Raw genomic sequence first — 57,671 nt, 5'->3', positions numbered from 1 at the left:
TATGATGTATTGTTGTCGCAAAACTCTCAAAACCTTTATTTGCATCGATTTCATATGTTTTAATAGAGAGAGAGTTAGTTACAATACGCGGATGTTGTCCGAAACGAATATATACAATATGTCTGTTATTCTTTAATGCATTGTTGATATAATATGTGACAATTTCTTTATATGAAGTAATGGTATCCACTTGCCATACAACATTATCCCCAAGTCGTAAATAATCAATTGCTTGATCAAAACCTGTCATTCCTGTAGATACTCTTCCGTTCATATCCATATACATCACCTCACCCTCACATTATATATCATTATATCATCAATTAAGCGTAAACCAATTCCATTATTCGATAATACCAATCGATTTTGGTAATTAACTAGATTCAGCGTGTAGAATATGGTCCATATGTATGTATAAAAAAGTATCCTACAGATAAGCATTTTAGCGTTTAATCTATAGGATACTTTTTATTATTCATCGGCGCTTTTTAAATTTTGTAATGCTTGTTGGTCTTGTCGAATAAAATTCATCACATCTTTATGTGCTTGTTCAATCATTAATGGTTTTATCTCATAGCCTAATTGAAATTCTTTGATTGAATGGTTCCAAATCCATTTTATTTCTCGATCAAGCGGAGAAGGAGTTCCTGGATTATTTTCGTCAATCATTTTTCGGTATATTTTTTGAATATCATCATTACGATAAAAATCTGATTGAATCGGATGTGTGTACATATTCAACATATCATTTGCCATATGCTTTATAAATTGCCATGCTGCTTTTTTATTATTACTAGAAGAAGAGATGGCAGCAGATAAACTTGCATCTTTGTCCACTCCCCTTAAACCAAATGGAAGTGTTGTGATTGCCCATTTCCCTTTTTGTTCTGGTAACCACTGCTCCAAATTATCTTTCATATAGCTCGGAGAATAGAACATTACTAATTGATCATTTGCTAATGCTTCTTTCCCACTATCTTCCCATATATTCACATAATGATCATATGGTTTGTTCGTTACTAATTGCGCTGCTTTGATTGTTTCATTAAATGGTGAATTCTCAACAATATATTCAACGTCATCATTCAAGAAGTTACTTGTACGTAATGCAATTTCAATTAACGAATGATCAGACTCCATAATGTACTGATTATGATTATAAAATCCATATGCTAACTTATACCAATTTGTTGCCTTATTTATGTACTTACTAAGCTCCAATGGCTCATGTGGATAGTTATTCTCTTCAAAAATATCTGCACGATAAAAAGTAACATACGGAAAAAACAACAAAGGAAATGTACGCATTTTGTCATTATAGATATGCTCATCCAATAGTGCTTGAGGTCGTTTCTTGAAAAATTCCTCTTCATAATATGTAGATTCATTTAATTCTTCAAGTCCTCCTACCCCTCTAAACATTCCTAGATATTGATCTGGGAATATAAATACATCAGGAGTCTTCCCTACAATGAGACTCGTTAAGTATTTATTCACAAGTTCTTCCTTATCTACTGTTTCAATTATAATTTCCATATCAGGATACATCTCTTGAAATCTAGGTAAAGAATTTTCGAATATATTTTCTGGTGTCCATATGACTAAATGATTACTCACTTGTTGCGTTTCATTTTTTAATTTCCCATTATATTTTTGATAGAAGGAAGAATCTAGTACTGGTTCGACACTTTGCGACACACAACCTGTTAAACATACGATGACAATCATGCAAATGGATAGGAACCGATACATTTACTCTCCCCCTTTATCCTCATTCTTTCTTTGTTGCTTTTGTTCATACATTAACGTATCTGCTTTATGTAGTAACTGATCAATTCCTTTCCCATCATCAGGGTATATACTTAAGCCAATACTAGCACTTAGTTCAATGGATTTATTTTGAATGAATATAGGTTTATCAAAAATTTGACTAAACTTTACACAAGTTGCTTGGATTTCCATTGTAGATTCTTGATCAATAATTGCGACAAATTCATCTCCAGCCAGTCTAAATACAGAAACATATGGATAGCGTTTTGCGAATTCTGATAATCTTGTGGCAAAAATACTTAACAATTCATCTCCACCACTATGCCCAAGTGTATCATTCACTTGTTTAAAATGATTTAAATCCAAGAAAACAATCACAAATTTAGTTACAGTATCATTTTCAATTCTTTCTGTTACTTTTTCATAAAAAGACCGTCTGTTTGGCAACTTCGTTAATGTATCATAATGTGCTAATAAATATAGTTGAGATTCTGATTCTATTAGTTGTTCTGTCTGATTTTTTAAAACAATATTCTGCTTCTTTGTTTGATGAAACATATTCTGTATTTGATTGGATACTTTTTGTAAATTCGAAATAAGGATTGAAAACTCCACAATGCTTGAGCTACTCCACTTCAAAGATTCATTAGATTCCACACGATTAGGGATTTCCCTTGTCATTGTATTAATGGTTCCTAATGCTTTCGTTAAAATAAAATTAGTAAATACCCCTAATACTAATGCAACAATTAACACAACAAATGATAATAATAAATAAAATTTTATTTCATTTAATACTTCTATTACTTTGTCTTCTGTTGGCATAACAACAAAAACATCTTTATTTAGGTATGTCGTATGGCCGATATAGCGGGCATCCGTCCAATTACCTAATGTTGATCTTTTTTTAGAAAACCATATGGTACTTTTCTCATTTAAAACAGTTATGTATCCATTAAGAAACTCCGGATTACCTATTTGATAATGAAATGATTCTCCAATACGGAGCCATTCATTTAATTGCTGATCTAGTACAAAAATGGTTGTACGATCTTCAAGAACAAATGGATCTAATAGAACTTTTAATCTTGCTTTCTCTAAATCTGAATCTAACATAAAGTTTTGTACTTCAATGTTATCAAGCTCACTCGCTTTGATTTGTAACCGATTCTCAATAGCTATTGTTTTCTCTTCCCATTCCTTATACACATCTTCTTCTAACATCTTGGCATGTGTTAGAATGATTAACAATATCGGCGTAATCGCTGCTAATATTAACAAATGTGAAATAATCTGTCCAAAATATAGTTTCTCCTTATTTGGAAAAAATTTATTTAATGATTTTAAATATGGGAAATAATCGCAAAACATATCTGCTACAAGTGATGCGAAAATCGTACTTACAATAAAAAAGAATAGCAAAAAAAGTACCAAATTCGCACTTAATGTGATGATATCCGTTAATAACTCCAATAAAAGCACGACAATAATAAGTAAAAAAGAATAGACAAAGCTCCATGTAAACAAGTCTTTTCCCTTCACTTTATACAGACCACCGATAACAAGTACTTCGAATACACTAGTAAACATATATGAGTGTCCAATTCCCCCGAAATAGGACAAAAGCGTTAAGATAACCGCTGCGAGTAGCGCCTCACGAAACCCATACAAACGAATCATCACTAAATAAATAAATGCTGCTAGACTAATAGAAACACCAAAAACAAGTGGCAAGGGAAAAAGAGCTAATAATACCATACAAGTGATTAATATGAGATAGGATATTAGCCTATATTTATATTCACTAAAATACTTCATTATGTTTTCCCCCTGCTTTTCCTGCACACTATTTTCTTACATTTTCCATTATATCATCTTTGTTTAGGAAAATATAACTATTAGTATTGAAATGATAAAAATAAATAATTCATTGTACCCTTTAGACTATATCATTAATAGGTAAAATGAACTATTTTAATTTTGTTTCATAAATTATTTCAATTTCTTCTTGTAGCTTTTCTTTTGGTATCGGCTTGCTAAAATAATACCCTTGAAATTTGTCACACCCTAATTCATGCAAAAGTTCCACTTGTTTCTTTGTTTCTACTCCTTCAGCAATCACTTGTAATTGCAGTGCACGACTCATTTCCATAATTGCTTGTACAACTGCTAATTCTCTTCGATCTGTGTGAACATTTTGTATAAACGACCGATCAATCTTTAATACATCAAGTGGCAATTTTCGCAAATAAGATAAGGAAGAATATCCTACACCAAAATCATCTACTTCCACTTGGATACCCAAGTCATGTACTTGTTCTAATACATATGTAGACAAATGAATATCTTCCAATAACGAATGTTCTGTAATCTCCAAACTAATCAAATGTGATGGACAAGCAGAATTCGTTAATGCACGGACTAACTTATCAATAAAGTCTACTTCCATTAGTTGACGATAAGATATGTTAATAGAAACTCGATACTCCTTACCTTGTGCTATCCATTCTTGTATGTCTTGGAGCACTTGATTGATCACATAATCACCTATCGCTGTAATCCACCCAGTTTCTTCGGCAATTGTGATAAATTCTCCTGGTGGCACATTCCCAAGCTCATCATTTTCCCAACGAATTAATGCTTCTAGTCCAGTAATTTTTTTTGTTTGAATATTTACTTGTGGTTGGTAAACAAGTGTAAACTCATTATTGTCAATCGCTTTAGATAAGCTTCGTTTTATTAAAGCGACACGATTAATGGACGTACTTACTTGTTTATCATAAAATGCTATAGGATCCATAGTTGTTCCTACAATAGATTGAATACTCTCTTGTGCTTGTGTTAACATTTGACCCGCGGATTGCTTTTGATTACTTACAACTCCAATTCGTGGTTCAATTAATAGGTCTGTATACTGAATACGTATCGGTTTTTTTAAATGATTCAAAAATAGTAGTAATTTTTCCATTAATTTTTTTTCAGTATCGTGCAAAATGACAAAACAGAATTCATCTTCTCCTGTTTTGGCTAATAAATTTGGTTTGACTATATCTGAAATAAGTTGTTTCATCTCTAGAATAATATGGTCCCATATCTCAATACCATACATATGTTTGACGTCTTTTAAGTGATCGAAATCTAACATAACCATATAAAAGAATGAATCTTCTTGTAATAAACGTTCTAATTCTTTTCTAAATTTGTACTTGTTTGGAAGTTGGGATAATGTATCAATATACAAAATATTATCTAGGGATGCTTGATATTGTTTACTTGCTGTAATATCACGCGCAACAAGTAATACGTTTACTTCATTCCTATCATTCGTTATTTTCGTCCCTTTTAAATCAAACCAGTGTGGGTTCCCGTCGACATCGTTTAAGCTTATTTCTAATGTCTTATCTTCATCTGATTCTATTAAATAACGTAAGTATTTCATCGTTTTATCATATGTTTCATCCGAAAATAAACGTATGATATTTTCCGGTCTATCGTCTGTTGTTAATAAATTGATAGCTTTTGAGATATATTCAATATGAAAGTTACTATCTAATAAACAAATAATATCTGTCACATTTTCTGTGATTAAACGATATTTTTCTTCACTTCGCTTCAACTTATCCTGTATTCTAATATTCTCCATAACCAAGCTTAAAATATACGCGTAAGTTTCAATTGTCTGCACTTCACTTTTTGTAGGTATATATGGTGTCTTCTTATACATTGTAATTGCACCAAACACTTGCCCTTCAGCACTAAGAACAGGTGTAGACCAAATTGACTGAATACCATAGTCCTCTGCAATTCGTTTATATTTTTCATTGTGCAAATGTTGATTCACGTCAGACACAATTTTTGTTTCTTTTTCATAAATAGCTTCCCCTGTTACACCTTCATTAGGTCTGATTGGAAAATCGGAAATCTCTTGATGGAATGCTTCAGGTAAGGTTCCAGATGCTAAAACATGAATTCTCTCTTCAAGTAAATCTTTCTGAAAAATAATACATTGGTAATCCATATGTTTTTCAATAATCAGACAAATTTCGCGAAAGGCTTCCATATAATCCTCATGCATCAATAGCGATTTTACTATTTGAAATTGATTTTCTAATAGAATAGATTGATTTTTCTTTTCGGTGATATCATTTTGTATACCAACAAAATACGTAACTTCTCCATTACTATCCTTAATTGGAGAGATTTTGAGTTCATTCCAAAAGCGCTCACCATTTTTTCTATAATTGACTATTTCTATTTGAATAGATTCTTCTTTCTCAATCGCTTCTTTAATTTTCCGTCGATTGGATGCATGTGTGTGTTCTCCTTGCAAAAATCGACAGTTCTTACCGATGATTTCTTCTTTAGCATAACCGGTCATCTGCACAAATGTCTCATTGACATAAATAATTGGAAGGTCTCTCTTTTTTGCATCTGTTAATACTAATCCAGTAGAAACTTGATTAAATACTTGCATCAATCGTATGTTCTCATCATGAAACTTTTCTGCATCATCATCTGCTTCATTTTTTTTAATTCTTTCTTTTTCTACATCTTTCGTTAACTTATTTGTAAGGATAAATAAAAATATGCTCGTGAGACATACATATATTAACGTATAATATGTGTAAAAATGTTGGGTATTTAGAAAGTTTTGTCTGTTATACTCTGAGGTGAAAACCCATAGGATACTAATAAGGACATAGAGACTAATGATTTTGTAAACGGACTTCATATTTTCACCTCTGGTTATGTAATATAGATCATTTGTATTACAGATTATTTCATATTAGTAACATCATATATGGCATTTCTCTATTTTTCAATCAAATAATTAGTTTCTACCATATAAAAATATGAGATATAGTTCTTATTAACTATACCTCATTATGATAACTTTTAAACAATTTTAAATTTTTGAATATCTTTTTCTAATTCTTTTGATAATTGATCTAAGTCTTCAATACTTAACGCCACTTGTTCCATAGCATTGTTCATCTCTTCTGCAGAAGCAGCTGTTTCTTCAATTGCTGCAGCAGATTCCTCGCTTACTGCGGCAATTTCATCAACAGATCGATACATATTCATGCTATTTTCATCGATTTGCTTCAATTGCTGTACGATAGAGTGAATTTTCCCTACCATTGTTTGAATCGAATCATTAATATGAGAGAATGATTCACCTGTCGCCTCAATTTGTTCCGAACCTTTCTCTACTTCTGTATAACTGACTTGTAAGGATTCTGTTACTTCTCTTGACTCTCCTTGGATTGTTGAGACAATGTTCGTAATTCCAGTGATGGATTGCGTTACTTGTTCAGCAAGTTTTCTTACTTCATCTGCTACCACTGCGAACCCTTTACCTGCTTCCCCTGCACGTGCAGATTCTATCGCTGCATTCAATGCTAGTAAGTTGGTTTGTTCTGCAATTTCTTTAATAACTATTACAATCTTATCAATTTCATTTGTTTGTCGATCTAATCCTGCAACTTTATTTGATGCAGCACTCACTTGTTCTTTAATTAACAACATTTGTTCCACAGATCGTTTTAATTGTCCTTGTCCTTCTGTACTTAATTGAATCACTTGATCTGATTGTACTGCAAGCTCTTCTCCAAATTGTGCGGAACTTGTTACTTTTTCATTGTATTTTTCCATAGAAACAGTTAAATCACTTGCATTATTTGCTTGTGATTCACTACCAGAAGATAATTCTTCCATTGTTGCTGCTATTTGCTCTGTTCCTTCTTTTACCTGTTCTGAGGCGTTTTTTAATGTTTCATTTTGTTGCATTACTTTTGCAGCAGCAACCATTGTTTGGTTAATCATTGTATATAGATTTTCTTTCATCTTATTCACTGATTGTGCTAATTCTAAAAATTCATCTTTTGTCTTTATATTTAAGTCTGGATTAGATAAGTCTCCATTTGCCACCGTATTTAATTCATCTTTCACGATTCGAATATTACGGTTTAAAGATCGTACAATCCATATTACAATTGCTAGCCCGATAATTGTTGCAACAGCCATTGTAATCAATGTTTGGATAAGTAATTCTTGACGCATTAATGTTGCAATTCGATGCATATCAAAATCAATTGCAGCAACACCTATAAATTGTCCCGTATCATTAGTGAATGCTTTGGATAATGTAATTGTAGATTTTCCTGTTGCTGTGTCATTATAAGGCGCAGTCCAATATACCTCACCATTTAATTTTTCTGCTTCTACATACCATTCTGCATTTGTTACGTCATAAGAGGATAAATCCACAGATTGATTGATATCATTTAAATATAATGCTCCATCTTTTGTAGCAAAGTATAAATGAATCATATAATCATCCTTACTTGCTCGATCATTTAAATACTCTTGATAATAAGAAGTGAGGGCTGGATCATTCGCTTCAGGTAATGTTGAATATTTTTCTGAGGTAGGTTCTGCAGAGACATTCTCATATTGTATATCACCGGTTTGAATGAAATCATCAAGATATCTCTCATAATCTAGAAATATATCTTCGTATTTAGGCGATAAACGAATAATATCTTCCTTTTGAACAATTGCATATTCTAAGATTTCTGTCTTTTGATATGCTAAAACAGACGTGAATACCATTGGAATAAGAAGTAACAGTACCATAATGATAGGTAATTTGTACTTTATTTGATGTAATTTTCGCATTCAATTATACTCCTTTTTAATTAAACTCTAGGCACCATTCTATCACATTTAATGTACTGATACTATTACTTTTTATCTATTTTTTCTAGTGTAAACGCACACACTTTTCTGTAAACGCATTACTTTTAATCATATGTATAATGAGATATATTGCTAATAAAAATCTGTCTCCTATCAGACAACTTATCATTCCTAATCTCAAGAGAATATTTCATAGTTTTTTTTAATTCTAAAAAAAAAACTATCTCCAATGATAAGGAGATAGGTTTATGTTTGTTTATTTATTTCACAATTAGTACAGGACAATGGACACGTTTGGCGACTTTATGGCTTACACTACCTAAAATCATTGTTTGTAAGTTGTTTAATCCACGACTTCCGACTACTACGCAATCATAATGATGCGTATTGGCAAACTCGACAATGACAGGACCTGGTTCACCATGTAGTATATGTGACGCATAATTAATATTATTTTCTTCTAATAATTGAATGATTGGTTTTAATTTTGCTTTTCTTTCTTTATTTACATCATATTTATCAATACCGTGTAAGACATCTTCTTTCGATTTCTTGTCATCAACAACATAGACAACATCTACTTGTCCTTGATCAATTTTTGCAAGTTGAATCGCATGGGATGTAGCTCTAATGGAATGATCAGATCCATCTGTTGCAAGTATTATTTTTTTATACATACCACAACCACCTCATCTACTTTTAGTGTCCTGAAGCTTTCGATAATCCACCAATTTTGTCTTTTAATCTTCTACTTTCTTTGTTAAGTCCGATATATGTTACTTTAACATGATTCTGTTCAAATTTCATTTCTATTTTATCTAATGCCCCGATTGCTGAATCATCCCACAGGTGCGCATGTGTCAGATCAATTTCTACACTTTCTAACGCTTCTGTAAAATTAAATTTAGCAACTAAATCATTGACGGAAGCAAAAAAGATTTGTCCATCTACTTTGTATACTTTCTTCTTGCCATCTAAAGCAACAATTGATGTCACATCTACTCGTGAAATTTTAGCTGCAAAGAAAATAGCACTTAACAAAACACCTGCTAACACACCGATAGATAGGTTATGTGTTACTACAACTGCTCCAACTGTTATAATCATCACAATTGCGTCTGTTCTTGGAATTTTGTGCAAATGACGAACAGATGCCCAATCAAATGTACTAATCGATACCATGATCATCACACCTGCTAATGCTGCCATAGGAATTTGTACAACTAAATCATTCAATACAACAATGAGAAACATTAAGAAAACTCCTGCAACAAGTGTGGATAACCTGCCTCGTCCGCCTGATTTTACATTAATGACAGATTGTCCAATCATCGCACAGCCTGCCATTCCCCCAAAGAAACCTGATACTACATTTGCGATACCTTGACCACGACTCTCTTTATTTTTATCACTTTCTGTATCTGTCATATCGTCAACAATATTAGCAGTTAATAATGACTCTAGTAAACCAACAATTGCTAATGATAAAGAGTAAGGAAAGATAATGGCTAATGTTTCAAAATTTAGTGGAATATCTGGTAATAGAAACACTGGTAAATCAGAACTTAAATTACCTAAATCTCCAACTGTGCGCATATCAAAACCAAAATAAATGACCATTGCGGTAACAACAATAATGGCTACAAGTGTCGATGGCACTACTTTAGTAAGTCTTGGGAACAAATAAATAATCGCTAATGTTAATCCTACCATCGTAAACATAAGTAATCCTTCACCTTCAAAGTGAGGTAATTGTGCTGTGAAGATTAAAATTGCTAATGAGTTAACGAAGCCTACCATCACCGAACGTGGTACAAACTTCATCACTGTTGCTAGTTTACATACACCAAACAATATTTGGAGTACCCCTGTTAAGATTGTCGCTGCTAATAAATACTGCAATCCATAATCCGCAACTAAAGTCACCATAAGTAATGCCATTGCACCAGTTGCAGCGGAAATCATTCCAGGTCGACCACCTACGAATGCAATGACAACAGCAATACAAAAGGATGCATACAAACCAATCATTGGATCTACCCCAGCAATAATCGAAAATGCTATTGCTTCTGGTATTAATGCTAATGCGACTACAATACCTGATAAGATATCCCCTTTTACATTACCAAACCATTCTTTTTTCATTTGTTCTAAATGCATGAAGCACCCCTCTTTAATATAGTTACTTCCCTGATTCCCTCAGAGAAAATCCGAACTGAACGCATTGCATATTATCACAGTTTACGAATATATCAAAGCAATGATAAAACGCATTTATTTTATTAGTTCTTTTAATTTCGATATTATTCTCTGTTTATCTACCATTTTCATAAAAATAAAATTTATCTATAAAATAACACTCCAAATGGTGAATTACTCCCATTTGAAGTGTACTACTAAACTATTCTATCGTTAAAAAAGTTTTGACCATGTTACTGGACCGACGATTCCATCTACTTGCACTTTATTTTTTCTTTGAAAGTTCTTCACTGCATCTTCTGTCTGTACGCCAAATATTCCATCTACAGCAATAGCTAACTTGCGTTGGATAATTCGCACGATCTCTCCTTTACTTCCTTTTTTAATGTAATAACCTGGGTATTTTGCAATTAATTTCGTTGCCTTTACCCATTTATTTTTTGTATTTGGCCCTACAATACCATCTACTTTAAGACCTTGTTCTCGTTGAAATGCTTGTAATGCAACGAGTGTTTCTGTTCCGAACACACCATCTGCACCATACTTAGGAAGTTTGTACCCTAATCTGATCAAATCATGTTGAAGCCTCTTTACTTCCGTACCTCTCGCACCTTTTTTTAAATAAGTTGGAGGTATTGGTTTCTTTTCATTGTACTGAAGAATATAGCTAGTTGGGTTTAATGTAGATGATTGCTTATTCGCTCTATATCCATACGGAACCGTTGTTTCTGCTTTTTGTCTCACTTCAAAGTGCAAGTGAGAGCCTGTTACATATCCAGTCTGACCTTGATAACCGATTAATTGATTTGCTCGGATATGTTGTCCTCTTTTTACGGTTACTGAATCGAGATGTGCATAGAGTTGTCCTCGATTATTATTGTCTTTTACAAAAACGACATTTCCATATCCACCAAAACCTGTCCCTGATTGTCCAAATCCTGCATAAACAACCGTTCCACCTGTAAACGAATAGATTGGCGCATTATGTGACTTCACCAAATCAATCCCTGCATGAAATTCTCGTGTACCTTTGATTGGATGTGTGCGATACCCGTATGCACTTGTAATACGATACCCTTTAAATGTGGCCATCATGTACCTCCTTTATTTGATTTCGTCTTTACAAAAGGTTTGCTTGACAACTTGATGACTAAATACAGCAATTGCAACAGCGATAATTCCATCTGCAATTGCCTGAACAGTAAAGCCGTACATACTAACAGCAGCTAATACCGAGAAGCTTATTAATATCCAGACAATTAACCAATCAGGAATAAATGGTGTTCTTTTACAAGCATATCCAATGAACCATAGTGCAGGAACAATGAAATAGAAATCTTCTCTAATAGTAAATTCTATCTCTTGTAACATTTCGAACACCTCCTCTGATTTAAAATAGTGAGTCTTTGACAGTATTCAACAAATTATCAAAAGGACTCACGATAACTTATGCAAACTCAAAGGATTCCGTATCGGCATGTTGCTTAATTGCTCCTACTATATTATCCACTTTTCATCTGAAAAGGTTGGATAGAATTTGAATATCACGATTGAATAAGCCATGTTTTGGGTATAAATAATGGAGATAAATGAAAAGGGGGGGACTTTATTCGTTTTAGCTATTTGACTATTTTTTCTAAAATGAATAAAGGAAATAATGGATAAAAATAAAGTTGGCCACGTTGGTATTGTATTTATTGTTTCTACTATTATCGTATTATTATTCGTGTTATGGGGTGCGTTATCACCTAATTCATTAAATGAAGCAGCAAATTCAGGTCTTTCTTGGATGATTACTAATTTTGGTTGGTTCTACATGCTAATTACAGCATTATTTGTAGCATTTGTTATTATATTAGCACTTAGTCCATACGGAAAAATTAAATTAGGTAAACCGGATGACGAACCTGAATATTCTTGGTTCTCATGGATTGGAATGCTATTCGCTGCAGGTATTGGTGTTGGATTCGTATTCTGGGGTGTGGCTGAACCAGTACTATATTATATGGACCCACCATTAGGCTATGAACCGAATACCCGCGAATCTGCACTTGCCGGACTTCGTTACGGTTCTTATCACTGGGCATTACATCCATGGGCAATCTTCTCCATTGTTGGTATGACACTTGCATATGTTCAATATCGAAAAGATCGTCCTGCACTGATTAGTTCCGCTTTTTATCCAATATTAGGAGATAAAGTGAATGGCTGGGCAGGTAAAACGATTGATACACTAGCAGTTATCGCGACATGTACTGGTGTTGCAACAACATTTGGCCTAAGCGCAATGCAAATTACTGGTGGTCTTTCTCATATTACACCGATTCCAAATTCGCCATGGGTTCAATTAATTATTATCTGTATTGTTACAGTATTATTTATGTTTTCAGCTGCAAGAGGGTTAGACAAAGGTATTAAGATATTAAGTAATATCAATTTAGTAGTCGCAGGTTTATTATTACTATTCGTCTTATTCGTTGGACCAACATTATTTATTGCCGAGAGCTTTGTCACAACACTAGGAGGTTATATTACCAATGTCATTCCAATGGCACTCACATTAACACCATTTTCAGAAAGTGAATGGTTAGGTACAAATACCATTTTCTTTTGGGCATGGCACATTTCTTGGGCTCCATTTATGGGTATATTTATTGCACGTATTTCAAAAGGACGCACAATTAGAGAATTTATGGCTGGTGTCTTAATTGTCCCATCCATACTTGCAATTATCTGGTTTACTACATTTGGTGGTACTGGTTTATTAATTGAAATGGAAGGTATTGCGAACATTGGTGAATTAGTTAATTCACAAGTGGAACTAGCATTATTTGCGATGCTTGGGGAATTACCACTTAGCTTTATCACAAATCTACTAGCTATTATTTTAATACTGATTTTCTTTATTACATCTGCAGATTCAGCTTCTTTCGTACTTGGTTCAATGACGTCTAACGGTGATTTGGAACCAAAGACATCTGTTAAACTAATCTGGGGATTCTTAATTGCTGGTGCTGCAAGTGTTCTGTTATTCAGTGGAGGCGGCGGACTTGGTGCATTGCAGACAGCTTCGATTATCGCTGCATTGCCATTTGCTATCGTGATGGTGCTCATGATTATTTCCGTTATTATTACATTAAGTAAAGATTGGCAAATTGATCGAAAACTTCGTCGTAAAAAACAAGTAAACAAAGTAAAAGGGGAATTTAAAGATGAGTTCGTCAATCATATTAAAGAAGATGTATATGATGAAGTGAAAAATGAGTTGTATGATGATATGAAAGACGAATTTTATGACGAGTTTAAAGATAAAATTTATGATGACATGAAGAAAGAAATAAAAGAAGAGTTACGAGATCCGAAGAAATGAATGAAATAATCCTTACTTTAAGCAGATTTCTTTATAGCAACTCTAAATTGTGTCAAAATGAAGTGAATGTGAGAAGTGAGGTGAACATGAAAAATGAAAGTTCAAATATGGTCTGATTTCGTCTGTCCTTTTTGTTATATTGGAAAGAGACGATTAGAACAAGCAATTGAAAGATTTCCGAATGAATTACAAATTGAAGTAGAATATAAAAGTTTTCAGCTAGATCCACATGCGAGTATCTATCAAGGAAAATCCATACACGAAGCGATTGCAGAAAAATATAATATCCCAGTTGATCGTGCTATTCAATCTAATAAACAGATTGGTGAGCAAGCAAAAGCAGTTGGTCTTCATTTTGCTTTTGATACGATGAAACCAACAAATACGTTTGATGCACATCGTCTAAGTAAGTATGCGAAAACAATCGGTAAAGAAGAAGCATTTGTGAATGAGATGTTGTATCAATACTTTACACTTTCTGCACTTATTAGTGATCACGATACGCTAATGGAAATCGCTAAGAAAGTCGGATTACCTGAAAAAGAAGTGGACCAAATTCTTCTTAATCAAGAAATGTATGCGAATGAAGTGAACAGTGATCAGCAATTGGCGTCACAATTACGTATTACAGGTGTGCCATTCTTTATCTTTAATGATAAATTCGCAATCTCTGGTGCGCAACCTATTGAGACATTTATGCAAGCATTAGAAAAAGTACTAGAAGACGAATCGAAGCAATGGCAAGATTTATCTTCACATCAAGGAAGTTACTGCGATGGCGATAACTGCAAATAAACTCCAATAGTATTTTATAAGACTCTAACCTATTCGTTAGGGTCTTTTTTTGTATAAACATTTAAAAACTTAAATCAAAATCACTAAAAACTTCAATAATTAAATATATTTACACACCAAAAGTCATATATTTCAATTTTATATCGTTATTTTTGACTATTTATGTTATAATCATATCGAACTAATAAGCGTTTACATATATCGTTACATTAAGCCATATTGTACTAAAAAAATTATGAGTATATTACATTTGGAGGATGAAGATGAAAAAGAAGTTTTGGAAGAAGAAAAATAAATCAACTAATTTGCAATCGCATTCAAAAAAGTCACTCAAGCAATTTGTACGTAATTTAAAACAAAAGAAAAAAAACCGCAATACTACTATCTCACCTAAGAATAGTACTAGTACTAGTACTTCTACTATTACAAGAAAGAACTCAATTAGCACAAAAATATTATTTAGCATTTTAACAACCGTATTAGTAAGTGTTATTATCGTTGGGGTTGCATCTTACTTAGTCTCCAATTCTATTATTAAATCAAAAGTTACTGAAGCAACGGAACAGACGATTATTCAATCAAGTGATAAATTAGATTATTTATTGCAGCAATATCGAGATCGTGTCACAGAAATTTTAATGGATAAAGATTTTAGTAATACACTCATTCAATTGAACAATTTTGAAGACACAAACAACTTTGAATATTACTCACTAAAAAGTACCATTGACGATGCATTAGTTCAAATTACCATGATTGATGGTAATGTTAAATTACATTTAGTTCAGTCAGAGAAAAATCAATTAATCGCTTCATCTCACACAGTAACAGAACAAAATATTGTTGAAGCGGATTGGTACAACGATGCATTAGAATCCACAGACTCCACAGTTTGGATTGGTGGTTTATCGAAAGGTGTTTCACAAACTGAGAAAGACCCTACGATTAACTTTGCTCAAAAATTACAAATTGGTGGACTTCCTTATTTAATGTTAATTGAGCTAAATACTGCTGTTTTTGAAAAAGCATTAGAAACTGTCACAATTGGAGATAATGAGAAACCATATATTGTTGACCAAAATAATCAAGTTGTCTTCTCCTTTAGCCCAGAAGAAATTGCACAACCATATGATTACGATATTCAATCAGATCCAGAAGCCCACTCCAAAGAAATTGATGGCCAACTAGTAATTAAGAATCCATCCTCTGTTTCCAATTGGTATTTAGTTGGATCAATGGATGCGAAAGAATTAACTAAAGATACGAATCTTATTTTTTACATTACAATTGCAATTGTCCTACTTGCATTTGTGTTATCGATTGTTATTGCGAATCGAATCGTTAAAATTATTGCCCTTCCTTTAGCTAAGATGTCTAATCTCATGTCATTAGCTAGTGAAGGTGATTTACAAGTAAGGTCAGATGCAGATCAAAGAAAAGATGAAATCGGAATATTATCCTCGAGCTTTAATTTGATGTTAGAAAATATCTCTAAGTTAATGGAGCAAACAAGAAATTCTGCAAATAAAGTACTTCATGCTGCAGTTTCCTTAACTGATATTTCACATAGTCAATCACAATCAGCTAAAGAGGTAGCCGAAGCTTCTGAAGAAATTGCTAGTGGTTCTACAGCACTAACAGATGAGGCAGAAAGAGGAAATACTCTAGCATTAACGATTCATGAAGAAGTTGAAAGTGTATATAAAAACAATAATGAAATGGAAAAGCATGCAGCTAATGTACTTAGTCAAAGTAATGAAGGCTTATCAAAAATGAGTGAATTAGTACATCAAACGAAAGATGGCGAATCCATGACAAAAGCTCTAGTTGATAAAGTGGATACATTAAAGACGAGTACAGAACAAATTAATGATGTAATGATTATGTTGACAAATATCGTTCAAAAAACGAATCTTCTCTCTCTAAATGCTGCTATCGAAGCAGCAAGAGCTGGCGAAGCTGGAAAAGGATTTGCTGTTGTTGCTGATGAAATTCGCAAATTATCCGAACAATCTAAATCATCTATCGACAAAGTAGAAGAAATTACAACTGGTATTGTGAATGAAGTGAATGAAACACTTTCTGTTCTAGAAGAAGCAAATCCGAGATTCCAAGCACAAGTAGTCAAAGCGGAAGAAACACAGTCATTATTAAATAATGTTGGAGACAGCATGAGTACTTTCACATCAAAAATTACAGAAGTTACTCAATCCATTGCGCAATTACGTCAATCCCAAGAAATACTAACATCTACTGTGCACCAAGTTAGCGCAACAGCAGAGCAATCTTCCGCAATTAGTGAAGAAGTATCTGCAACAACAATCGAGCAATTAAAAGGAAGCGAACTATTAGTCACAACATCAGACGAATTAAAACAATTATCAGAAGAATTATTACAAATGATAGAAAAATTTAAAATATAAAAGTACTAATGCAAAAGCATGCGCTATTTTTCCGAATGTGCATGCTTTTGTTGTTAAACTTTCTGCACTATCAACTTGTTAGTTTCACACCATTCTATAATAGGTGCTTCAAAGGTCTCTATGATTCTATTTCTAATTATTTTATTGTATTTTTCCTTTACACTTTCTGTTTTTTCACCAATATTGTAAAATAACGCAAGTAATTCTTCCATATGCACATCTTCTTGATACAAAATTTGCTCAAATGTTTTCGTCCATAACTTTTCTTTTTCATTCTCCTCTCTAATCATTGTCTGTGCGCCCTCTAGTAAAACACCTGAAATAGTTGTTTCAAAGTAGGCTCCGATGTTCATTTTATAACGGTCAAGTCTTTGCAGGATAAAAGTATGCATCCATTCACTATTCAATAGGTCTAATGGAAGGATTGGATTAGTTTCATTATTCATAGTACTTTCTATTAAGAAAATACATTCATATGCTTTTTTACTACGCCGATTTGTCTGAAAAAAAGGTTGAATAGTTGTGTCGTGTATAGTTGCAGTAGAATCTATCCATTGAATAATTGGTGTATTCAACGGATAGATACATGTAATTTTATCCTCATTTATCGTTCCATCATGATTTTTACTAACCAGATATGTCGAAACAATCCGCTCATTAGGTTGTAATGGTACACATATTGCCTCGCTCCATTGTGTTACTTCCTTTACTTGTAACACTTTAGCTACTTGGTTAATATCAGTAGTTTGTGGAATTCTCTCATACAACCATACATGCATCTTTTCTTTTGATGCGAATACTACAATTCTTTTAATGAATTCTATATATTCTTCTGAAAAATAAAAAGATGGATATATGATAAAAGTATCTATCTCAAGCTTCTTCCACTCGAGAATTTGTTTTTGTATATCATCAAAAGGTATTTGGTCTTCCAAAAGTAAGTATGGCATTCCTTTATGAAACATTTGATTTTTTCTATCGGAGATATCCATAACAAATCCTCCTTTTATTGAGGTTAATCTTTCCATATCTAGATGCCACCCTCTTGTCATTCTATTGCTTTTCATTTACAAATATGATAGATAGAAAAGAAATTTGAACTAAATAATGATTGTAATACTAAACATAAATGATGCCATATGTATTGTTTTGCAGTAAACGACATCACTCTAATCAGTGATTATGAAGTGCTTTCGGTGAGTGTACTCCGCTCCAGCTTGCCCACTCCCCTTTTTCCATGGGCTTTTCCTTCAGCTAACTCTTTCACGGAGAAGCCAAAGAAGTTACAAAGCACATAAAAAAGCCCCAGATAACCAAATAGAGTTGTCTGGAGCTTTTCTTCTAATACGAGCAAAAATTTGAAGAGCACTCGCTACGTTTTTAAACAGGTGTTTCCGCTTTTGTTCCATCCAGCTCCAACACCCAGAAACTAGGCGACTTCACGAATCAACCTTCAACATAGAAGACTTACCTCATGTGGATACATGAGGTTTAGTCGCACTTGTACTGGTGAGTATAAGTCATCATCGGTTCGTACCTCACCGTGATTCCTTTATTTCTGTTGATTCCCTCCACTCGCTACGTTTCTAAACGGGTGTTTCCGCTTTTGTTCCATCCAGCTCCAACACCCAGAAACTAGGCGACTTCACGAATCAACCTTCAATAAGTCATCATCGGTTCGTACCTCACCGTGATTCCTTTATTTCTGTTGATTCCCTCCACTCGCTACGTTTCTAAACGGGTGTTTCCGCTTTTGTTCTTACCATAGTAAAAATGGATGTTCGTCTAAATACATTTGGGAAATATCCATAAATAAAAATAGATTATCTTCCATTGGATACGAGAATGTACGGATTATCTCACCTGTTTCGATATCACTATATACATCTGACAAAATACCTTTTTTTGCTTCATTCATTTGAATCACATTTTCAATAAAATATGGTCGCCAGCTCCAATTCTTCCCTCTTGCTTCTTCATCAATTCTTAAGGAACCTTCAGATAATTCTATATTTGCTGTTCTTTGAAATCCTTCTCCATCTGTCACATATAATCGAAAACTAATATCTTGCAATTCATTCGCTAAAGCTTCGATTTTATCATCTAGTTGTTTTATCTTTTTCAATGTCGACATGAGTTGATGGAATCGTTCATTTAAATTACTCGTTAATTGATATGTTGCTAAAATATTTGATCGTTCAATTGCAATAAATTGACTGATGTCATGACGAAATCTGTCTTTCCAAATGTCTGGGTCAACAAAATGAGCTTCTGGTGGACTAAAAAAATCACCTTGATAATAACGACCATTCTTGCGCCATGCATAATGAAATTGATAGTTTGAATTAATCCCATCAAACATTAACTCTGCGCCAACTTTTCGCGCTAATAATGACATCGAGTAAATAATATTTTGATAATTTTCTAAATATGATTGATTCTGTAGTGGCGTTACATTAATCTTGATAATATCTGGTTCTAATAAACTAATACGATCTAAATTATTTGTTATTTTTAACACATCATTAATAGCAATTTTCACACCAAATGTCTTTAAATATTTTAAAGAATTAGCTAAAGAACTAATATCTTCTACATCATCTTGTTCCACAATCTCTACAACTAACTTTTTCAAATCTAGTCCTAATTCTTCATACGCTACTATTTCTTGTATAAAGTCATTTTCGCCTGGTTTCAACAAATAATCTTCATGAACAATTAAATGCAAAGTTGCACTCATATCTGTACATATAAATGTTTCGATTGCTGCTTTATGTAAATGACGATCCATATCAATTTTAAACTCTTCAGGCACAGATGTATCTAAAAAGAAATCTGCTAATCTTTCCATTCCTTCGTCTGTTTCCATATAGCCTAATACTTGATACCCTGTAACCATATGACTATCCGCACTAAAAATCGCCTGAAAATATGGTTTTGCATCTTCCATGTGTAACATAATATCTAACGGATCCATCTGTAACACCCCACTTAAACATCCTTTCTTTTATTATACGAATTCCACAGTAGAAAGCGAATATTTGCTACTATTTGATCCACATATGTGTAGAAAGGAAAACCTGAATTCCCAATCGAATTCAGGCTATTCATTCTATTAAAATTTTGCTTGATATCTATCTAATTCCCAACCTGTTACTGCGATTCTATAACTATTCCACTCTGCCTTTTTAAGTGATAGATATTCTTGTAGTGCGAATTCGCCTAATACTTTCTTTCCGATTTCTCCACTCTCTAAAGCTTGAATTGATTCACCTAATGTTGTCGGCAGATTACTGATACCTCGTTCTTCTCGCTCTATTTCTGTCATGCTGAAGATATCATCGATAATCTCTTCTGGTACTGCTAAATTACTCTCTACACCATCGATTCCTGCTTGAGCGATAGCAGCAAATGCGTAGTATGGATTTGCTGATGGATCAGGACATCTAATCTCTACACGTGTTCCTGCTCCACGTGTTGCAGGAATTCGAACTAATGCAGATCTATTCGAAGCAGACCAAGCAATATAACATGGCGCTTCATATCCTGGAACTAAGCGCTTATAGGAATTCACTAAAGGATTTGTTAATGCAGCAAATGATGGCACATGTTTCAGTAACCCTGCAATAAACTGATATGCTGTTTCTGATAATTGACGAGAATCCGTTTCATCATAAAAAGCATTTTTTCCCTCTTCATTTTGAAATAATGACATATTTACATGCATTCCATTCCCATTCTCACCGAAAATTGGTTTAGGCATAAATGTCGCACGTAGTCCGAATTGTTGGGCAACTGTTTTTACTACCCATTTAAATGTTGTTGCATTATCTGCTGTTGTTAATGCATCATCGTATTTAAAATTGATTTCATGCTGACCAACAGCTACTTCATGATGAGATGCCTCAATAGTAAATCCCATTTTTTTCAATGTTCGATATATTTCTAGACGAACTTTCTCTCCTAAATCGTATGGCGCTGGCTCAAAATAACCACCTACATCTGCAACTTGATTTGTCGGATTCCCTTTATCATCTGCTTCAAACAAGAAAAATTCTAATTCTGGTCCAACATTAATGGAAAAACCTTTTTCACTTGCTTCGTCTACTGTTTTTTTCAAAATATTACGAGGATCTCCTTCAAATAATGTTCCATCCGGATTGATTACACTACACAAAAAGCGTCCCTCTGAATAGTCTTCTGTTTCTGTCCATGGTAATACTGCAAATGTATTTAAATCAGGTAATAAATATAAATCTGATTTATTAATTGGTGAAAAACCTGTGATGGAAGAACCATCAAACATCGTCTTCCCTTCTGCAACATCCTCTAATTGCTCTGTTGTTACAGTTACTTGTTTTAAAGTGCCTTCAATATCTACAAATTGTAAATGCAATAAGTCCACATGTTTTTGTTTAATTGTTTCTTTAATACTTGCTAATGTTGTCAAAGTCTCCACAGTTTTTTGAGGTGCTAGAGTTGCCATAAAAATCATATCCCCTTTGCATATGTTAATTTTTTTAACATCTTTTGTTATTTCATATCGTACTCTTTTCCATTGTTGTCCGTCATGACTTTTGTCAGATTATCTAACAAAGTTTTTGTTCATACATAAAAAATCACATTGTTTCAAAAAATAAACAATGTGATTTTTTTCAGTTATTTCAAGATATCTTTTAATTTTTCCCACTCTTCTTTGCTTAATGTAACACCTTTACCCATTTTATCATGTTCTTTTGACCAATCTCTAATATCATATTTCGGTTCACGATCGTTCCAACTAATAAGATTGACTTCTTTCTGCCAACCTTTAGTTGATTCAGATAATACAGCAATGTGTTCGACGATATCATATTTCAATCCTGCCATGATTTCACCTCAAATTATTTGTATATACTCTTTTTATCATGAACCCATTTCACTCGCAACTAATTATGCTTTTGATTTTGATAAAGTTACTTTGATATACTTTAAAAACTCTTCTGCTTTATGAATAGGTGCTTTTGACATGAAACTTACGATTATAAATATGCTTGTTGATAATAAAAGTCCCCATATACCAGACTTCAGTCCAAATGGAACAAACTTAAAGAATTCTAATAAAATCACGACAATACTACTAATCGACACACTTAATATAACGGCAATTGCACTTCCTTTTTTCCAAAAGAATGCACCGATAATCGCTGGAACAGATACGATTAAACCAGCAGATGATGCAACAGAAAGCACTGCAATTAGATCTAATTGTAATTGAGCAAATAAAAATGCTAAGATTGCAATAATTGGAATGACTAACTTACCAATGGTTAATTGTTTTTTGTCTGTAGATTGCTTCGTCAAATTCCCTACAACATCACGTGAGAACATAGAAGCTAATGTTAACAAGATTGAATCAATTGTTGAAATCGCTGCTGCCATTATTCCTACCATTACAATTACACCTAAGATCGGTGGTACTAGATCAGATGACAATAACATTGGTGTAGCTAAATCCGCATTCTCTAAATCCGGATATAAAATCGATGCAGAAAAACCCCACACAACAGATACAATCGTATAAATGAAACCAAAAATTAAAAATCCCATAAGCATATGACGTAAACTTTTCAGTGATTCTGGCATATACAATCGTTGACTTACTTGTGGATTAGATATACTGAAAAAGAACCATGGTATCGTTAATCCTAAAAATGTCCAAAAATTAAAGAAGCCATTACCGGGCACTGTTAATGATTCAGGTTGATTAGACTGTAGCTGATTAAAGAAACCTGTTAGTCCACCAAGCCCGTTAATAATTAGTATGACAACAATAGTAGACGTTACAATCATGATTAATGCTTGTAACGAATCTGTCCATGCAACAGAACGAATCCCAGCAATAAATGTGAATAATAAAGCTAATAATGTCGCAATTATTACACCTGTAGTATAGCTTATCGCTCCACCTGTTACACCTTGTAATAAATAACCAATTCCTGTTAACTGCACAGCACTATACGGAATCAGGAATAAGCAACTAGATATCGCAATCACAATCGCCACTAATTTACTTTGATAACGATCTCCTAACATTTCTGATGGCGTAACATAACCATACTTTTTACCAACAACCCAAAATCTCGGACCGAATATCGCTACTAATGACACTCCCATAAAATAGATGATTTCAAAGCCATATGCACCAACACCGCCATTGTATGTCAGTCCAGCTAATCCAACTAACATAAATGCACTATATGTAGTAGCACTATAGCTTAATGCAGATACAAATCCATTTAATTTACGATCACCAAGGAAATACCCAACCATACTATTTTGCTTCCCATTCTTTGAAAGAAAAGCTAAGAAAATAGCAAAAATAACATAAATGATAATCATTACCCAAACTAATAATGGACTCATTGATCATCACCCCAATTTCTTGTCAAAAAGTAATTGATTCCTATCACAATAAGTGCTAAAACTGTCCAAACTAAAAAACTACCATACCATTTTGCAACATTTGTAAAAACAGTGTATGGAAGAATATAACCTAATAAGACAATAACTAGTAATAAAAGTCCCAACAAAATCTCTCTTTTATGCACAGTATTTTTCCCCACCTTTTTTTATATTCATGCATTTTATTATACACATTTAATTACATGTGTAAAGACACTTGCAAAAACAATAAAAAAGCAATTGCAGAATTAGTTCCACAATTGCCGATAAATCTATTTATCATTTTTCTTTTTATTCGGATCTTGTTCTTTTAATACTTCTAATGCAGAACGCTTCGGCTTTCTTTTCCACCACTTAATTTGAACTACCCGCCACTTAACGCTTCTGGCGTTTGAAGTGAGGGATTCCTAAGTACGGAAACCTATCGGCTTCTAATTGATTAGGCTATCTCCGCAGTCCCAGCGGTTAGAAGTCTTATCGCTTCATTTTTCAGATTAATACTTGCGTTAATATCTCTATCATGTGAAGTATAACAAGAAGGACATTCCCAATCACGTAGATTCAAGTTTTTAACGTCTTTGTGTTGATGTCCACAAACGGAACAGAGTTGAGAACTGGCAAACGTTTTAGATACTGTAATCACTTGTTTACCGTACCATTTAGCTTTATATTCCAACATCGTTTTGAATTGCGACCAAGATGCTTCGCTGATGACTTTCGCTAGTTTTTTATTTTTTAACATGTGGGTTACTTGCAAGTTCTCCATGCCGATCACATCGTAGTTTTTGATGATTTCAGTGGATATTTTTTGCAAGTAATCCGTTCTTGCGTTTGTCATTTTCTCATGAATACGAGCAACTTTCATACGTTGCTTATGCCAATTAGAACCGCCTATCGTTCTTCTTGATAAGATTTGTTGAGCTTTTGATAATTTTTGTTCCAAAGTACGGAAAAACTTCGGATTACGAAACTTCGTTCCATCTGAAAGAATCGCGAAATCCTTTAATCCCACATCTACACCAACAGAAGCGTTCGTTTTTTCCAAAGGCTGCACTTCTGTTTGTACCAAAATAGAAACAAAATACTTCTCAGATGGGTTACGTCTAATCGTGACATGTAAGATACGTCCGTCTACTTCACGACTCTTCGCAAACCGAACAAGCCCTACCTTTGGTATTTTAATATGGCAGTCGTAGATAGCTATATTTCCATTTGTCTGTTTTGTTGTATAAGACTGAACAGGGTTCTTTTTTGATTTGAAACGTGGGGCTTTATTTTGTTTTTTATAGTAACGATTATAGGAATTAGCCAAATTTTCAACAGACTTCTGCAAGGCAATGCTGTCTACTTCTTTTAGAAATGCATAGGTTTTCTTTAGATTAGGGATTTGTTTCACGGTATCATATTTATTCAGAAATGCACCTTTCCATTGGTTAGAAGGTAGCTGCCCATTTTGGACCATTTCTTCACAGATATACCAGTAGGCATCTTTCTCTTTTTGTTTACCTAAAAAGAAGTTAAATACAAATCGTGTACACCCAATGGTCTTGTTGATTAATTCTGTTTGTCGTTTGTTTGGATAGATACGAAATTTGTAAGCTTTGTTCACCAGCATTGTTTTCACCTCGATTCAGACTTTGATTTTCCATACAATCGGAACATGGGTTCGATATACTTTATTTTACCAAACAAAGTATTTTCTGTCTAAATATAACGTCAAAAAAAGTGATTCATCCTCCATTTAACCTTCGCTTGCATCGCATAACTACGGTTTGAAGATGGGGGTTTTCTCGCTGATTTTTAGATAAAAATCTTAAATCTAAAAAGGATTAGACAAGAATAATGTCTAATCCTTTTTAGATTTATGATAATTTTTCGCATTATTTCTAATATAAATATTGTATGCAATGAGCGCAAATGCAATCAGAAAAATGACGATACCAGGTACATAAATGATACCTGATAAGTCAAGTACCATAATAATAATGATAATTGTCAATAATGGAATACGTATTTTGTTGTATGACAAGCTATTCCCTCCTATTAATCGCTTTCACAATTAATTATATCATAAGTTTTACGTATATCCATCTACTACGTATTACTTTAACCAAATAATGTCATCTTCGCTTTTTCAGACATAAGTGACGGATTCCATGCAGGGTCAAAGACTAAGTCTACCTGCACATCATTCACTTCCTCTAATTGTAATAATCGTTCTTTTACACCATTTACAATGCTGTCATGCAAAGGACAGCCAGGTGTTGTTAAAGTCATCTTGACATATGCTTTATTTCCTTCACAAGTCGCTTCATATATTAATCCTAAATCTACGATATTGATACCTAACTCTGGATCAATCACGTCATACAATCCATTTATAATATAGTCTGTCATTCATGTCATCTCCTTATTTTTGCAAAACATGTAGAATCGATAGTGTGTAAACAATTGTCGTAATAGTGAGTATTACCTGGGAAATAATCAAAATAAACTGATTCCCGATTAAATAAGATAGAACAAATAGACATATCGAACAGAAGAAACTAACAAATAGTATTTTACCCACTCTTTCATTAATCATCTCCTTCAGGGTTGGCACTTTTACCTTGCCGATTTTCATAGAGTAACTATATGTCCACCATAAGAATGGTACGATTTTGTACAAGTAACCGATAACACTAAAAATAATCCAACAATAGATATAGAGAAAAATAAGTAAGCTCCAAATTTTTCGATCTGATACCATACTAATACTACAAATAAGCGCAACAATATGAAGTATATTTCCATTTACTAATGCAATAAGTGTAAAGAAAAAAGATGTATCTAATTTTCTCTTTAATCTCTTCTTGTATATCTTATAAATGTTCATTGTGAAAAATGTAAATCCCGCTGCCAATAAGCAAAACCCTACTATTGTTAAAATGCTTCTATCTATCCACACTGAATAGATAAGTGTAAGCAATCCAATACTATACAGACAATAGGCCCATTTAGCATAAGAAAAAGTGAAATCATGTGATAAACTGAACATAGGGACTAACTTTAATGAAAACCCAAATATTAAAAAGGTAAAAAATCCGATAAGACCTACAATAATATGTGAGTAAAATAATGGTTCATGAAAAGACAAACCACCAATTGCAAAACTGTAACTTAAAAGGAGTCCTAATAAGATAGTTATAAATAGACAACATAATGCTGTAACAATATATCCAAACATGATTGTTATATTTTTTGATTGGAAGATTGTGACTAACATTTGAATAATAAACAATGTAAAGCCAATAACAACTAGAAGGCCACCAATAATCGCATTAGATGGATTGATGCCAATCAATATAGAAAATAAAATTACACCGACAATTGTTATCGTCATTTGAATATAGCTAAAAGATTCTCTCCATATTTTTGTTAAAAACACAACAGGAACAAGTTGGTACATTGCTCCCATCACTACTAACATGGCAAATCCTAACACTAACACATGTGCTCCCATCCATATTTCAGGTACTCGAAAATTACCTATAAGTAAATTAGTAGAATGGATAAATAAAATGATTTGAGCAATGGAAAAGGCTAATGTTCCCAAAATAATGTATGTTAGTGGTATTTTAATATTGGTTTCTGATTTTAACTGAATCACGTGACTCACCGCTTCGTAATAATTATTTGATAACTTCCATCTTCATTTGCTGTTGTAACATGTTCAAATCCTAATTCCTCTAATTCTTCATATAAAAACATTGGTCTTCTGTCATTAATAATCGCTAATTTTGCACCTTTTTCTAATGATTCTAATTTCTTTAGTGTACGCATCATTGGTTGTGGCGGTTGTAATCCTCTATTATCTAACACTTCCATTACTCTTCACCCACTTTCTTTCTATATGTGATTATCCAATGCTTTTTTTCTTTCTTTTCTGCTTCGTAGGTAAATCCTTTTCTTCCAAGAACTTTGTGCAACGGGATTGGATTAAATGGTGCGTGAAGTACAAAAGCTTGACCATTCTCCAGTTCCTTCACTGCTTTCATAATTTTATCGAATGGTTCTTTCTTTAAAGCTAAATCTTCTCTTACATCTAATTCAACAAATGGTTCTGACATACTTAAACCTCCTTCGTGCTCTTTTATACTATTATGATAATCATTATCAATTAGTATTGGTGTGATTCCTATCACAACAATAGGTGGAAATCAGACACAATCTTCCGTGTATAAAACACATTAATTGAAAATTTATTAAAAATATTAAAACCCACATATATCTACACATGTGGGTTTTCAAAACGATTTAATTTTACACATAGGGCATTACTTCTTCTGTCAATAAATCTATTGTTTTCTTTACAGACTCTGTTGATTGTCCACCGAAATCTACTTGGGCATAAAAACGTTGATGTTGAAACAAGCTTTTTTGATACTGGATTTTTTCAATGATTTGTTTTGGTGTACCTACAATTAGAGTAGATTCCTTACTAGTAACAAACTCCAAGTCGCTACGTGCCACACCCATTGCACCACCAATCCCTTGTTTTGTTAAGTGTTCCCAATAAGTAGCGTAGTATGGGTAAAATTCTTTTTCTAATTCTTCTTCTGTCTCTCGAATAAATGTGTGTCCTGCTATGGAAACAAATGGGTGTTCTCCCTCATAATGCTTTCGATATGTATCTACTAATCTCTTATATTTCTTTACAATACCACCAATCATAACAACAGTTAGACCACACTTATAATTTGCAGCTCTTTCTGCACTTTCTAATGTACCACCAACACCAATAGAAATTGGTATGTTTTTTTGCATTGCTCTTGGTGCAATTTCTGCATTGTTTAATGAAGATCGATGTCTACCTTTCCACGTTACAATAGATGTATGATTTAATTTATTTAACAATTGTAGATGTTCTGCAAATAATTCGTCATAATCTCGTTCATTATATCCGAACAGTGGGAATGCCTCGACAAATGCTCCTCGACCAATCGTTAATTCACTTCTACCTGCTGATAACAAATCAAGTGTCGCAAAATCTTCATACAATCTAACAGGATCTGTTGTATTCAATAATGATGTAAGTGCAGTTAACTTAATCTTTGAAGTCTTTGCAGCGATTGCAGCTAACACCATTTGCGGACTTGACACAGCATAATCAAGACGATGATGTTCTCCTAAACCAAACACATGGATGCCTTTCTTATCTGCATATACACCATATTCTACTAATTGATCTATTCTTTCTTTAAATGTAAGGATATTCTTTGTAAATGGATTAGCTAATCTCTCTGTTAATGAGTAAACACCATATTCTAACATACTCTTTGTGACTTCCTCTCGTATTATAAAATTGTATTCTTTCCTCACATCATAGCAAAAAGAAATGCAAAAAGAAAAGACTCATCATGTGAGAGACTGCTAAATTATTATGGTAAAACTAATCTCATCAAAATTTTAGTTACTTTATATATAAAGAAGCACCATGTATTTTCACAGTCAGTATGAATAGAAGATAGAGTGAACAAGTGCGGTATGTCTTCCTCTGTTCATTAAAAAAGATGCCACTAAACTCCTTTTGGAAGTTTAGTGGCATCTTTTTTCACTCCAGAAACTAGGTGACTTCACGCATCAACTTTCAATAAGTCATCATCGGTTCGCATGCTCTCCGTGATTCCTTTATTTCTGTTACTGCATTCCAGCCACTACGTTTCTACCGGGCGCTTTCGCTTTTGTCTCATCCAGCTACTGCGCCCAGAAACTAGGTGACTTCACGCATCAACTTTCAATAAGTCATCATCGGTTCGCAAGCTCTCCGTGATTCCTTTATTTCTGTTGCTGCATTCCAGTCACTACGTTTCTACCGGGCGCCTTCGCTTTTGTTATTACTCAACGATTAATGTTGCTACCATATCTTCGTGTCCTGTACCACATGGGATGTTACAACGGATTGTATATTCTCCTGGTTCTAATGTTGCTGTTGCATTCCCTTCTGAATCAATGGAAATGTCTGTTCCTTCTACATCGATACCGTGGTATCCATCTTCATTCGCTAAATTGATTGTTACTTCTCCAGCAGGAACAGTATATTCTTCTTGATCAAATTGCCAATTCGATGCTTTGATGTTCACAGTTTCTCCATCTCCAGAAGCTGCATCTCCTCCGCTATCTTTGTCATCTCCACCACATGCTGCCAAAACCATTGTTAATGTAAGTGCCATGAATACGAATACTATTTTCTTCATTGTTTACTCCCCTTTTCAAATTAATTTACTTCTTTACCCATCTTAAATGTTCTTTCAACATTACGTATTGATATATATCACACTTTTATCGTGATTAAACTCACAATACAGTGTTACCAAATACGGTAATCTTTAATCAACCAAACTAAAAGGAGGGGCTGATGTATGGCTAGCGCGAAAAAAAACACCCATCAAGATCATTCTGCAAAAGGAACAATTGCTTCTGTATCCATTGTTGCTATTGTAATTGTATTAATGTGGATTGGTGTCTTTTCATTGTATATGGCTAGAATATAATTCTACCATAATTATGCCGATAAGTATATTTTTTTGGCTAGTTATAAGTTACATTCTTCACAATTTTTTCACAATCAAACTTGATAGGTTGTAGGAAGAAAGGGGTTAATCTAATGGGAAAATTAGAAGAAACTTGGATGATTGTCAGTGTCATTATTCTGGTTATATTCATGGCAATCGTTGGTTATCAGACATTTGCACTTGGAATGGGGCCTCCAAGTAATAAAGACATTATCGATCCACAAAAAGTTGATGAACAAGCACCTTTTGATGAACCTGGTGTATTTGAAGTCGGAGAGAATAAATATGAAGTCGTTATGACTCTAGAAACATTTGCATTTAATCCTGGTGATATCGAAGTACCAGTTGGTGCCGAAGTAGAATTTATTATGACTTCAAAAGACGTATCACATGGTATCCAAATTCCAGGAACAAACCTTAATGCAATGGTTTTACCTGGACATATCCAACGAATTACTCAAGTATTCAATGAGCCAGGCGAATATCTCATTCTATGTAATGAATATTGTGGTATCGGTCATCAGGCGATGTTTACAAAAATCACCGTGAAGTAAGGAGGGAAAACGGAGATGGAATTAGTCAAAAATGAAACAGTAAACCAAAACAAATGGCTCAAACTTGGAGTTAATCCAGAAGATGCACTTATATCAAAAACATATTTTACTATAGCGTTTGCCACACTTTTGATTGGTGGGATATTAGGCTTAATTCAAGGACTAGAACGAGCAGGCCTCTATTCATTACCCAGTGGCTTTAACTATTATCAAGTCTTGTCTGCACACGGATTGTTATTGTTAGTTGTTTTTACAGCAACATTCACAATGGGGTATCAGTTAGCCAACTTATCCTATTCATTCGGCGGGCTATTGCCTATTGCTAAAAAATTAATTTGGGTTGGTATTGTATTAAAAGTAATCGGTGTTGTGATGGCTGTGACGATGATTGTTTTAAATGAAGCATCTGTACTTTATACTTTTTATCCACCACTAGCGGCACATCCGATCTTTTATTTCGGTTTAGTTGTATTAGTTATTGGTATTTGGGCAGTCTGTCTAGCTGTTATTTTGAACTATAGACACTGGCGCAAAACACATCCAGGTCAAACTACGCCAATTCTTGCATTCTTTGCTATGGGTGTCTTTATTCTATGGTTCTTCGCGAGTCTTGGTGTAACAATTGAAGTATTTATGATTATCCCATGGGTACTTGGCATCACAGAAACAATCAATGTGATGGTCACTAGAACACTATTTTGGTGGTTCGGTCATACACTTGTGAACATTTGGTATCTCGTAGCAACAAGTGCATGGTATATTATTGTTCCAAAAATAATTGGTGGTAAACATTTCAACGAAAAATTAATTCGCTTAGTTGTTATATTATTAGTTATTTTAAATATACCTGGTGGATTCCATCACCAAATTATTGATCCTGCCATTTCATTAACGATTAAATTCTTGCATGTATTTATGAGTTTATCTATTGCAGTACCATCATTAATGACTGCTTTTGCGATGTTCTATGTAATGGAGAAAGCGGGAAGGAAAAAAGGTGGCAAAGGCTTATTTGGTTGGTTTAAGAAATTGCCATGGAATGATGTTCGATTCCTTGCACCGATGATTGCAATGATTGCATTTATTCCAGGTGGTGCAGGAGGAATTGTAAATACAAGTAATCAAATGAACCAAGTAATCCATAACACCATGTGGGTTGTGGGTCACTTCCACATTACTGTTGGGGTGTCTGTGGTACTTACATTCTTCGGTATATGTTATTGGTTAATACCGCACTTATCCAAACGTCAATTAACGAAGCGTATGAACAAAATCGGCGTGATTCAAACGTGGATTTGGACTGCAGGCATGGCAATTATGGCTTTCTCTATGCATATTGCAGGATTAATCGGAGATCCACGTCGTACATCTGACACGACATATGGGGGTATGGAAGCTGCACTAAATTGGTTCCATTATGAGTATATCTTCGCAGCTGGCGCAACATTATTAATGATTGGTGTCATCATTCAAGTATTTGCAGTTTTCCACATGATGTTTTTTGCACCAAAAGGAACGACAGAGTATCCTGTTGCAGAACCCGAAGAAGATCAGCCATCTGTTCCAATGTGGACAGAACGTTGGGGGTTATGGTCGATTTTATTACTAGCAGTCGTAGCAATGGCATATGTCATTCCGATTGTCGATATGATTGTAAACGCACCTCCAGGTTCACCGCCATTTAAAACATGGTAATTGTGTATGGGACAATTTGCTTGTCCCATACCAGTTATACTAAAAAGAGGCGATTCGAATGACAAATAAACAAATCGTACGTGAAGTGATCGCATGTTTTGTTGTAATCATTATAGGTTTTGTTGTCTTACTTCTAGGCACAGATAACTTTCGTGCATTTACAGCAGAACAAGCAAGAACCATTGCTTTAAAAGAAGAACAACCGATGATTCCTAATGTTGTTTTAGAGGATAGTAAGAACCGAACATACCCTCTTGAGTCATTCCAAGAAGATCGTTTGTTATTTGTCACATTTATGTATACGAATTGTGGTACTGTTTGTCCACAATTAGAACGAAATATGCAAAAGGTCTATGAACAATTACCAAGTGAATATATTGATTACAACATTCGTTTTTTAAGTATTAGTTTTGATACAGAAACAGATGATCCTGATACTTTAACGAAATACCAATCTTATTTTAATAGTGACGGAGAAACATGGCGTATGGCAAGAGTACAAAATGAAAACGAACTTAATCACCTATTAGATACACTTGGTGTGATTGTCATACCTGATGAGTATGGCAATTTCCAACATAACACAGCTTTTTATTTAATAGATTCATCTAAAGAGTTGATTGATGTATTAGATTATACAGATATTGATGGTGCTGTTAAGAGAATTACAACTTTGATAGAGGAGGAGCAATCATGAAGCAAGCAAAATATGGTCTTGTCCTGTTTATTCTTCTAGCACTTGCTCCTGTTCGTTCATTGCTTGAATCGATGATGATTTTTCATATGCATACACAAATGCCGTTAATCGTATTTTCAGGTTTTCTCATCGCACCATTCTTCCAACAAACATTTCCTAATTTTTTTAGGAAATACAATTATACTGGTTTACCAGGTATTCTTTTAGTCATTCTAATTTGGACATATTGGCAAATGCCTCGTGCAATGGATGATGCGTTAGTCTATCCACATATAGAACTTTTTAAATTTATAAGTTTATCATTATTAGTTGGAGTACCTTTACGAGATAGCTTTCCTAAGTTAAAAAAAATCTATCAATTTCTATTTTTTCTTTATTTATTTTGTTCGTTATTAGGCCTTGGATTTATTTATATATGGATTGATGAACAAATTTGTAACAATTATTTAGTTATTGAACAACAGACACTCGGTTGGAGTTCTCTAGCCCTTTCGTTTTGTGTCTTACTATACATTGCAATGCAAATGTTTGAAAGTAAAGAAACAAAGACATAACTAGCTTCTTTTCATAATTCCGTTCATATAGTAAACTATGGAGTATCATTGTTTTAAGCAGCAGGAGGTACCTTCATCATGTTAAAAAATTGTTTACTAACTTTCCTCATTCTTTTATTTGTTCTAACTGGATGCGGAACAGGAACATTAACGGAATTAAGTGACACACTAGATACACCGACAAGTTCCAATCAAGAAGAATCTAATGTAGATGTAGAAAGCAATCGTACAAAAGCAGAAGTCGTACGCGTAGTCGACGGGGATACGGTACAAATTGAATTCAATCAAAAAAAAGAAACGGTACGCTTATTATTAGTCGACACACCTGAAACAAAGCATCCTGATTTACCAGTACAACTACTAGGTCCAGAAGCATCTAATTATGCTGAAGAAATGCTATCAAATAAACAAATTGAACTAGAATTTGATGGTCCTAAACGTGATAAATATGATCGTTTACTTGCATATATATGGGTAGATGATCAAAACTTCAATCAATTATTGTTAGAGAATGGTTATGCCCGTTATGCTTATGAGTATGACCCACCATATACGTATCAAGAACAATTTAAAGAAGCGGAAAAAAAAGCTAGGGATCAACAAATTGGTATATGGGAAGTGGAAAACTATGTAACTGATAAAGGCTTCTCCATTTCTTACACTTCTGAAGATACAATAGATTCACCAAGTTCTAATGAATCAAATGATACGATTTACTATAATAACTGTACAGAAGCACATCAAGCAGGTGTGACACCATTACACAAAGGTGATGCAGGATATCGAGAACAAATGGATGGCGACAAAGACGGTGTTGCTTGCGAAACATAAGAAAGAGTAAAAACGTGCAAGAAGGACGTATAGCCATCCTTCTTGCACATTTTTTAACCTTAATTAAGCTTGTAAAATTCCTCTGTATTTCTTGTAACTGTATCTATAACAACTTCTCTCTCTATTTTCTTTATTCGTGCAATCTGAGCTATTACATCTTTAATCATATATGGATGTGTACTTTTCTCTCGAGGCCCTTCAAATTGCCATGGTCCGTCTGTCTCTACCATCATAAGTTCCAACGGATAAAAAGCAACGATTTCCTTTATCTCTTCTTCATACATACAATCAGGGGTAATAGATATTCTATAGCCACGTTGTATCATGCGTTTCATGATGTCCTTACTTCCTTTAAACCAATGGAAATGCGCCTTTTTTACGTCAAATTTTTCTAACAAATCACAAATAACTGTTGCATCTTCATAAATAGCATGCAATACAATCGGTAGTTCATATTGCTTTGCTAATTGAAAAAATTCAGAAATAATTCTTTTATAATCAGATAATTGGATAGACGAATTCTCTTGCTTTAAATAATATGGTAACCCTACTTCGCCGATTGCAACGATTTCCTTATGATGTTTCCTAATAAGATTCATAATTGCATTTAATTCTATCTGACTAGGTAATGGTTGTTCAGGATGCCATCCTAAAGCAGGAAATATATTTGCTGTTTTATTCGATAATTCCAGAACTTTTTTACATGAAATCAAATCACTGGATACAGCAACAACTCCCTTTATACATTGTTTTTTTAAGTCTTGTATGATTGCATCTTGTTCTTCGTCAGGATACCAATCTAAATGAATATGTGCATCATACATGACTTATTCGCCTTAACTTTTTGTAGATATTTTTCTTACTTGCTAAGAATTCTTCTGTTAATGTGATGGATTCTTTTCTTGGTCTTTTAAACGGTACTTCTTGTTCATGAATAATACGCTTTTCTTGTTCGCCTAATACGACAATACGATCAGATAAATAGATCGCTTCTTCTATATTATGTGTCACGAATAAGACGCTTGGCCGCTCTTCTTCCCATATAGATAACAGCCAATTTTGCATATCTAATCTTGTCAGTTCATCTAGAGCCGAAAAGGGCTCATCTAAACAAATAAATGATTGTGGACTTAATAAACTACGAACAAATGCCACTCGTTGACGCATCCCACCAGATAATTGATGCGGAAATGCATGTTGATAGTCGATTAGACCTGCCCGCTCTAACATTTTGATTGCTTTTTGCTTGTCAGGCTTTCCATTTATCTCTTGTGACAATAATACATTGTCAAGAATAGTTCGCCACGGAAAAAGAGAAGGAGTTTGTGGCATATAACTAATCGAACCACGCTTACCAGTTATCTCCTTATTATCAATATAAATCGAACCCTCATCTGGTGTAAAAAGTCCACCAATCATATGAAATATCGTACTTTTTCCACTTCCTGAAGGACCTAATAAAGCGACAAATTCACCCTCATGCACTTCCAAGTCTAATTTGTTCAGTATTTGCTTGTCTCCGAATTGCTTAGATACTTGCTTGATGTCGAGTGTACTCATTGGTGCTCCTCCCTTCTCCATTTAAGGAAGTGTCTTTCTAATAAAAGAATAATCGCGAAATAAACAAAGCATAATAACATAATAAACAATATCGCTACAAACACTCGGTCTGTTCTAAAAGAAGAGGAAGCTAATGTCATGTATACTCCTATTCCTTCATTTGCACCCAACCACTCAGAAATCACTGCACCCATCACACTATATGTTGCTGAAATTTTTAGCCCAGAAAAGATTGCAGGTAATGCATATGGTAATTCAAGCTTTAGAAAAATTTGCTTCTTATTCGCACCTGCCATTTTCATATAATGAATCAGTTCTGGGCTTGTCTGTTTTAACCCGTCAATTGTGGCGACGGCAATCGGGAAAAAGCAGACAAGTATAATAATTAAAAGCTTTGGTGTTATTCCAAATCCAAACCAAATGACTAATAAAGGTGCAAGGACAATGATTGGAATATTTTGTGACACAATAAGAAGTGGATACAACGCTTCTTTCCATTTTGGTAACAAGTGTAAAATCATCGCAATAACAAAGCCGATTGTAATGCTTGCAAAAAATCCAATTGTCGCTAATTTTACTGTTGCATAGATATGATGTTCATAATTAGACCAATTCTCATATGCTTCCAATAAGATGTTGGTAGGAGCAGGTAAGATCCATTTAGGAATTTCTAGTACGCGTGTACTTACTTCCCACAATACTATCATGAACATAATGAGCAGAACTGGTGATGTTACTCGCTTGATCATCGGCAAGCACCTCCATCTATTCGGTATTAATCGTATTTTGCAGTTAAGTCATCCATCGATGCTTGTTGATCTGCTCTTGTATAAACTTTTATTTGAGAAATATTACTTGGACAACCTAGTTCTAACATTTTTATATTCATTTGTTCTACAACGTGAAGTAACTGAGATAATTCCCCTTCCATTGTCGTTTCCAATGGACCAACTTTATACTTTACACCGGCATTTTGAATTATTTCGATTGCCTTATCAACATATGGAATCACATCTTCTCCATTTGGTGTTTTAGGAATGATTTGAATACTTACTAATGCTTGTGCCATTCATTACTCCTCCTCTGGTAAAAATTCATTTGTAAATGCTTGTTGTACATCTAGTTCTTTGTCTAATAAACCATTATCAAACATCCACGTCGCATAATTTTGCCACACGGATTTACTTTGTATTCCCCACTTTTCGGCATCGTCTATATATTTTGACGCTAACCATTCCTGACTTGCCTTCACTAATTCAGAGTCCAAATCTGGAACTGCCTCAATTAATATGTCCGCTGCTTCTGTTGGTTGATTTATTGCAAATTCATAGCCTTCCGACACAGCTTGTAATAACTTACGAACGGTCTCCGGATTTTCCTCAATCATTTCTTCGTTTGTCGTGATTACTGGTGTGTAGTAGTCTAACTTCTCAGAGTAATCTGTTAAATAGAGCATATCTAATTCTACCCCTCGCAATTCTGCTTCAATACCTGTCCATCCATAGTAAATCCAAGCAAAATCGATATCACGTTCCACTGCTGTAAAGAAATCTGTATTTCCCATATTGATAATCGATACGTCCTCCACAGATGTGCCTTCTTGTTTCATAAGTGAGTCAATCACAGCTGCTTCTACTGGCGCACCCCAACCACCATATGTTTTTCCAACAAAGTCTTTTGGTGATTGAATTCCTTTTTCAGTAGGTGCTGCAAATCCAGATGTATTGTGTTGAATAATTGCAGCAATGGACACAATCGGAATGTCTTGCACCCGCGCCTCTGTTACTGCTTCTTGCGCGCTGATACCAAATTCAGCTTTTCCTGATGCAACCGTTTGATCTGCACCAGCTTCTCCAGGTAAGATAATTTCGACATCTAACCCTTGTTCCTCAAAGTATCCTTTCTCCTTTGCTACATATAGACCTGTATGATTTGTATTCGGAGTCCAATCTAGCACTAATGTTACTTTCTCTAAATCAGCATCTTCTTCAGTTTGTGTTTCTCCATCATTACTACATGCAGAAAGCACGGCAATCGTAATAATCAATAGATAAAATATTTTTTTCATTTAAAATCCCCCTAATATTTTTAAAAATATGTATAGTATATTTTTTTACGCATAAAAATAAGCTCTAGACATCAGTCTAGAGCGCATATAGTTATAATTACTATCCATATGTTCCCTACGCTGGTGCTAGCCAGATCAGGTTCTAAGGGTCAGTATCTATTAAGGACACAATCTCAACTGGCCACACCAGTCCCCCTACATTCCACTTATAAAGTTGTATACCAATACTTTGACACATATCAACAAAATGTTCAAGTATTTTATAAGCATTTCATTCGCTTTCAGTGAAATGAATAGGTATGATGGTGAATGTCTTGAATTTGAGATAATGTATATTTTTATCTTTTCAAGAGACGATAATATATGTGTACAGTTAGTGGAAAGGGAGTTTTTTTTAATGACAAAAGTTGCAGTTATCTATTACAGCTCAACAGGTACAAATTATACACTTGCTAATTGGGCAAAAGAAGCAGCAGAAGAAGCTGGTGCAGAAGTAAAAGTAGTACGTGTGCAAGAAACAGCACCAGAAGCTGCAATCCATTCAAATGAAGCATGGAAACAACATTTAGAGGAGACGATGGATGTTCCTGTTGCGACATCTGATGATATAGAATGGGCAGATGCGATTATCTTTAGTATGCCAACTAGATTCGGGAATGTTCCATCACAAATGAAACAATTCATCGATATGCAAGGTGGGCTTTGGGCATCAGGTAAGACAGCGAACAAAGTAGTTACCGCAATGTCCTCTGCTTCTAATCCACATGGTGGTCAAGAGGCAACATTACTTAACTTCTATACTACAATGATGCACTGGGGTGCAATTATCGTACCACCAGGTTATACGGATTCTGTTACTTTTGGCGCAGGTGGTAATCCATATGGTACAAGTGTTACACAAGCACCTGATGGAACACTCGTTGAAGATGTGGAAGCAGCTGTCAAACATCAAGCAAAACGTGTCGTGGATGTTGCTACTAAAATGCACGGATAATAAAACAAAGAGCCTGTTCTTTCTCAATTTGCAGAAGAACAGGCTGATTTATTAATTTTCATTTTTGACCTTTTCCATCTTCATTGCAGTACTTTGTCCGGGATATGATTCTGCAACTACACTATACGTAACAACAACTTTATCACCTAATTGAAGTGAATTTAAAAACGAATCTTCTAATTCTGAGACCTTGAAATAGATAGCATTCCCCATTTTTTCATACATCTCTTCTTCTTTCAATTGTTCCACATTTGTTTCTAAATACTTTTCAGTGACTAAAATTGTATCATCCGTTATTTTTGCAATGTATCCAATCATTTCGTCATTGTTCTTGACTTCTCCATCTGAACTACAAGCAATTAGAGCTAAAGACAACAATATAAAAACAATCATTTTCTTCATAGTATATTTTCCCCTCTTTATTTGTATTATTTGTCGGTTAGAGATAGGAAAAGTTACAATTATCATTCATATATTGTTTAAAAATACAATTATTTTTGATTAATTATTTACTAATTTATGGCCACAATTTCCACAAAAGTTCATTCCTTCTGTTTTTGTACCACAATTTGGGCAGAAATTAGAAATAGCTTGTGTGCTTTTAGTTTCTTTCTTATCATTATCGCGAATCATTTCTTTTGCCATATTCATGCCCATCATCATTCCAGCGATATCGGTTGCAGGTGAGCCTCCACCATTTTTTTCATTTGAAAGCGAATCTGCAAAGGCCACTTCTTTATATCTATGCATATCACCAATCATACCATGTGAAGCTGATTTTGTTATCATTTCTTGTATTTCTTTAGGATAATTAAAGCTCATAATGTTAAATCTAGTTATTGTTAATCCATCATTCAGTAATTGCATATCTAAATCTTCCTGTATTCCACTTGCAATTTCGAATGAGTTAGCCTGTAAATTAAACATATCTTTGCCTTCTTTAGAAATCCACTTCATCAACAACTGATCAAGTATTGCTGTAATGCGTAACTTCACATCTTCAACAAAATAGTTCTCTTTCACACCTACAATCTCATCAATTAATTTTACATAATCCGTTACTTTAAATTGAAAAGTACCATTTGCTCGTATTGGTAATCCACCTGGGAGCTGTGGTGTCGGTATATGAACCGCACTTTTTGTCCCCCATTTAACTGTAAATTCTTTTGTATTTACGAATAATACTTCTATACGTATACCACTATTAAAACCAAATTTGAAACCTTTTAATGTTGAGAGTAATGGGATAATTTCTGATTCTATTTCGTATTCACCGTCGTCTTTAAATACACCTTCAATTTTCCCTTGATTAAAAAAAACAGCATCTTGACCTGGGCGTATAATTAATTTACTACCTTTTTTGATTTCATTGTTGTTCCACTTCCAAAAAATCATGTCATCTCTAAATTCTTCCCATTCCACTACATTCGAAAACTGTCCCTTGAATAAATTAAACATCCTATTCCATCCTTTCTTCTAGTTAAAAACTACCTCTACTCCCAGTATGCGAGTGTCCACCACTAGTTACACCGCCACCACCAGAGTTATTATCATTCTTTGGTATCTTCGTTCTCGTGACTGTTTTATATGTAAATACATCACGCTTTGCTTTTATTCTCGAATTATCCACATATGTCTGGTGTGACACGGTGACCTTGCCACCCATATTAAACAACATTATACCAACAATCGTAGCAGCAATAATTAGTGCAATAATCAATTGGAACCATGTTTTTAAAAATATATTATTAGGGCTTATAGGCATACCGATATGACGGTCTACTTCCTTAATAAATTGTTCTATTGCTAAATCAAATTTGTTCTCTGAGAGAAATGGAGTAATATCTTCTCTTATTTCATCCAATCGACTATTCGTCAAATACTTTTGATAATCTCCAAAGCCTGCTAAGTACACTTCTCTTCCTTTTAAATCAATTGTCAAGATAGCCGTATTACCATATTCTTTTTCATAGCCAAACTTATATTGATCATATGCATCTTGTGTATACTTTTCAATATCTATCCCATTGCCTTTAAGATTTTCTTCTATTATGACAATAATATCTATTTCACTCTCTTGACTGATTTCTTCTGCTAGTGAAGACAATTCTGAATATTTATCCTCTAATAGCAAGTCTGCATGGTCAAAAATTAATTTCCCTTCCCCTTGAACTGGTAATTGAAACAAGAAAAGCAAGAGAAATAGATACACCCATTTGAACTTTTTCACCATAATGCACCACCTAATAATAACGCAATAATCTTCAACACTATAAAACTACTTGAAAATAATCCCAAAAACCACAAACTTACTTTTTGCATACTAACTGGTGGCTTTCCCACTATTTTTCCTGTTTGTGCATTCATCAAAAAGTTATGTTCTTGTTTCTCTAAATCATAATAAATCATCCAAATAGGCAAAAGCACATAATAGCTATGTTTTTGTTTTGTATTAATATTCTTTTGATGGTACTGAACAGAGGTATACCCATTAATCGTAGAAGTTATATAGTTATCAATATAAGATTTCACTTTATTTTTTACTCTAGGATACAATTGTTCATCATTATAATTGTATTTTTCAGCGAGATATCCTGCTAAATATGCTGTCTTAAAAGGTTTAAGGTCATTATAATTATATGGTTCTAATTTATCCATTATTTGATCATCTAATTTCTCTGAAGCATCTACAGGAACCTTTGCATAATCTATATCTAATTTACGATACACATCATAATGACTCGTCTCTGTTACTTGATACTCGCCACTTGTGTATGTACGTACTTTTGTTGCTTTTGCATGCACTTCTACATCATTATTTAAATCATACATCCAAAACGGGACATACATTCCAGTAATATTTTTCACTCTATTTGCTGTCATAAATCCTTTAGGTGTTAGTCTACCATTACGGCACCATTTCTTAAAAGCTTGCATAGCTTCTTCCTTACTGATTGTAAATGGGATAACTTGTACTGGTGCTAATTCGCCTGATAATCTATCAACTAATATAACGGCACCCCCACAAAAACTACATGAAGTAGCAGTGGTATCTTTATCTGTAACTACAACAGCGCCACAATTCTCGCAATGGTATTCTCTCGCATCATCTTGTTCAAATGTCTGTGTCAGCTTAATATCTTCTAGTTGTTCGACAGAGTGATTATGGCCACAACTATCACATGACAACATGCCTGTTTCACTATTAAAATTCATATCTGCCCCACAATTTGGACATGTATGATGAATAAGCATTTTAACACCTCTCTATTCTTTATCGATCTAGTGTATTTTTCCTTAGTTCTGATAATGCTTCAAGTTCAGCTAATTCTCTTCTCAATTTTTCTTCTTGATAATCTAATCCTTCTGACTGGCTTGTTTGATTACTCTTCCATTCTAGTTCTAATTGATTCATTTGATCTATTTGTTCTGATAAACGTGCATATGTTGCATCGAATTCAAATATATGTTGTTGAATGATTTCTTTGTCTTTTTGTAATTGCTGATATTTACGTTCTGTTTCTTCTAATTGATGCTTCGCTGTTTGTGCGATTTTTAAGTCATTTGTTTTATCGATATATTTTTTTAGTTTCTCTATTATGGTCACTTGCTCAACTATCTGCCGATCTATCCTTAAACGTTTTGTATATAATGTATCTACTTTAGATTTTAATTCTCGTAATAATTGATTTCTATCTTTTGTGTCGTCATTTTTACTTCTACTATTATCTTTTATTATGGATTTTGCTCTTTTAAAAAGTCCCATTTTATTCACCTCACTATTTATTCATACGTCTTTGCATATAAATAAGTTTCAACATTCTGCAATCTTTCACAAAGTGTGATAATCCTAACATCCAAATCTGCCATCGAATAGTATGATAAACAAAACTGGAGGTGTACACATGGTTCGTGCATATATGGATATGAATTGTATTAGTCAAGTAAAAGAACTACTTTATCAGCTAAAAGGTGATGTGCAGATTGAAACACTTCGACCAATATTCCAGCATTTCATTCAAACAATCGACAAATTAGATCTATTACTTATTTTGAATGAAATCAAGCAGACAGATGAAACCATAACATATGACATAATTAAGAATTTCACATATTTTTATAATGAAATATTGGATGATTCATTATTAACAATAGATATACCAGATAGTGAAAATAAGAACCATCCTATCCAACTATTTCAGAGAGAAAATGACCTCTTGCACGTGATTATTACTCAGGTTAGACAAATGATTCCAAAAAATATAAGTGACAGTTATGAAGCACTAGTTCAAGAATTACATCATTTAGAGGATATTTTCAAACATTATTCTAGAAAAGAAAAACTATATTTTCCGATTTTAGAAAGGTACGGGATTTATATTCCTCTACGAACAATGTGGGCAAATGATGACCGTGTTCGTTCACTATACAAAGGAACCAAACATATGGTTATCCATATGAACAAATTAGATTATTCCTACATTGAGCAAACATGGGAAAAGTTAGAGGAAGCATACATTGATATGATTCGTCATGAAACTTATTTTTTATTGCCTATTACAAAATTATTATTTAAAGAAGAGGATTGGCTAGCAATTTCTAAGGAAAGTAAAGCATTTGGGTATGCATTCATGGATGAAGTGGAAGAATGGTCGCCTAATTGTTGCAATACAAGTATAGAGGAAGAGACAAAATTAGCAGAAGAGGAACATATTCGCTTTGGTGGCGGATTCTTAACGATATCTGAAGCGAACACGATATTGAATAACTTGCCTGTGGAGATAACATTTGTCGATAAAAATGGTATTTTCAAATATTTCAATGAAGTAGTAGAGGCTTCGGATATGATGTTTATACGAACACCTACCTCTATTGGTAGAAATGTCGCCAATTGTCATCCACCAAAGAGTTTGAACAAAGTTTTGAATGTGATTCGCGAATTGAAATCAAGAAAACGGTCAACTGTTACAATGTGGTTTAAAAAGAAGAATCAATTTATCTATGTCACGTATAAAGGACTTTTTGATGAGAATGATGAGTATTTAGGTATTTTAGAATATGTACAAGATATTCAACCATTCTTTGAATTACCACGCGAGATGAATAGAGATGTGAAGTGACATTCGTTTAGATTGAAAAAAGCCGAACTGTTCAAATAATTGAACAGATTCGGCTTCTTATATTCTTTCATTGTCGTGTACAGCTGAAATCACTGTTTCATTAGTTACCTGTTTCAGCAAACAATTGAATACGCTCACCAATTTCATCACGCACTCGTTGGAACACTGCCCACTTTTCTTCATCTGTTCCTTCTGCTTTTGCTGGGTCATCAAAGCCCCAATGTTCATTTCTTATCCCTTTTGGAATGACAGGGCAGTTATCTCTAGCATCTCCGCATAATGTCACAACAAAATCTGCACGATTCAATATGTCTGTATCGATTTTGTCAGAAGTTTGATCAGATATATCAATATCGACTTCATTCATTGCTTTTACTGCATTGGGATTTAATCCATGACGTTCAATACCAGCGCTATACACATTCCATTTATCACCTAGATATTTTTTGCCCCAACCTTCTGCCATCTGACTTCTGCATGAATTACCTGTACATAAGAAATAAATTGTTTTTTTATCCATTCTGCATTGCTCCTTTTAAATAAATAATAGTGTAATATACAATCCAACTAATGTAATAAACAAGATTGGAATCGTTAAGATAATCCCTGTTTTAAAATAAGTCCCCCATGAGATTTTGACACCTTTTTGTGCTAATACGTGTAGCCACAACAATGTAGCAAGTGACCCAATTGGCGTAATTTTTGGACCTAAATCTGAACCAATTACATTTGCATAAATCAATGCCTCACGTATGACGCCAGTAGTATCTGTTTCTGCAATAGCCAATGCATCTATCATCACTGTCGGCATATTATTCATGATAGAGGAGAGAATTGCTGCAATAAATCCCATAGAGATTGTTGCAACAAATAAACCTTGTTCTGCACTATATTGAATTACTTTTGCTAATAATTCTGTTAATCCGGCATTCTTCAAGCCATAGACAACTACATACATACCAATAGAAAAGAAAACAATTGCCCATGGAGCACCTTTGATTACTTCTCTCGTATTCACCGCATGACTTCTTCTAGCCATTAGTAAAAAGAATATTGCAACAATACCAGCTATAATGGACACTGGAACAGATATAAACTCACTAATAAAGTAGCCTACTAATAAGATTGCTAGGACAAACCATGATAAATGGAACATTCTCTTATCTTTCAATGCTTCACTCGGTTCTTTCAATTGTGTCAGATCATATGTTTTTGGAATAGATTTTCTAAAATAAAGGTACAAAATAGTGATTGTAGCAACAATAGAAAAAATATTCGGAATCATCATATGTACCGCATATTCTACAAACCCAATTTCAAAAAAGTCAGCAGATACAATATTAACTAAATTACTAACGATTAACGGTAAAGAGGTCGTATCTGCAATAAACCCACTTGCCATGATAAACGGAAAAATCATTTTTTCTTTAAAATTCAGATTACGAACCATCGCTAATACAATAGGCGTTAAGATTAATGCTGCACCGTCATTTGCGAAGAACGCCGCGACTACTGCACCTAATAAACTAATATAGACAAACATTCTTAAGCCATGACCTTTAGCAAGACGTGCCATGTGTAATGCTGCCCATTCGAAAAATCCAATCTCATCTAAAATTAATGAAATAATGATAATAGCGATAAACGCAAGTGTGGCATTCCAAACAATCCCAGTCACTTCCCATACATCCGAAAGAGTTACGACACCTAATAAAAGTGCAAGTAACGCACCTGCCATTGCCGAGTATCCAATCGATACATTCTTTGGTTGCCAAATAACAAAAATTAATGTCGTAATAAATATAATAATTGCAAGAGCTATTTCTAGCACATGTGTGTCCCCCTTAACAGCATGAAATTCGCGTGCCGTTTTTCTCTAATTGTACTAATTTTTCTTTTTGATCTGGTAATTGTTCTAAGATAGATTGTAGTAAAGGATAATGTTCAGATTGTTTATTAAGTGAATAAAAAATCCACTGTCCTTTTCTTTCTTCTTTTACAATGTGCGCATCTCGTAGTTTTCGTAAATGTTGACTTATAGAAGGTTGGCTCATTTGAAAGATTTCTACAAATTCGCATACACAACACGGTTCATCTTCTATTAATTTTAGCATGGTTAATCTTGTTTTATCCCCTAGTAACTTACATACAATAGCGGCTTTTTCTATCTCCACTCCATTCATCCTCTCCTCATTCACAAATATAACTATATAATAATTTACTTATATAAGCAACAGGAAAAACGCCTGTACTATCTATACACAGGCGTCGCAACAATTCTATATTACGTTTTCTTATTTCCTATAAAAGCGATTTTTAATAAGTATCCACACATAAAAATGGTTATGACTAAATAGATTGCGCCAACAATTTTTTGTTCATTAATCAAATAATTATTACATATTTGTATTGGCGTGTCTAAATAGAGCCATGCAAAAAGGCCACACATAGATACTAGTTGTGTATAGATGAATGCTAATGTCATCTCACTTAAGTGACGCCACGACACCTTCCACAAATACCCTATTAGTGGTAATGAAATAAATTTCAAAATCTCTGTATAGGTATTTACAAGTGCATCATCTAGCGTTCGTGGAACCATCCAAAAACTTAAAAGCCCAAGTACAAAAATGATATTACTCCATATATGACGAGTTTTGTACTCTTTCCTATTAGGAAACAACATACCTACAGCATATAGTAACGGTAATTGAACAAACATGTGTGTGACCATATATGATTCTAACACTTCACGACTAATTGGTAATATGAGGAGAAAGTAAAGAAGTAAAGAGAGTCTCATTTCATCTCGCTCCCTAGTAATTCGTTATGCAAAAATGCCTGCGCACCTTCTATATCTTTATAATCAAGTACATTTGTAAGTCGTCCATTCTCATCTACATAATAAAATGCTGAATTATGAGTAAAACCTCCATATTGATCAGGCAAGAAGATGACACCAAATGCGTCAAGCAACTCTTTCAATTCTAATTTATTTGCAATTCTAGCCATTCTCCAAGTCTCTCCATCACTACCGAAATATTGTCGATACGTATCAAGTACTTCAACCGTGTCACGATCTGGATCAAAAGATATAGTGAGAAACATTATTTTCTCATCTAATATTTCTCGCGGAAGTGATTCATATACTTGTTGCATATTTTTTTCTAATTGAGGGCAAACCGTTCCGCAACTTGTATAAATAAATGTTAGAAAGAGTCTCCTTCCTTTTAGTTCATGGAACGTGTACATCCTACCTTTACTATCTTCTAATGTGATAGGCATAATCATTGGCTTTTCTTCAATCAATTTATTTACTCTGGCTGTTTCTTGTGTAAATGCAGTAAAACCATCTGTACCAATCCACCATATTGTTATCACAATGAGACATACTACGAATAGAGAAATACTCTTACTTAACACTTTCATTATCCTATGAATCCTTCGTACTATTCTTGTAAAAAAAATAATTCATAAAATGATAGATAAATATACTTGTTGCAATCATGACAAATATCCCTGCTATTCCTCCAAACAAAGCTGGTCCCATCCATTCTGGTATATGTGTTGCCCATCTTCTTGGTGTACTGATTGCACCTGAAACTAAAAATTGCATGCTTACTAAAAACATAGAAATCAAATAACAGTACAGTGCTGCCCAATCTAATTTCGTTATCGGAATTTGTTTATCTACTTTTGTTAAATAGTACATAAATGCAAATAACATCACAACAGCACCAAGTCCCATATACATATGGAAATGTCCAGGTACCCATTTCGTATTGTGCATCACATGATTCACAACAATCGTAGCGTCTACAATTGCCGGAACGACACCAATTGTCCAACCAAACATCGCGATAAATGTTAGTCCTGAAGCAATATCCCATTTGATACCTGATTTATAAACAATCATCAATGCTCCATATGCTGTAATCACTAATACGGGAAGCCCATTGGCATAAGATAATACTTGACCTGTGATTAACATCCACCTCGGCATCACACTATCCATTAATAGATGGTGCGTATAGATAATAAGCGTAAAAAATGTGGACATTGTCCATGCAATTAAGAAGACTTTATTTGCTTTCCATTGTCTATTTGTGTATTTAGAAAGTAATTCATATACAACGATAACAGACATATAAATAATTGAATTCGCAAACACGTGACCAAATGCATAGGTGAAATTTTTGGCAAGTAAAGGATCAAATGTATACGCCGGATTGATTGTATGAATAATATTCATCATGAGTACAGTAGCTCCGACCAGTAATGCTACTACATCCACAATTGTTACCATTGTTGCAGCAACAATCGCAACATGCGGGGCATCCTTTTCGCTCTTTTTGCCACTTATGATATCCCAACCTAGTCCTTTAGCAAGACTTCCTTGTTTTTTTATAATTGCTCTTCCGATATCTAAAAATAATAGTAAAAAGCCTATTCCGATAATTAACATACCGAATAAATAAAGTAATGCACCGATTGTACCCCATGCTTTAGCTGATAGTGTTGGTAATGGATATAGAAATGTCCAAGCACTTGCATAATCAAATGAAAACACACCAACAATAACCATCACTACACCAATAAGAAAACATATTAAATTAGTAATAAATATCTTTTTTGATAAAACGACATGCTTATTTAAGAAATACCACATGACACCAGATGCCGCTAGCGCACATGCTCCAATCATTCCAGTACCATGAATAGTTAAAAACTGATAAAATGTTGCAGGACCAAGTTGTATGACACCACCTTGTGTGAGTAGCATCATGACACCAAATAACATCATAACAAAAACAATCAATCCTCCAATAAATAAATAATTCGCAATTAACTTATTATTTGAATCTGTCTGCATGTTCATCCCCCTCTACTCTACTACTGTTATCTCGTGTGTCATTACATGATGCGCAAGCCCACAATATTCTAAACATAGTACACTATACGTACCTGGTTTGGTGAAGGTAATATAGACAATGTTTGTATAGGATGGCATTGCTTGTGTTTGTGCAATAATGTTCATTTCTTCATCATACAGCCCGAAACCATGATTGACATCTTGACTAGTAACATGGAACTCAATCGGTTCACCGACTTCAAATTCCGATTGAGAAAACTCCCAACCAAATTGGAGTGCTGTAACATTTACTATAGTAGGATTTTCTTCTTTACTATAAATCGGTTGATCATATGGTAGCTCTCTTAATGTATAAATCGTGAGAATGAACATAAGTACAATTAGTGTGATTCCATAGAAATTACGTGCTTTGTACCATCTTTTCTTAATTCGTTCATATGGTCTTTTTTCTTTTGATTTCATAAATACGTAAAGAAACACAAATGCAACGACACACATAAATACTAGACTAGCAATCCAAGCAACGGTTTGAACCATGTATACGCCTCCTCATTCTTGTAATCCCTTCCATTACTTTATGAAAATACCAAAAGAAAAAGCGTGATAGAAATCACACTTCAGTATATTTTTCTTGACTTTTATGTTCTAATTTAATAAAATTACTAATTAAACTTTTTTATATGTATAGTAAAAAAACGTGGAATATATATGAAGGTATAATGAAGTGGAGTACCTCTCTACTATTTAAAAGATGCCACAAAATTCTTATATAGAATTTTTGTGACATCTTTTTTCGCTTTTGATTCGGCTAGCTCAATCCACCAGAAACTAGGCGACTTCGCTTATCAACTATCAATAAGTCATCATCGGTTCGTTCCTCTCCGTGATTCCTTTATTTCTGTTGATTCACTCCAGTCGCTACGTTTCTGAACGGTGGCTTTCACTTTTGATTAATATTCTAAGGCTTCGTTTAATACTTCTAAATTGCGTTCCATTAATGTGAAGTAATCTTCTTCGTTGGATACATCTTCTTCTGTTAACACAGATATATTGTGTAATTGCAATGATTCAACATTTGCTTCTTCTTGAATGACGCTCGCTACTTTTGGTTCAATATTTTGCTCAAACAATAAGTATTTGATTCCATGTTCTTTTACTCTTTCAATGATTCTTTCAATTTCTTTCTGTGATGGTTCATCTGATGGTGAGATTCCTGAAATAGCCAGTTGCTGTAATCCATAGCTTTGTTCCCAATAACCGTACGCTGCATGTGTAACTAGTATTTCTTTTTTCTTTGCATTGTCAATGGTTGTATGGAAAGAAGTATCTAATTGTATCAACCTTTCTTCTAACTGATGGAAATTCTCTTCAAAATAATCTGTTTGTTCTGGCAATAATTCAATCAATCGTTCTTTTATATTCTCTGCTAACTGAACAGACTTAAGTGGATCTAACCAAATATGTGGATCAACATCACCGTGCTCATGATCACTTTCATGTTCATGACTGTCCTCCTCATGTGCATCACTTTCCTCTATGTGAGCTGTCTCATTATGTGAATGTGCTTCTTCACTTTCACTTTCTGAATTCTCATGATGATGTTCTGTTAATGAGATGCCATCTGCAGCTTCTAAAATCGACACTTCTTCTTGTTTCAATGCATCTTCCATCGTCTTTGCATAAGATTCCATATCTGCACCGTTATAAATAAAAAGGTCTGCTTCAGCAATATCTACCATCATTTTGGAAGTTGGTTCAAAGCTATGTGGATCAGACCCTTGCGGCAAAATTGTTTGTACATTTACAAACTCTTTACCGATTTGTTTCGTGAAATATTCTAATGGATATAATGTTGTATACACAGTAATTGTATCTTCATCTGCTGTACCTTGTTCTGGATTTTCTTCTTGACTACATGCTGTTAACAAGAATATAGTCATACAAAAAATGAATAGTAATAGTTTTCGCATTTTATTTTCCTCCATCATTAAATTATGTATATGATAAATAGTAAAGATTACGATTTACTTTTCATATTATAGCATGAAAAATGATTTTGTAAATAGTAATAGTTACGATTTATTATTTTTGTCATTGTTTGTTCATTGCATTTAGCATTAGTTAATTGTATAGTTTGTATGATAATAATAACTACGGAGGATATAAAATGAAAAAACTATTTATCATTAGTTTGGTTTTATTTTTTATAACTGCATGTGGCAATGAGCAAAATAATGAACATGCAGAGCAAGAAGAGATTAAAGGATTAAAAACAGAATTTGAACTACCAGAAAGCGCAGATGTGAATCAGACAATAGAATTAAAAGCTACTGTCTATTATGGCGAAGATCTTGTAACAGATGCAGATGAAGTAAATTTCGAATACTGGAATACAGAGGATTCAGAAAGTACAACTACTGTAGAATCAACTAATCATAATGATGGCACATACACTACTGAAGTGACCTTTGATGAGCCAGGTACATATGAAATTTACGCACATACGACCGCACACGAACTACATGCAATGCCTAAAAAATCCATTACCATAGAAGGTGAAGCAACAAAAGAGCATGAGCACTCTGTCCAACATGACGAAGAAGAAGAGCATCACCATAATGAGAATCTAATTATAAATATGCAACCAATAGAAACACCACAAATTGAGAAGAATGTATCTATTGCTGTAACACTCACATTAAATGAAGAACCATTAACAGAAGCAAGAGTCCGTTATGAGATATTTAATGAAACAGAAGAAGTACATGAATGGATCGATGCTAAAGAAGAAGAAAACGGAATGTATACCGCTGACCATACATTTACACAACATGGAAAATATACAATAGTTACACATGTCAATAATGAATCAGGACTACACGAACATTCAGAAACAGAAATTGAAGTTGTTGAGTAAATTTAAAAGCGAAAGTACCCGGTAAGAAACGTAGTGACTGGAGTGAAACAACAGAGATAAAGGAATCACGATGAGCTTGCGCATCGATGATGACTTATCGATAGTTGATTCGCGAAGTCACCTAGTTTCTGGGTACTTGAGCTGGATAATACAAAAGCGAAAGTGCCCGGTTAAAAAGGCGACATTAAATTTATTTATTGAATTTAATGTCGCCTTTGTTGGTATGGGTATTAATATGAGTATCTGCCTTTAGCGATAGTTTTCTTGGATGATATCTGGCTTATCACCCTTTCGTTACAACTTATCTACCTATTTCACATACAATTCAGGTGATATGACATGATTTCTCCCTTCTACTCATATCTTTTGGGTGATATTTTTGTTTTGGGAGGTGATATCATGCTTTATCCCCTTTTGGCAGTAACTTAATTTATAGGCTACCTCGTTTTATTATTTAATAAAACGAATAACCATAGGAATACGGTAACGCTCACCTTGATATGCTTTTACAGCAGCAATGATTGTAAAGACAAGTAATAAGATACTAATAATTCCTAATAGTACAAATCCAATTAATATGATTACTAAAATACCTGAAATAATTCCATAAATTGTAAAAGAAATTAAAAAGTTAAAATATTCTTTCCCATGATAATCAATAAAGTCCGACTGATCTCTTTTCAATAACCAAATTAATAACGGTGCTAAAACAGGAAAAAATAAACTCAATACATACAATAACATTGCAAATAACCTTTCATCACTCTCATGCATAGTCAACCGCCTCCTCTTGAATATTTATATGCCTCTATAAGTATACGCACAATATTTATACGTATGTAAATAGAAATAAGTTTCATTAATCGCTATACTGTTTTATATATAATGATAATCAGTGAGAAATATTTCACTTAATAATAACCAGAAGGAGCTCTCATATGCATACACCACTTTATGATTTAATAGGTATTGGTATTGGTCCATATAATTTAGGTTTAGCTGCATTAACGGAAGAGAATACAGATTTACAAACCATTTTCTTTGAACAAAATGGCGAATTCGCATGGCATCCTGGAATGTTAATTGATGGTTCTGATCTACAAGTCTCTTTCTTAGCTGATTTAGTGACATTTGCTAATCCTACTAGTAAATATAGTTTTGTGAATTATTTACATTCACAAAATAGACTCTATTCCTTTTTCTTTTATCACAAACTTGAAATTCCGCGTGAAGAATATGCGGCATATCTTGAATGGGTAGCGAATCAGTTAAATAATTGCTTCTTTAAATCAGAGGTTGTGGATGTCGTTGATCACGAATCTTATTATGAAGTAATCGTCTATCATTGGGATCAACAGGAGCACACATCTTATTACGCTAAGAATATTGTATTGGGTACAGGCTCAATCCCTCTCATACCTATAGATACAGAGAATATCGACGTAGAGTCTGTCTATCATTCTAGCCAATATTTATACCACAAAAAGCATACACTGCACGCAAATCACATTACTGTCGTTGGTTCAGGCCAAAGTGCATCGGAAATTTTTTATGATTTATTAAAATTACAAGATACCTTTGATTATCACTTAGCTTGGTACACTCGTTCACCAGGATTTTTACAACTCGACTCTTCTAAATTAGGACAAGAAGTATTTACACCTGATTATGTCGACTATTTTCATACATTATCATTTGATGCTCGTATAGAGTCTCTTGACCATTTAGGACAACTTCGTAAAGGTATCGATGGTGCAACACTGCAAGCAATCTTTGAATTACTCTACCATCGTTCTGTTCGAAAAAATGTATTACCTGTCACCATCCAACCATTAACAGAAATTAATGAAGTAAATCATCATGACAACGGTCTAAGAGTTCACGCAAAACAATGGCAACAAAATAAGAAAATGACATTTGATACTGACAAACTCATTCTAGCAACAGGATATAAACCAAATATTCCACAATGGTTTTATGATCGGTTTAGTGAAAAAATCAAGTGGGAAAATGATAAACTTTTTAAAATAGATGAGACTTACAAAATCGAATTCCATGATAATAAGCGCTCACACCATTTTTATACATCAACAAATTTGGAACATTCACATGGTACTGGTGCAACGAATCTAGGTCTGGCTGTTCATCGCAATATACGTATTATCAATGAAATTGCAGGGAAACAAGTATATAAACCTCAACAAAACAATTCATTTACAAATTTTAGTGAATAGACTACAGACAAAAAAAATACCTACTCAAATAAAAGCGCATACGTTTGTACGTACGTGCATTTATTTGAGTAGGTTATGCCCGAAAATCGGTAACATTCCTTTCACATAAAAATGATTATATCACTATATTAAATCGTTTACAAGTTCACAGAACTCTATTTTATAACCATATACGTATAAGTTGAAACTTTACATAAAATCAAAAAAGTATCTGATGACATGGAAGAATATTGGTGACGTGTATGTAAGACTGTCTATTCTACTAAGGTATCTTCCTTTTAACATTTCTGCCTTTTCTTTATTTCCAATCAACATATCTCGCTTTAATACAGAAATGGTAAGACTTCCAATAAACCCTGCTACACTTATTAACACCCCTGAAATAATGCCAAATTTCCATGCAAATGGTGTAAAGATGGGATAAATCAAATAACTAATACACGTTGTACCAATCACGCCAAAAATAAAGCCTTCCCATGATATATTCGGATTTGCTGATGGAACAACTTTTCTTTTGCCTAAATATAATGAAATAATGTACTGAATCACATCATTCGCTTGCGTCAAAATAATTAAAAAAAGTAACAAATTCGATCCATACTCAGGTGTAGCAAATTGATAATATGCCAAGTGACTAAGTCCAAATACCATCAACATTAATCCCCATTGTGTTACGCTAACAGAACGGAGAAAACCTATTGTGCCTTTACGGATAATGCGCGGCAATGGTAAGAATAAAAACACATAGACAGGAATAAATACAATAAACATGCCATACCATCCGATATAAATCCAATAATACTGGATAGGAATCATTATGTATGCCCATAGAAATAAACGACGATCTGACTTTCTTGTTTTCATCATCTGAAAATATTCTTTTAATGCAAGATACGATACCCCCATTACAGATAGCAATGAAAGTACTGGACTAACTAATGTAGCAAGAAAAAATATCAGGAGCATTCCCCACCATATCTTCACACGATATTTAATTCCTGAGAAATCTTTATTTGGTTGTTTAATTTTTACAATATAGTACAATAGGGTAGCTGTTACGATAATACATAATAAGATTACTAGATGTTCCATGGCTTCTGACATATACCCTCCCCCTTTTCTTCTCTAAATATTTATTTTACAATAAATTAAGCTGGAATACAGGTAAGAATTAAAATAGAATACTAGCCTTTCTTGTTTAATTCGCTCATTTCTTCCACCAGATATAGAAGGAGAGAAATTTAAACTAATATTGAAACAGTTATGGCAACAAACTATTAACTAAATTATTTAGTATTGTGGAGGTGTAAAAAATAGGATGAGCTCCATTTACATTATGCTATCAGATACAGGTACACTATTTACCACTGTTATTAAAACATATACGAAAGCACCATACAACCATGCATCGATTGCATTTGATGCTTCGTTAACAGAAATGTATAGCTTCGGAAGGAAAAAACCGAATAATCCATTATACGGTGGATTTGTGAAAGAAGATGTACGTAATGGAACATTTAGCAAATATCCTAATACAACTTGTGTGATATATCAATTAGATGTAACAGATAGAGAATTAAAGAAAATGAAACGAGTGTTAGACATATTTATCAAAAATAACCACCGCTTTTTATACAACATTCTAGGTGTTATTGGCGTTTCTTTAAAAGAACCGATTGAATTTAGTAATTCTTATTTCTGTTCTCAGTTTGTTGCTGAAATGTTACATAGAGCAGGGATTAAGTTATGGGATAAGCTACCTGCAATGGTGACACCAAATGACTTTAGACAATGTACACAATTACAATTGATTTATGAAGGAAAACTAACAGATTATGAACCTATCCTAAAAATAAATGAAAATAACATTTCCTATTAAGGTTGAGAATCAATTGAAATGGGTACACTTTTAACAACACATAGAAAGGAATGGCACATTGAAATTACTTAAACTTCTCGCATTTCTTTGTATAGTTGGATTTATCGTATACTTTTTCTATGGTGAAACATACCAAGATGCAGGTCTAAAGGGCGTCCAAGAGGAGATATCCAATGATTTTGTTCAACTAAAAGAGAATCCTAAATTACAAGCAATAACAGATACAGTCAAGCAAGAAATTACATTATTCTATAACCAAATAATGAATAAAGAAAATACGGATACTTCTTTTGAGAATGGCGAAACCGTCAAAAAACCAACACTTCATTCACCAGAGCAACAAGACTTCTCGATTCATAATATTGAAATAGGTGATAACAAATCATTTGTCGAAGGAGAACTGGGGAGCTCTAAACGAATCTCGATGAATGAATATGGCATCAATTGGCATACTTATCACCAAAATTACCAAAACTTTTTGATGGTTGCTTATAATGACAAAGAACAAGTCATTGGACTTTACACTAATCAAGATTTACTCACTTCTTCTTATCATTTAACAATGCAGAACAATCAAGAAGATGTACGCGAAAAACTAGGAAAACCAATTGAAGGCATTAGAAAAGGTTTTACGATATATCAGACAGCACACAACAATGAATATGACACATATCTCTTTGATCAGAATTATGTAACTATTTTTTATGATTTACATCAAGAGAATAAAATAACTGGCATTCAAATTATCACGGAATCAATGGAAAAAAGAAAAGATGGTTTTTATGGAAAAGCATCAGACCAATTACGAAACGGTTTAGAGTATCAATTGTTTGATCTGACAAATGCGAGTAGAGTCGTACATGGAAAACCTATCTTAACATGGATAGATGAAGCGCAAGAAACAGCACGGGCACATAGTAAAGATATGGCTGTCAATCAATATTTCTCTCACGATAATTTAAGAGGTGAATCCCCATTTGACCGTTTAACCAATGATGGTATCTCGTATAGAACAGCTGGTGAAAATTTAGCATCTGGTCAAACAAGTAGCATATTCGCCCACGAAGGATTAATGAATTCAAGTGGTCATCGAAAGAATATCCTACACAATGATTTCAAACAACTCACAGTCGGAGTAGCCTTCGACGATGAAAACAAACCATACTACACAGAAAATTTTATAACAAAGTAACAAAAGCGGAAACTCCCGGTTAGAAACGTAGCAACTGGAATGCATCACTTGAAATAAAGGAATCACGATGAGCTTGCGAATCGATGATGACTTATTGATAAGTGATTCATGAAGTTGCCTAGTTTCTGGGAGTTGGAGCTGGATGATACAAAAGCGGAAACTCCCGGTTAGAAACGTAGCAACTGGAATGCATCACTTGAAATAAAGGAATCACGATGAGCTTGCGAATCGATGATGACTTATTGA

Annotated in this window: 58 protein-coding genes and 1 riboswitch (1 of these 59 only partly in view); of the genes, 15 read left to right on the top strand and 43 right to left on the bottom strand. The window is 33.8% G+C overall.

Annotation, left to right across the window (positions count from 1 at the left end; genetic code table 11):
* From ACFOZ1_RS03985 to ACFOZ1_RS03945, 9 genes are all read right to left on the bottom strand, one after another.
* Positions 1 to 286, bottom strand: partial view of a PEP/pyruvate-binding domain-containing protein gene (locus tag ACFOZ1_RS03985; protein ID WP_390196175.1) — the 5' portion only. The gene continues 2,270 nt to the left of window position 1, outside the view; only the first 286 of its 2,556 coding nucleotides appear in the window; it begins with the start codon at positions 284 to 286; its stop codon lies beyond the left edge, outside the window.
* Between the two features lie 185 nt (positions 287 to 471).
* Positions 472 to 1,752: an ABC transporter substrate-binding protein gene (locus ACFOZ1_RS03980; RefSeq protein WP_390196172.1), complete on the bottom strand. Its 1,281-nt coding sequence runs from the start codon at positions 1,750 to 1,752 to the stop codon at positions 472 to 474.
* Positions 1,753 to 3,588 carry a diguanylate cyclase domain-containing protein gene (locus ACFOZ1_RS03975; protein WP_390196169.1) on the bottom strand — a complete coding sequence of 612 codons (1,836 nt, stop codon included), beginning with the start codon at positions 3,586 to 3,588 and terminating at the stop codon, positions 1,753 to 1,755. It lies immediately after the preceding gene.
* Positions 3,589 to 3,739: 151 nt separating this feature from the next.
* Positions 3,740 to 6,502 carry an EAL domain-containing protein gene (locus ACFOZ1_RS03970; RefSeq protein ID WP_390196167.1) on the bottom strand — a complete coding sequence of 921 codons (2,763 nt, stop codon included), beginning with the start codon at positions 6,500 to 6,502 and terminating at the stop codon, positions 3,740 to 3,742.
* A gap of 164 nt (positions 6,503 to 6,666) precedes the next feature.
* The gene (locus ACFOZ1_RS03965; RefSeq protein WP_390196164.1) at positions 6,667 to 8,451 is read right to left on the bottom strand and encodes a methyl-accepting chemotaxis protein; all 1,785 of its coding nucleotides are present in this window, start codon (positions 8,449 to 8,451) and stop codon (positions 6,667 to 6,669) included.
* Between the two features lie 281 nt (positions 8,452 to 8,732).
* Positions 8,733 to 9,149, bottom strand: coding sequence for a universal stress protein (locus ACFOZ1_RS03960; protein WP_390196161.1), 417 nt, complete (start codon positions 9,147 to 9,149; stop codon positions 8,733 to 8,735).
* 22 nt (positions 9,150 to 9,171) lie between these two features.
* A complete protein-coding gene (locus ACFOZ1_RS03955; protein ID WP_390196158.1) occupies positions 9,172 to 10,632 on the bottom strand; it encodes a SulP family inorganic anion transporter in 1,461 nt (486 codons plus the stop codon).
* A 252-nt stretch (positions 10,633 to 10,884) separates the two neighbouring features.
* Positions 10,885 to 11,763 (bottom strand): peptidoglycan-binding protein, encoded by an 879-nt coding sequence (locus ACFOZ1_RS03950; protein ID WP_390196155.1) that lies wholly within the window; start codon positions 11,761 to 11,763, stop codon positions 10,885 to 10,887.
* A 12-nt stretch (positions 11,764 to 11,775) separates the two neighbouring features.
* Positions 11,776 to 12,042, bottom strand: coding sequence for a phage holin family protein (locus tag ACFOZ1_RS03945; RefSeq protein WP_390196152.1), 267 nt, complete (start codon positions 12,040 to 12,042; stop codon positions 11,776 to 11,778).
* A gap of 286 nt (positions 12,043 to 12,328) precedes the next feature.
* Here ACFOZ1_RS03945 and ACFOZ1_RS03940 point away from each other — a divergent pair, with 286 nt between their 5' ends.
* The 3 genes from ACFOZ1_RS03940 (at position 12,329) to ACFOZ1_RS03930 (ending at position 17,259) form a co-directional block, all read left to right on the top strand.
* On the top strand, positions 12,329 to 14,041 hold the full coding sequence (locus tag ACFOZ1_RS03940; protein WP_390196149.1) for a BCCT family transporter: 1,713 nt from the start codon (positions 12,329 to 12,331) through the stop codon (positions 14,039 to 14,041).
* 93 nt (positions 14,042 to 14,134) lie between these two features.
* Complete coding sequence (locus ACFOZ1_RS03935) at positions 14,135 to 14,836, top strand: DsbA family oxidoreductase (RefSeq protein ID WP_390196147.1); 702 nt, start codon at positions 14,135 to 14,137, stop codon at positions 14,834 to 14,836.
* A 263-nt stretch (positions 14,837 to 15,099) separates the two neighbouring features.
* Complete coding sequence (locus ACFOZ1_RS03930) at positions 15,100 to 17,259, top strand: methyl-accepting chemotaxis protein (RefSeq protein WP_390196144.1); 2,160 nt, start codon at positions 15,100 to 15,102, stop codon at positions 17,257 to 17,259.
* 53 nt (positions 17,260 to 17,312) lie between these two features.
* On the opposite strand, the gene ACFOZ1_RS03925 is transcribed toward ACFOZ1_RS03930, so the two are convergent.
* From ACFOZ1_RS03925 to ACFOZ1_RS03860, 14 genes are all read right to left on the bottom strand, one after another.
* On the bottom strand, positions 17,313 to 18,251 hold the full coding sequence (locus tag ACFOZ1_RS03925) for a hypothetical protein (RefSeq protein ID WP_390196141.1): 939 nt from the start codon (positions 18,249 to 18,251) through the stop codon (positions 17,313 to 17,315).
* Positions 18,252 to 19,018: 767 nt separating this feature from the next.
* Positions 19,019 to 20,236 (bottom strand): EAL-associated domain-containing protein, encoded by a 1,218-nt coding sequence (locus ACFOZ1_RS03920; RefSeq protein WP_390196138.1) that lies wholly within the window; start codon positions 20,234 to 20,236, stop codon positions 19,019 to 19,021.
* Positions 20,237 to 20,374: 138 nt separating this feature from the next.
* Entirely contained in the window at positions 20,375 to 21,745 is a 1,371-nt protein-coding gene (gene glnA, locus ACFOZ1_RS03915; protein WP_390196135.1) for a type I glutamate--ammonia ligase, read from the bottom strand.
* A gap of 173 nt (positions 21,746 to 21,918) precedes the next feature.
* Positions 21,919 to 22,128, bottom strand: coding sequence for a YdbC family protein (locus ACFOZ1_RS03910; protein ID WP_390196132.1), 210 nt, complete (start codon positions 22,126 to 22,128; stop codon positions 21,919 to 21,921).
* Positions 22,129 to 22,191: 63 nt separating this feature from the next.
* Entirely contained in the window at positions 22,192 to 23,664 is a 1,473-nt protein-coding gene (locus ACFOZ1_RS03905; protein ID WP_390196129.1) for a sodium:solute symporter family protein, read from the bottom strand.
* Positions 23,661 to 23,828: a hypothetical protein gene (locus ACFOZ1_RS03900; protein WP_390196127.1), complete on the bottom strand. Its 168-nt coding sequence runs from the start codon at positions 23,826 to 23,828 to the stop codon at positions 23,661 to 23,663. The genes ACFOZ1_RS03905 and ACFOZ1_RS03900 overlap by 4 nt, the downstream gene beginning before the upstream one ends.
* A gap of 314 nt (positions 23,829 to 24,142) precedes the next feature.
* Entirely contained in the window at positions 24,143 to 25,318 is a 1,176-nt protein-coding gene (gene tnpB / locus ACFOZ1_RS03895) for an IS200/IS605 family element RNA-guided endonuclease TnpB (RefSeq protein WP_390196124.1), read from the bottom strand.
* A gap of 231 nt (positions 25,319 to 25,549) precedes the next feature.
* Positions 25,550 to 25,732: a hypothetical protein gene (locus ACFOZ1_RS03890; RefSeq protein ID WP_390196121.1), complete on the bottom strand. Its 183-nt coding sequence runs from the start codon at positions 25,730 to 25,732 to the stop codon at positions 25,550 to 25,552.
* A 77-nt stretch (positions 25,733 to 25,809) separates the two neighbouring features.
* Positions 25,810 to 26,100 carry a metal-sulfur cluster assembly factor gene (locus tag ACFOZ1_RS03885; protein ID WP_390196118.1) on the bottom strand — a complete coding sequence of 97 codons (291 nt, stop codon included), beginning with the start codon at positions 26,098 to 26,100 and terminating at the stop codon, positions 25,810 to 25,812.
* 13 nt (positions 26,101 to 26,113) lie between these two features.
* Positions 26,114 to 27,352, bottom strand: coding sequence for a hypothetical protein (locus tag ACFOZ1_RS03880; RefSeq protein WP_390196115.1), 1,239 nt, complete (start codon positions 27,350 to 27,352; stop codon positions 26,114 to 26,116).
* Between the two features lie 5 nt (positions 27,353 to 27,357).
* Positions 27,358 to 27,570 (bottom strand): DUF2249 domain-containing protein, encoded by a 213-nt coding sequence (locus ACFOZ1_RS03875; RefSeq protein WP_390196112.1) that lies wholly within the window; start codon positions 27,568 to 27,570, stop codon positions 27,358 to 27,360.
* Positions 27,570 to 27,812: a DUF2249 domain-containing protein gene (locus ACFOZ1_RS03870; protein WP_390196109.1), complete on the bottom strand. Its 243-nt coding sequence runs from the start codon at positions 27,810 to 27,812 to the stop codon at positions 27,570 to 27,572. Before ACFOZ1_RS03870 ends, ACFOZ1_RS03875 begins: the two co-directional genes overlap by 1 nt.
* 193 nt (positions 27,813 to 28,005) lie before the next feature.
* The gene (locus ACFOZ1_RS03865; RefSeq protein ID WP_390196107.1) at positions 28,006 to 29,016 is read right to left on the bottom strand and encodes an LLM class flavin-dependent oxidoreductase; all 1,011 of its coding nucleotides are present in this window, start codon (positions 29,014 to 29,016) and stop codon (positions 28,006 to 28,008) included.
* A gap of 563 nt (positions 29,017 to 29,579) precedes the next feature.
* Complete coding sequence (locus ACFOZ1_RS03860; protein ID WP_390196105.1) at positions 29,580 to 29,939, bottom strand: cupredoxin domain-containing protein; 360 nt, start codon at positions 29,937 to 29,939, stop codon at positions 29,580 to 29,582.
* Between the two features lie 165 nt (positions 29,940 to 30,104).
* Here ACFOZ1_RS03860 and ACFOZ1_RS03855 point away from each other — a divergent pair, with 165 nt between their 5' ends.
* From ACFOZ1_RS03855 to ACFOZ1_RS03830, 6 genes are all read left to right on the top strand, one after another.
* Positions 30,105 to 30,236, top strand: a complete 132-nt coding sequence (locus ACFOZ1_RS03855; RefSeq protein ID WP_390196102.1) for a cytochrome c oxidase subunit 2A — start codon at positions 30,105 to 30,107, stop codon at positions 30,234 to 30,236.
* A gap of 113 nt (positions 30,237 to 30,349) precedes the next feature.
* Complete coding sequence (locus ACFOZ1_RS03850; RefSeq protein ID WP_390196099.1) at positions 30,350 to 30,811, top strand: cytochrome c oxidase subunit II; 462 nt, start codon at positions 30,350 to 30,352, stop codon at positions 30,809 to 30,811.
* 15 nt (positions 30,812 to 30,826) lie between these two features.
* Positions 30,827 to 32,506 carry a cbb3-type cytochrome c oxidase subunit I gene (locus tag ACFOZ1_RS03845; protein WP_390196096.1) on the top strand — a complete coding sequence of 560 codons (1,680 nt, stop codon included), beginning with the start codon at positions 30,827 to 30,829 and terminating at the stop codon, positions 32,504 to 32,506.
* A gap of 58 nt (positions 32,507 to 32,564) precedes the next feature.
* A complete protein-coding gene (locus ACFOZ1_RS03840; RefSeq protein WP_390196093.1) occupies positions 32,565 to 33,203 on the top strand; it encodes an SCO family protein in 639 nt (212 codons plus the stop codon).
* A complete protein-coding gene (locus ACFOZ1_RS03835; protein ID WP_390196090.1) occupies positions 33,200 to 33,757 on the top strand; it encodes a hypothetical protein in 558 nt (185 codons plus the stop codon). The genes ACFOZ1_RS03840 and ACFOZ1_RS03835 overlap by 4 nt, the downstream gene beginning before the upstream one ends.
* A 78-nt stretch (positions 33,758 to 33,835) precedes the next feature.
* Positions 33,836 to 34,588 (top strand): thermonuclease family protein, encoded by a 753-nt coding sequence (locus ACFOZ1_RS03830; protein ID WP_390196086.1) that lies wholly within the window; start codon positions 33,836 to 33,838, stop codon positions 34,586 to 34,588.
* Positions 34,589 to 34,647: 59 nt separating this feature from the next.
* Here the strand turns inward: ACFOZ1_RS03830 and ACFOZ1_RS03825 are convergent, their stop codons facing one another.
* The 5 genes from ACFOZ1_RS03825 to ACFOZ1_RS03805 are packed head-to-tail and all read right to left on the bottom strand — an operon-like array spanning position 34,648 to position 38,216.
* Positions 34,648 to 35,412, bottom strand: coding sequence for a TatD family hydrolase (locus ACFOZ1_RS03825; protein ID WP_390196084.1), 765 nt, complete (start codon positions 35,410 to 35,412; stop codon positions 34,648 to 34,650).
* A complete protein-coding gene (locus ACFOZ1_RS03820; protein WP_390196081.1) occupies positions 35,405 to 36,148 on the bottom strand; it encodes an ABC transporter ATP-binding protein in 744 nt (247 codons plus the stop codon). Before ACFOZ1_RS03820 ends, ACFOZ1_RS03825 begins: the two co-directional genes overlap by 8 nt.
* Positions 36,145 to 36,897, bottom strand: coding sequence for an ABC transporter permease (locus ACFOZ1_RS03815; RefSeq protein ID WP_390196079.1), 753 nt, complete (start codon positions 36,895 to 36,897; stop codon positions 36,145 to 36,147). The genes ACFOZ1_RS03820 and ACFOZ1_RS03815 overlap by 4 nt, the downstream gene beginning before the upstream one ends.
* A 26-nt stretch (positions 36,898 to 36,923) precedes the next feature.
* Positions 36,924 to 37,217, bottom strand: coding sequence for an MTH1187 family thiamine-binding protein (locus ACFOZ1_RS03810; RefSeq protein ID WP_390196076.1), 294 nt, complete (start codon positions 37,215 to 37,217; stop codon positions 36,924 to 36,926).
* Between the two features lie 3 nt (positions 37,218 to 37,220).
* Positions 37,221 to 38,216, bottom strand: a complete 996-nt coding sequence (locus tag ACFOZ1_RS03805) for an ABC transporter substrate-binding protein (RefSeq protein ID WP_390196073.1) — start codon at positions 38,214 to 38,216, stop codon at positions 37,221 to 37,223.
* A gap of 95 nt (positions 38,217 to 38,311) precedes the next feature.
* Positions 38,312 to 38,423: riboswitch (TPP riboswitch) on the bottom strand.
* Positions 38,424 to 38,613: 190 nt separating this feature from the next.
* On the opposite strand from ACFOZ1_RS03805, the gene wrbA reads away from it, so the two are divergent.
* Entirely contained in the window at positions 38,614 to 39,210 is a 597-nt protein-coding gene (wrbA, locus tag ACFOZ1_RS03800; protein ID WP_390196070.1) for an NAD(P)H:quinone oxidoreductase, read from the top strand.
* Positions 39,211 to 39,261: 51 nt separating this feature from the next.
* Here the strand turns inward: wrbA and ACFOZ1_RS03795 are convergent, their stop codons facing one another.
* From ACFOZ1_RS03795 to ACFOZ1_RS03775, 5 genes are all read right to left on the bottom strand, one after another.
* Positions 39,262 to 39,612 (bottom strand): DUF3221 domain-containing protein, encoded by a 351-nt coding sequence (locus tag ACFOZ1_RS03795; RefSeq protein ID WP_390196067.1) that lies wholly within the window; start codon positions 39,610 to 39,612, stop codon positions 39,262 to 39,264.
* Between the two features lie 99 nt (positions 39,613 to 39,711).
* The gene (locus ACFOZ1_RS03790; RefSeq protein ID WP_390196064.1) at positions 39,712 to 40,668 is read right to left on the bottom strand and encodes an SPFH domain-containing protein; all 957 of its coding nucleotides are present in this window, start codon (positions 40,666 to 40,668) and stop codon (positions 39,712 to 39,714) included.
* Between the two features lie 22 nt (positions 40,669 to 40,690).
* A complete protein-coding gene (locus tag ACFOZ1_RS03785; protein ID WP_390196061.1) occupies positions 40,691 to 41,443 on the bottom strand; it encodes a TPM domain-containing protein in 753 nt (250 codons plus the stop codon).
* On the bottom strand, positions 41,437 to 42,465 hold the full coding sequence (locus tag ACFOZ1_RS03780) for a TFIIB-type zinc ribbon-containing protein (protein WP_390196058.1): 1,029 nt from the start codon (positions 42,463 to 42,465) through the stop codon (positions 41,437 to 41,439). The genes ACFOZ1_RS03785 and ACFOZ1_RS03780 overlap by 7 nt, the downstream gene beginning before the upstream one ends.
* Positions 42,466 to 42,484: 19 nt before the next feature.
* Positions 42,485 to 42,976, bottom strand: coding sequence for a hypothetical protein (locus tag ACFOZ1_RS03775; protein WP_390196055.1), 492 nt, complete (start codon positions 42,974 to 42,976; stop codon positions 42,485 to 42,487).
* Between the two features lie 139 nt (positions 42,977 to 43,115).
* Here ACFOZ1_RS03775 and ACFOZ1_RS03770 point away from each other — a divergent pair, with 139 nt between their 5' ends.
* Positions 43,116 to 44,330 (top strand): PAS domain-containing protein, encoded by a 1,215-nt coding sequence (locus ACFOZ1_RS03770; RefSeq protein WP_390196052.1) that lies wholly within the window; start codon positions 43,116 to 43,118, stop codon positions 44,328 to 44,330.
* Positions 44,331 to 44,430: 100 nt separating this feature from the next.
* Here ACFOZ1_RS03770 and arsC read toward each other — a convergent pair whose 3' ends face one another.
* From arsC to ACFOZ1_RS03730, 8 genes are all read right to left on the bottom strand, one after another.
* Positions 44,431 to 44,850 (bottom strand): arsenate reductase (thioredoxin), encoded by a 420-nt coding sequence (arsC, locus tag ACFOZ1_RS03765; RefSeq protein WP_390196049.1) that lies wholly within the window; start codon positions 44,848 to 44,850, stop codon positions 44,431 to 44,433.
* Positions 44,851 to 44,865: 15 nt separating this feature from the next.
* On the bottom strand, positions 44,866 to 46,161 hold the full coding sequence (locus ACFOZ1_RS03760) for an arsenic transporter (protein ID WP_390196046.1): 1,296 nt from the start codon (positions 46,159 to 46,161) through the stop codon (positions 44,866 to 44,868).
* 13 nt (positions 46,162 to 46,174) lie between these two features.
* Positions 46,175 to 46,513 carry an ArsR/SmtB family transcription factor gene (locus ACFOZ1_RS03755; protein ID WP_390196043.1) on the bottom strand — a complete coding sequence of 113 codons (339 nt, stop codon included), beginning with the start codon at positions 46,511 to 46,513 and terminating at the stop codon, positions 46,175 to 46,177.
* Positions 46,514 to 46,614: 101 nt separating this feature from the next.
* Positions 46,615 to 47,133, bottom strand: a complete 519-nt coding sequence (locus ACFOZ1_RS03750) for a hypothetical protein (RefSeq protein ID WP_390196040.1) — start codon at positions 47,131 to 47,133, stop codon at positions 46,615 to 46,617.
* Positions 47,130 to 47,759, bottom strand: coding sequence for an SCO family protein (locus tag ACFOZ1_RS03745; protein ID WP_390196037.1), 630 nt, complete (start codon positions 47,757 to 47,759; stop codon positions 47,130 to 47,132). The genes ACFOZ1_RS03750 and ACFOZ1_RS03745 overlap by 4 nt, the downstream gene beginning before the upstream one ends.
* 4 nt (positions 47,760 to 47,763) lie before the next feature.
* The gene (locus ACFOZ1_RS03740) at positions 47,764 to 49,203 is read right to left on the bottom strand and encodes a cbb3-type cytochrome c oxidase subunit I (RefSeq protein WP_390196033.1); all 1,440 of its coding nucleotides are present in this window, start codon (positions 49,201 to 49,203) and stop codon (positions 47,764 to 47,766) included.
* Between the two features lie 12 nt (positions 49,204 to 49,215).
* Positions 49,216 to 49,740 (bottom strand): cupredoxin domain-containing protein, encoded by a 525-nt coding sequence (locus tag ACFOZ1_RS03735; protein ID WP_390196030.1) that lies wholly within the window; start codon positions 49,738 to 49,740, stop codon positions 49,216 to 49,218.
* A 413-nt stretch (positions 49,741 to 50,153) separates the two neighbouring features.
* Positions 50,154 to 51,173: a metal ABC transporter solute-binding protein, Zn/Mn family gene (locus tag ACFOZ1_RS03730; protein ID WP_390196027.1), complete on the bottom strand. Its 1,020-nt coding sequence runs from the start codon at positions 51,171 to 51,173 to the stop codon at positions 50,154 to 50,156.
* A 197-nt stretch (positions 51,174 to 51,370) separates the two neighbouring features.
* Here ACFOZ1_RS03730 and ACFOZ1_RS03725 point away from each other — a divergent pair, with 197 nt between their 5' ends.
* On the top strand, positions 51,371 to 52,120 hold the full coding sequence (locus ACFOZ1_RS03725) for a FixH family protein (RefSeq protein ID WP_390196024.1): 750 nt from the start codon (positions 51,371 to 51,373) through the stop codon (positions 52,118 to 52,120).
* Between the two features lie 450 nt (positions 52,121 to 52,570).
* Here ACFOZ1_RS03725 and ACFOZ1_RS03720 read toward each other — a convergent pair whose 3' ends face one another.
* Entirely contained in the window at positions 52,571 to 52,894 is a 324-nt protein-coding gene (locus tag ACFOZ1_RS03720; RefSeq protein WP_390196021.1) for a DUF4870 domain-containing protein, read from the bottom strand.
* A gap of 164 nt (positions 52,895 to 53,058) precedes the next feature.
* On the opposite strand from ACFOZ1_RS03720, the gene ACFOZ1_RS03715 reads away from it, so the two are divergent.
* Positions 53,059 to 54,354 carry a lysine N(6)-hydroxylase/L-ornithine N(5)-oxygenase family protein gene (locus ACFOZ1_RS03715; protein ID WP_390196019.1) on the top strand — a complete coding sequence of 432 codons (1,296 nt, stop codon included), beginning with the start codon at positions 53,059 to 53,061 and terminating at the stop codon, positions 54,352 to 54,354.
* A gap of 189 nt (positions 54,355 to 54,543) precedes the next feature.
* Here the strand turns inward: ACFOZ1_RS03715 and ACFOZ1_RS03710 are convergent, their stop codons facing one another.
* Positions 54,544 to 55,458 carry a phosphatidate cytidylyltransferase gene (locus ACFOZ1_RS03710; RefSeq protein WP_390196017.1) on the bottom strand — a complete coding sequence of 305 codons (915 nt, stop codon included), beginning with the start codon at positions 55,456 to 55,458 and terminating at the stop codon, positions 54,544 to 54,546.
* Positions 55,459 to 55,672: 214 nt separating this feature from the next.
* Here ACFOZ1_RS03710 and ACFOZ1_RS03705 point away from each other — a divergent pair, with 214 nt between their 5' ends.
* Positions 55,673 to 56,233 (top strand): hypothetical protein, encoded by a 561-nt coding sequence (locus tag ACFOZ1_RS03705; RefSeq protein ID WP_390196016.1) that lies wholly within the window; start codon positions 55,673 to 55,675, stop codon positions 56,231 to 56,233.
* A 58-nt stretch (positions 56,234 to 56,291) separates the two neighbouring features.
* Positions 56,292 to 57,425 (top strand): CAP domain-containing protein, encoded by a 1,134-nt coding sequence (locus ACFOZ1_RS03700; RefSeq protein ID WP_390196013.1) that lies wholly within the window; start codon positions 56,292 to 56,294, stop codon positions 57,423 to 57,425.
* Positions 57,426 to 57,671: the final 246 nt, after the last annotated feature.

This window comes from Gracilibacillus marinus, assembly GCF_042651725.1.
GTDB classification, from domain to species: Bacteria; Bacillota; Bacilli; order Bacillales; family Amphibacillaceae; genus Gracilibacillus; species Gracilibacillus marinus.
This window is presented reverse-complemented; position numbering and strand designations above follow the sequence as displayed.

Coding starts and splice junctions, on each gene's coding strand:
- wrbA (WP_390196070.1), top strand. CDS start 38,614: ATGACAAAAGTTGCAGTTATCTATTACAGCTCAACAGGTACAAATTAT.
- ACFOZ1_RS03855 (WP_390196102.1), top strand. CDS start 30,105: ATGGCTAGCGCGAAAAAAAACACCCATCAAGATCATTCTGCAAAAGGA.
- ACFOZ1_RS03845 (WP_390196096.1), top strand. CDS start 30,827: ATGGAATTAGTCAAAAATGAAACAGTAAACCAAAACAAATGGCTCAAA.
- ACFOZ1_RS03775 (WP_390196055.1), bottom strand. CDS start 42,976: ATGGGACTTTTTAAAAGAGCAAAATCCATAATAAAAGATAATAGTAGA.
- ACFOZ1_RS03940 (WP_390196149.1), top strand. CDS start 12,329: ATGGATAAAAATAAAGTTGGCCACGTTGGTATTGTATTTATTGTTTCT.
- ACFOZ1_RS03750 (WP_390196040.1), bottom strand. CDS start 47,133: ATGAGACTCTCTTTACTTCTTTACTTTCTCCTCATATTACCAATTAGT.
- ACFOZ1_RS03860 (WP_390196105.1), bottom strand. CDS start 29,939: ATGAAGAAAATAGTATTCGTATTCATGGCACTTACATTAACAATGGTT.
- tnpB (WP_390196124.1), bottom strand. CDS start 25,318: ATGCTGGTGAACAAAGCTTACAAATTTCGTATCTATCCAAACAAACGA.
- ACFOZ1_RS03810 (WP_390196076.1), bottom strand. CDS start 37,217: ATGGCACAAGCATTAGTAAGTATTCAAATCATTCCTAAAACACCAAAT.
- ACFOZ1_RS03715 (WP_390196019.1), top strand. CDS start 53,059: ATGCATACACCACTTTATGATTTAATAGGTATTGGTATTGGTCCATAT.
- ACFOZ1_RS03820 (WP_390196081.1), bottom strand. CDS start 36,148: ATGAGTACACTCGACATCAAGCAAGTATCTAAGCAATTCGGAGACAAG.
- ACFOZ1_RS03755 (WP_390196043.1), bottom strand. CDS start 46,513: ATGAATGGAGTGGAGATAGAAAAAGCCGCTATTGTATGTAAGTTACTA.
- ACFOZ1_RS03905 (WP_390196129.1), bottom strand. CDS start 23,664: ATGAGTCCATTATTAGTTTGGGTAATGATTATCATTTATGTTATTTTT.
- ACFOZ1_RS03850 (WP_390196099.1), top strand. CDS start 30,350: ATGGGAAAATTAGAAGAAACTTGGATGATTGTCAGTGTCATTATTCTG.
- ACFOZ1_RS03785 (WP_390196061.1), bottom strand. CDS start 41,443: ATGGTGAAAAAGTTCAAATGGGTGTATCTATTTCTCTTGCTTTTCTTG.
- ACFOZ1_RS03730 (WP_390196027.1), bottom strand. CDS start 51,173: ATGCGAAAACTATTACTATTCATTTTTTGTATGACTATATTCTTGTTA.
- ACFOZ1_RS03865 (WP_390196107.1), bottom strand. CDS start 29,016: ATGTTAGAATATGGTGTTTACTCATTAACAGAGAGATTAGCTAATCCA.
- ACFOZ1_RS03725 (WP_390196024.1), top strand. CDS start 51,371: ATGAAAAAACTATTTATCATTAGTTTGGTTTTATTTTTTATAACTGCA.
- ACFOZ1_RS03705 (WP_390196016.1), top strand. CDS start 55,673: ATGAGCTCCATTTACATTATGCTATCAGATACAGGTACACTATTTACC.
- ACFOZ1_RS03910 (WP_390196132.1), bottom strand. CDS start 22,128: ATGGCAGGATTGAAATATGATATCGTCGAACACATTGCTGTATTATCT.
- ACFOZ1_RS03720 (WP_390196021.1), bottom strand. CDS start 52,894: ATGCATGAGAGTGATGAAAGGTTATTTGCAATGTTATTGTATGTATTG.
- ACFOZ1_RS03930 (WP_390196144.1), top strand. CDS start 15,100: ATGAAAAAGAAGTTTTGGAAGAAGAAAAATAAATCAACTAATTTGCAA.
- ACFOZ1_RS03955 (WP_390196158.1), bottom strand. CDS start 10,632: ATGCATTTAGAACAAATGAAAAAAGAATGGTTTGGTAATGTAAAAGGG.
- ACFOZ1_RS03780 (WP_390196058.1), bottom strand. CDS start 42,465: ATGCTTATTCATCATACATGTCCAAATTGTGGGGCAGATATGAATTTT.
- ACFOZ1_RS03830 (WP_390196086.1), top strand. CDS start 33,836: ATGTTAAAAAATTGTTTACTAACTTTCCTCATTCTTTTATTTGTTCTA.
- ACFOZ1_RS03875 (WP_390196112.1), bottom strand. CDS start 27,570: ATGGAAGTGTTAGATAATAGAGGATTACAACCGCCACAACCAATGATG.
- ACFOZ1_RS03965 (WP_390196164.1), bottom strand. CDS start 8,451: ATGCGAAAATTACATCAAATAAAGTACAAATTACCTATCATTATGGTA.
- ACFOZ1_RS03840 (WP_390196093.1), top strand. CDS start 32,565: ATGACAAATAAACAAATCGTACGTGAAGTGATCGCATGTTTTGTTGTA.
- ACFOZ1_RS03815 (WP_390196079.1), bottom strand. CDS start 36,897: ATGATCAAGCGAGTAACATCACCAGTTCTGCTCATTATGTTCATGATA.
- ACFOZ1_RS03950 (WP_390196155.1), bottom strand. CDS start 11,763: ATGGCCACATTTAAAGGGTATCGTATTACAAGTGCATACGGGTATCGC.
- ACFOZ1_RS03975 (WP_390196169.1), bottom strand. CDS start 3,588: ATGAAGTATTTTAGTGAATATAAATATAGGCTAATATCCTATCTCATA.
- ACFOZ1_RS03980 (WP_390196172.1), bottom strand. CDS start 1,752: ATGTATCGGTTCCTATCCATTTGCATGATTGTCATCGTATGTTTAACA.
- ACFOZ1_RS03745 (WP_390196037.1), bottom strand. CDS start 47,759: ATGAAAGTGTTAAGTAAGAGTATTTCTCTATTCGTAGTATGTCTCATT.
- ACFOZ1_RS03735 (WP_390196030.1), bottom strand. CDS start 49,740: ATGGTTCAAACCGTTGCTTGGATTGCTAGTCTAGTATTTATGTGTGTC.
- ACFOZ1_RS03925 (WP_390196141.1), bottom strand. CDS start 18,251: ATGGATATCTCCGATAGAAAAAATCAAATGTTTCATAAAGGAATGCCA.
- ACFOZ1_RS03795 (WP_390196067.1), bottom strand. CDS start 39,612: ATGAAGAAAATGATTGTTTTTATATTGTTGTCTTTAGCTCTAATTGCT.
- ACFOZ1_RS03770 (WP_390196052.1), top strand. CDS start 43,116: ATGGTTCGTGCATATATGGATATGAATTGTATTAGTCAAGTAAAAGAA.
- ACFOZ1_RS03805 (WP_390196073.1), bottom strand. CDS start 38,216: ATGAAAAAAATATTTTATCTATTGATTATTACGATTGCCGTGCTTTCT.
- ACFOZ1_RS03835 (WP_390196090.1), top strand. CDS start 33,200: ATGAAGCAAGCAAAATATGGTCTTGTCCTGTTTATTCTTCTAGCACTT.
- arsC (WP_390196049.1), bottom strand. CDS start 44,850: ATGGATAAAAAAACAATTTATTTCTTATGTACAGGTAATTCATGCAGA.
- ACFOZ1_RS03960 (WP_390196161.1), bottom strand. CDS start 9,149: ATGTATAAAAAAATAATACTTGCAACAGATGGATCTGATCATTCCATT.
- ACFOZ1_RS03870 (WP_390196109.1), bottom strand. CDS start 27,812: ATGTCAGAACCATTTGTTGAATTAGATGTAAGAGAAGATTTAGCTTTA.
- ACFOZ1_RS03935 (WP_390196147.1), top strand. CDS start 14,135: ATGAAAGTTCAAATATGGTCTGATTTCGTCTGTCCTTTTTGTTATATT.
- ACFOZ1_RS03945 (WP_390196152.1), bottom strand. CDS start 12,042: ATGTTACAAGAGATAGAATTTACTATTAGAGAAGATTTCTATTTCATT.
- ACFOZ1_RS03885 (WP_390196118.1), bottom strand. CDS start 26,100: ATGACAGACTATATTATAAATGGATTGTATGACGTGATTGATCCAGAG.
- ACFOZ1_RS03740 (WP_390196033.1), bottom strand. CDS start 49,203: ATGCAGACAGATTCAAATAATAAGTTAATTGCGAATTATTTATTTATT.
- ACFOZ1_RS03970 (WP_390196167.1), bottom strand. CDS start 6,502: ATGAAGTCCGTTTACAAAATCATTAGTCTCTATGTCCTTATTAGTATC.
- glnA (WP_390196135.1), bottom strand. CDS start 21,745: ATGGCAACTCTAGCACCTCAAAAAACTGTGGAGACTTTGACAACATTA.
- ACFOZ1_RS03790 (WP_390196064.1), bottom strand. CDS start 40,668: ATGTTTAATTTATTCAAGGGACAGTTTTCGAATGTAGTGGAATGGGAA.
- ACFOZ1_RS03920 (WP_390196138.1), bottom strand. CDS start 20,236: ATGGATCCGTTAGATATTATGTTACACATGGAAGATGCAAAACCATAT.
- ACFOZ1_RS03710 (WP_390196017.1), bottom strand. CDS start 55,458: ATGTCAGAAGCCATGGAACATCTAGTAATCTTATTATGTATTATCGTA.
- ACFOZ1_RS03825 (WP_390196084.1), bottom strand. CDS start 35,412: ATGTATGATGCACATATTCATTTAGATTGGTATCCTGACGAAGAACAA.